The sequence below is a fragment of the Kribbella qitaiheensis genome (genome assembly GCF_042657745.1).
In the GTDB taxonomy this organism is placed as follows: domain Bacteria; phylum Actinomycetota; class Actinomycetes; order Propionibacteriales; family Kribbellaceae; genus Kribbella; species Kribbella qitaiheensis.
On sequence record NZ_JBHSKE010000042.1, the window covers coordinates 1 to 56617 of the forward strand.

49 protein-coding genes and 2 tRNA genes (1 of these 51 cut by a window edge) are annotated in these 56617 nt (G+C 67.6%); 17 read left to right on the forward strand and 34 right to left on the reverse strand.

Annotation, left to right across the window (positions count from 1 at the left end):
• Positions 1 to 691: 691 nt before the first annotated feature.
• Positions 692 to 1990, forward strand: a complete 1299-nt coding sequence (locus ACFPJ1_RS26225; RefSeq protein WP_380107854.1) for a hypothetical protein — start codon at positions 692 to 694, stop codon at positions 1988 to 1990.
• Between the two features lie 663 nt (positions 1991 to 2653).
• Here ACFPJ1_RS26225 and ACFPJ1_RS26230 read toward each other — a convergent pair.
• The 3 genes from ACFPJ1_RS26230 to ACFPJ1_RS26240 form a co-directional block, all read right to left on the reverse strand.
• Positions 2654 to 4438 (reverse strand): hypothetical protein, encoded by a 1785-nt coding sequence (locus tag ACFPJ1_RS26230; RefSeq protein WP_380107856.1) that lies wholly within the window; start codon positions 4436 to 4438, stop codon positions 2654 to 2656.
• Between the two features lie 623 nt (positions 4439 to 5061).
• A complete protein-coding gene (locus ACFPJ1_RS26235) occupies positions 5062 to 5547 on the reverse strand; it encodes a hypothetical protein (RefSeq protein WP_380107857.1) in 486 nt (161 codons plus the stop codon).
• A 417-nt stretch (positions 5548 to 5964) separates the two neighbouring features.
• Positions 5965 to 7425: a sialidase family protein gene (locus ACFPJ1_RS26240; RefSeq protein ID WP_380107858.1), complete on the reverse strand. Its 1461-nt coding sequence runs from the start codon at positions 7423 to 7425 to the stop codon at positions 5965 to 5967.
• A gap of 441 nt (positions 7426 to 7866) precedes the next feature.
• Here ACFPJ1_RS26240 and ACFPJ1_RS26245 point away from each other — a divergent pair, with 441 nt between their 5' ends.
• Positions 7867 to 9597 (forward strand): sialidase family protein, encoded by a 1731-nt coding sequence (locus tag ACFPJ1_RS26245; protein WP_380107860.1) that lies wholly within the window; start codon positions 7867 to 7869, stop codon positions 9595 to 9597.
• Positions 9598 to 10492: 895 nt separating this feature from the next.
• Here the strand turns inward: ACFPJ1_RS26245 and ACFPJ1_RS26250 are convergent.
• The gene (locus ACFPJ1_RS26250; protein ID WP_380107862.1) at positions 10493 to 11233 is read right to left on the reverse strand and encodes a helix-turn-helix transcriptional regulator; all 741 of its coding nucleotides are present in this window, start codon (positions 11231 to 11233) and stop codon (positions 10493 to 10495) included.
• A 345-nt stretch (positions 11234 to 11578) separates the two neighbouring features.
• Here ACFPJ1_RS26250 and ACFPJ1_RS26255 point away from each other — a divergent pair, with 345 nt between their 5' ends.
• Complete coding sequence (locus tag ACFPJ1_RS26255) at positions 11579 to 11821, forward strand: hypothetical protein (RefSeq protein ID WP_380107863.1); 243 nt, start codon at positions 11579 to 11581, stop codon at positions 11819 to 11821.
• Positions 11822 to 12648: 827 nt separating this feature from the next.
• Here the strand turns inward: ACFPJ1_RS26255 and ACFPJ1_RS26260 are convergent.
• Entirely contained in the window at positions 12649 to 14313 is a 1665-nt protein-coding gene (locus tag ACFPJ1_RS26260; protein ID WP_380107864.1) for a GntR family transcriptional regulator, read from the reverse strand.
• Positions 14314 to 14417: 104 nt separating this feature from the next.
• Positions 14418 to 14491: transfer RNA gene (locus ACFPJ1_RS26265), tRNA-Ile, on the reverse strand.
• Between the two features lie 179 nt (positions 14492 to 14670).
• On the opposite strand from ACFPJ1_RS26265, the gene ACFPJ1_RS26270 reads away from it, so the two are divergent.
• Positions 14671 to 14814: a hypothetical protein gene (locus ACFPJ1_RS26270; RefSeq protein WP_199234819.1), complete on the forward strand. Its 144-nt coding sequence runs from the start codon at positions 14671 to 14673 to the stop codon at positions 14812 to 14814.
• 57 nt (positions 14815 to 14871) lie between these two features.
• Here the strand turns inward: ACFPJ1_RS26270 and ACFPJ1_RS26275 are convergent.
• The 10 genes from ACFPJ1_RS26275 to ACFPJ1_RS26320 form a co-directional block, all read right to left on the reverse strand.
• Positions 14872 to 14944: transfer RNA gene (locus tag ACFPJ1_RS26275), tRNA-Asn, on the reverse strand.
• 114 nt (positions 14945 to 15058) lie between these two features.
• The gene (locus ACFPJ1_RS26280; protein WP_380107866.1) at positions 15059 to 15601 is read right to left on the reverse strand and encodes a hypothetical protein; all 543 of its coding nucleotides are present in this window, start codon (positions 15599 to 15601) and stop codon (positions 15059 to 15061) included.
• Positions 15602 to 15630: 29 nt separating this feature from the next.
• Entirely contained in the window at positions 15631 to 16569 is a 939-nt protein-coding gene (locus ACFPJ1_RS26285) for a sigma-70 family RNA polymerase sigma factor (RefSeq protein ID WP_380107867.1), read from the reverse strand.
• 147 nt (positions 16570 to 16716) lie between these two features.
• A complete protein-coding gene (locus tag ACFPJ1_RS26290; protein WP_380108159.1) occupies positions 16717 to 16929 on the reverse strand; it encodes a hypothetical protein in 213 nt (70 codons plus the stop codon).
• Positions 16854 to 17138 carry a class I SAM-dependent methyltransferase gene (locus ACFPJ1_RS26295; protein WP_380107870.1) on the reverse strand — a complete coding sequence of 95 codons (285 nt, stop codon included), beginning with the start codon at positions 17136 to 17138 and terminating at the stop codon, positions 16854 to 16856. The genes ACFPJ1_RS26290 and ACFPJ1_RS26295 overlap by 76 nt, the downstream gene beginning before the upstream one ends.
• 186 nt (positions 17139 to 17324) lie before the next feature.
• Entirely contained in the window at positions 17325 to 19226 is a 1902-nt protein-coding gene (gene dnaG / locus ACFPJ1_RS26300) for a DNA primase (protein ID WP_380107873.1), read from the reverse strand.
• A 44-nt stretch (positions 19227 to 19270) separates the two neighbouring features.
• Positions 19271 to 20512, reverse strand: coding sequence for an NAD(P)/FAD-dependent oxidoreductase (locus ACFPJ1_RS26305; RefSeq protein ID WP_380107875.1), 1242 nt, complete (start codon positions 20510 to 20512; stop codon positions 19271 to 19273).
• A gap of 142 nt (positions 20513 to 20654) precedes the next feature.
• The gene (locus ACFPJ1_RS26310; protein WP_380107877.1) at positions 20655 to 21908 is read right to left on the reverse strand and encodes a deoxyguanosinetriphosphate triphosphohydrolase; all 1254 of its coding nucleotides are present in this window, start codon (positions 21906 to 21908) and stop codon (positions 20655 to 20657) included.
• A 107-nt stretch (positions 21909 to 22015) separates the two neighbouring features.
• Positions 22016 to 22444 (reverse strand): nuclear transport factor 2 family protein, encoded by a 429-nt coding sequence (locus ACFPJ1_RS26315; RefSeq protein ID WP_380107879.1) that lies wholly within the window; start codon positions 22442 to 22444, stop codon positions 22016 to 22018.
• 101 nt (positions 22445 to 22545) lie between these two features.
• Positions 22546 to 23154 carry a dihydrofolate reductase family protein gene (locus ACFPJ1_RS26320; RefSeq protein WP_380107880.1) on the reverse strand — a complete coding sequence of 203 codons (609 nt, stop codon included), beginning with the start codon at positions 23152 to 23154 and terminating at the stop codon, positions 22546 to 22548.
• Between the two features lie 84 nt (positions 23155 to 23238).
• Here ACFPJ1_RS26320 and ACFPJ1_RS26325 point away from each other — a divergent pair, with 84 nt between their 5' ends.
• The gene (locus ACFPJ1_RS26325; protein ID WP_380107881.1) at positions 23239 to 23823 is read left to right on the forward strand and encodes a helix-turn-helix domain-containing protein; all 585 of its coding nucleotides are present in this window, start codon (positions 23239 to 23241) and stop codon (positions 23821 to 23823) included.
• A complete protein-coding gene (locus ACFPJ1_RS26330) occupies positions 23820 to 25097 on the forward strand; it encodes an MFS transporter (RefSeq protein ID WP_380107882.1) in 1278 nt (425 codons plus the stop codon). Before ACFPJ1_RS26325 ends, ACFPJ1_RS26330 begins: the two co-directional genes overlap by 4 nt.
• On the opposite strand, the gene ACFPJ1_RS26335 is transcribed toward ACFPJ1_RS26330, so the two are convergent.
• The gene (locus tag ACFPJ1_RS26335) at positions 25037 to 25669 is read right to left on the reverse strand and encodes a TetR/AcrR family transcriptional regulator (RefSeq protein ID WP_132296810.1); all 633 of its coding nucleotides are present in this window, start codon (positions 25667 to 25669) and stop codon (positions 25037 to 25039) included. The two genes, ACFPJ1_RS26330 and ACFPJ1_RS26335, sit on opposite strands and share 61 nt — an antisense overlap.
• 117 nt (positions 25670 to 25786) lie before the next feature.
• Here ACFPJ1_RS26335 and ACFPJ1_RS26340 point away from each other — a divergent pair, with 117 nt between their 5' ends.
• The gene (locus ACFPJ1_RS26340; protein WP_380107884.1) at positions 25787 to 26380 is read left to right on the forward strand and encodes a TIGR03086 family metal-binding protein; all 594 of its coding nucleotides are present in this window, start codon (positions 25787 to 25789) and stop codon (positions 26378 to 26380) included.
• Positions 26377 to 27231: an alpha/beta fold hydrolase gene (locus ACFPJ1_RS26345; protein WP_380107885.1), complete on the forward strand. Its 855-nt coding sequence runs from the start codon at positions 26377 to 26379 to the stop codon at positions 27229 to 27231. Before ACFPJ1_RS26340 ends, ACFPJ1_RS26345 begins: the two co-directional genes overlap by 4 nt.
• Here ACFPJ1_RS26345 and ACFPJ1_RS26350 read toward each other — a convergent pair.
• Positions 27196 to 28722, reverse strand: a complete 1527-nt coding sequence (locus ACFPJ1_RS26350) for a helix-turn-helix domain-containing protein (protein WP_380107886.1) — start codon at positions 28720 to 28722, stop codon at positions 27196 to 27198. The genes ACFPJ1_RS26345 and ACFPJ1_RS26350 overlap by 36 nt on opposite strands.
• Positions 28723 to 28874: 152 nt before the next feature.
• Here ACFPJ1_RS26350 and ACFPJ1_RS26355 point away from each other — a divergent pair, with 152 nt between their 5' ends.
• On the forward strand, positions 28875 to 30095 hold the full coding sequence (locus ACFPJ1_RS26355; RefSeq protein WP_380107888.1) for a hypothetical protein: 1221 nt from the start codon (positions 28875 to 28877) through the stop codon (positions 30093 to 30095).
• An 18-nt stretch (positions 30096 to 30113) separates the two neighbouring features.
• On the opposite strand, the gene ACFPJ1_RS26360 is transcribed toward ACFPJ1_RS26355, so the two are convergent.
• The 5 genes from ACFPJ1_RS26360 to ACFPJ1_RS26380 all read right to left on the reverse strand — a co-directional run bounded on the left by ACFPJ1_RS26360 (position 30114) and on the right by ACFPJ1_RS26380 (position 38576).
• Positions 30114 to 30392 carry a YciI family protein gene (locus tag ACFPJ1_RS26360; protein ID WP_380107889.1) on the reverse strand — a complete coding sequence of 93 codons (279 nt, stop codon included), beginning with the start codon at positions 30390 to 30392 and terminating at the stop codon, positions 30114 to 30116.
• Positions 30393 to 30540: 148 nt separating this feature from the next.
• On the reverse strand, positions 30541 to 31332 hold the full coding sequence (locus ACFPJ1_RS26365; RefSeq protein WP_380107891.1) for a class I SAM-dependent methyltransferase: 792 nt from the start codon (positions 31330 to 31332) through the stop codon (positions 30541 to 30543).
• A gap of 880 nt (positions 31333 to 32212) precedes the next feature.
• Positions 32213 to 34897 (reverse strand): pyruvate, phosphate dikinase, encoded by a 2685-nt coding sequence (gene ppdK / locus ACFPJ1_RS26370; RefSeq protein ID WP_380107892.1) that lies wholly within the window; start codon positions 34895 to 34897, stop codon positions 32213 to 32215.
• 312 nt (positions 34898 to 35209) lie between these two features.
• The gene (locus ACFPJ1_RS26375; RefSeq protein WP_380107893.1) at positions 35210 to 37177 is read right to left on the reverse strand and encodes a hypothetical protein; all 1968 of its coding nucleotides are present in this window, start codon (positions 37175 to 37177) and stop codon (positions 35210 to 35212) included.
• A gap of 1 nt (position 37178) precedes the next feature.
• Complete coding sequence (locus ACFPJ1_RS26380) at positions 37179 to 38576, reverse strand: ATP-binding protein (protein WP_380107896.1); 1398 nt, start codon at positions 38574 to 38576, stop codon at positions 37179 to 37181.
• Positions 38577 to 38845: 269 nt separating this feature from the next.
• Between ACFPJ1_RS26380 and argG the strand changes: the two genes are divergently transcribed.
• The 3 genes from argG (at position 38846) to ACFPJ1_RS26395 (ending at position 41253) form a co-directional block, all read left to right on the forward strand.
• Positions 38846 to 40294, forward strand: a complete 1449-nt coding sequence (argG, locus tag ACFPJ1_RS26385; RefSeq protein WP_380107897.1) for an argininosuccinate synthase — start codon at positions 38846 to 38848, stop codon at positions 40292 to 40294.
• A gap of 196 nt (positions 40295 to 40490) precedes the next feature.
• Positions 40491 to 40868 (forward strand): hypothetical protein, encoded by a 378-nt coding sequence (locus ACFPJ1_RS26390; protein WP_380107899.1) that lies wholly within the window; start codon positions 40491 to 40493, stop codon positions 40866 to 40868.
• A gap of 34 nt (positions 40869 to 40902) precedes the next feature.
• Complete coding sequence (locus tag ACFPJ1_RS26395; RefSeq protein WP_380107900.1) at positions 40903 to 41253, forward strand: DUF3592 domain-containing protein; 351 nt, start codon at positions 40903 to 40905, stop codon at positions 41251 to 41253.
• 43 nt (positions 41254 to 41296) lie between these two features.
• Here the strand turns inward: ACFPJ1_RS26395 and ACFPJ1_RS26400 are convergent, their stop codons facing one another.
• Together ACFPJ1_RS26400 and ACFPJ1_RS26405 are read right to left on the reverse strand one after the other, a co-directional pair.
• Entirely contained in the window at positions 41297 to 42583 is a 1287-nt protein-coding gene (locus ACFPJ1_RS26400) for a serine hydrolase domain-containing protein (protein WP_380107902.1), read from the reverse strand.
• 10 nt (positions 42584 to 42593) lie between these two features.
• A complete protein-coding gene (locus ACFPJ1_RS26405) occupies positions 42594 to 43301 on the reverse strand; it encodes a Clp protease N-terminal domain-containing protein (RefSeq protein ID WP_380107904.1) in 708 nt (235 codons plus the stop codon).
• A 210-nt stretch (positions 43302 to 43511) separates the two neighbouring features.
• Here ACFPJ1_RS26405 and mug point away from each other — a divergent pair, with 210 nt between their 5' ends.
• Together mug and ACFPJ1_RS26415 are read left to right on the forward strand one after the other, a co-directional pair.
• On the forward strand, positions 43512 to 44021 hold the full coding sequence (gene mug, locus ACFPJ1_RS26410; RefSeq protein WP_380107906.1) for a G/U mismatch-specific DNA glycosylase: 510 nt from the start codon (positions 43512 to 43514) through the stop codon (positions 44019 to 44021).
• Positions 44022 to 44132: 111 nt separating this feature from the next.
• A complete protein-coding gene (locus ACFPJ1_RS26415; RefSeq protein WP_380107908.1) occupies positions 44133 to 47471 on the forward strand; it encodes a hypothetical protein in 3339 nt (1112 codons plus the stop codon).
• On the opposite strand, the gene ligD is transcribed toward ACFPJ1_RS26415, so the two are convergent.
• From ligD to ACFPJ1_RS26445, 6 genes are all read right to left on the reverse strand, one after another.
• On the reverse strand, positions 47468 to 48472 hold the full coding sequence (gene ligD, locus ACFPJ1_RS26420; RefSeq protein ID WP_380107909.1) for a non-homologous end-joining DNA ligase: 1005 nt from the start codon (positions 48470 to 48472) through the stop codon (positions 47468 to 47470). The genes ACFPJ1_RS26415 and ligD overlap by 4 nt on opposite strands.
• 114 nt (positions 48473 to 48586) lie before the next feature.
• Positions 48587 to 49708 carry a tRNA dihydrouridine synthase DusB gene (gene dusB, locus ACFPJ1_RS26425; RefSeq protein ID WP_380107911.1) on the reverse strand — a complete coding sequence of 374 codons (1122 nt, stop codon included), beginning with the start codon at positions 49706 to 49708 and terminating at the stop codon, positions 48587 to 48589.
• Positions 49709 to 49713: 5 nt separating this feature from the next.
• The gene (locus ACFPJ1_RS26430) at positions 49714 to 50367 is read right to left on the reverse strand and encodes a hypothetical protein (protein WP_380107913.1); all 654 of its coding nucleotides are present in this window, start codon (positions 50365 to 50367) and stop codon (positions 49714 to 49716) included.
• A 56-nt stretch (positions 50368 to 50423) separates the two neighbouring features.
• The gene (locus ACFPJ1_RS26435) at positions 50424 to 51809 is read right to left on the reverse strand and encodes a glycine--tRNA ligase (protein WP_380107915.1); all 1386 of its coding nucleotides are present in this window, start codon (positions 51807 to 51809) and stop codon (positions 50424 to 50426) included.
• A 93-nt stretch (positions 51810 to 51902) separates the two neighbouring features.
• Complete coding sequence (locus ACFPJ1_RS26440) at positions 51903 to 52199, reverse strand: antibiotic biosynthesis monooxygenase family protein (protein WP_132194176.1); 297 nt, start codon at positions 52197 to 52199, stop codon at positions 51903 to 51905.
• Positions 52200 to 52320: 121 nt separating this feature from the next.
• Entirely contained in the window at positions 52321 to 52632 is a 312-nt protein-coding gene (locus ACFPJ1_RS26445) for a hypothetical protein (protein WP_380107917.1), read from the reverse strand.
• Between the two features lie 76 nt (positions 52633 to 52708).
• Between ACFPJ1_RS26445 and ACFPJ1_RS26450 the strand changes: the two genes are divergently transcribed.
• On the forward strand, positions 52709 to 53023 hold the full coding sequence (locus ACFPJ1_RS26450; RefSeq protein ID WP_380107919.1) for a DUF6703 family protein: 315 nt from the start codon (positions 52709 to 52711) through the stop codon (positions 53021 to 53023).
• Positions 53024 to 53064: 41 nt separating this feature from the next.
• On the opposite strand, the gene ACFPJ1_RS26455 is transcribed toward ACFPJ1_RS26450, so the two are convergent.
• Positions 53065 to 53604: a TetR/AcrR family transcriptional regulator gene (locus ACFPJ1_RS26455; RefSeq protein ID WP_380107921.1), complete on the reverse strand. Its 540-nt coding sequence runs from the start codon at positions 53602 to 53604 to the stop codon at positions 53065 to 53067.
• A 103-nt stretch (positions 53605 to 53707) separates the two neighbouring features.
• On the opposite strand from ACFPJ1_RS26455, the gene ACFPJ1_RS26460 reads away from it, so the two are divergent.
• The gene (locus ACFPJ1_RS26460; RefSeq protein ID WP_380107922.1) at positions 53708 to 54940 is read left to right on the forward strand and encodes an FAD-dependent monooxygenase; all 1233 of its coding nucleotides are present in this window, start codon (positions 53708 to 53710) and stop codon (positions 54938 to 54940) included.
• On the opposite strand, the gene ACFPJ1_RS26465 is transcribed toward ACFPJ1_RS26460, so the two are convergent.
• Positions 54918 to 55130: a DUF305 domain-containing protein gene (locus ACFPJ1_RS26465; RefSeq protein WP_380107923.1), complete on the reverse strand. Its 213-nt coding sequence runs from the start codon at positions 55128 to 55130 to the stop codon at positions 54918 to 54920. The genes ACFPJ1_RS26460 and ACFPJ1_RS26465 overlap by 23 nt on opposite strands.
• A gap of 75 nt (positions 55131 to 55205) precedes the next feature.
• On the reverse strand, positions 55206 to 56531 hold the full coding sequence (locus tag ACFPJ1_RS26470; RefSeq protein WP_380107924.1) for a YibE/F family protein: 1326 nt from the start codon (positions 56529 to 56531) through the stop codon (positions 55206 to 55208).
• A gap of 52 nt (positions 56532 to 56583) precedes the next feature.
• Between ACFPJ1_RS26470 and ACFPJ1_RS26475 the strand changes: the two genes are divergently transcribed.
• Positions 56584 to 56617, forward strand: the beginning of a protein-coding gene (locus ACFPJ1_RS26475; RefSeq protein ID WP_380107926.1) for a metal ABC transporter substrate-binding protein. Its footprint extends 983 nt past the window's final position; the window shows 34 of its 1017 coding nt (coding positions 1-34); it begins with the start codon at positions 56584 to 56586; the stop codon falls past the right edge of the window.

The following is a 56617-nucleotide window of genomic DNA, read 5'->3' on the forward strand; positions in this document are numbered from 1 at the left end:
GCCAACGAGATCCGCCACCTGTTCACCCGACTCGTCAACCACACCCAACACGGCATCCGACACCTGCTCCACTGGTCACGATGGCGACGCCGCCACCAAGCCCGCGCACGCGACAGCCACCACCGCCGTCAGACCGTCCAACTCGCCTGATCACGAACTACGGCTGGAGTACTAGGGCCGAGCACAGCTTGCGCGCAGGGTCGCGGACAGCGGTGAGCCACCGGTTCCCTAGCTCGGAGGCCGTCCATACACGCGCTCCCCAGCTCAGTGCCGGCGAAGCACTGAATGAGTTCTCCCCCTCTACTCGCCTGCGTCCGCTGCGGGCTTGGAACCGATGGTGAACGTGTCGCTGCTTCGACGCGCTAACCTCCTGACCACCAGCACCTAGTGGTTCTGACGCGTTCGGCTAGGAGAACCAAAGTCATGACAGCATTGGCCGGCCCCGGGCGACTTTTTTTGGGTTCTCGACGGGCCTGCGTTGCCGTTGCCGAATGGGTGGACGTGCCGACGGATCCTCTCAGAGCAAGGTGACTTCATCCAGACGAGTACGGTCGAACAAGACATTGCTGGCGCGAGGTCGGCAGACTTTGCCATACAGGTCCGCTACAGCCGTGTACCGCGCCCAGCTGATCACCTCGAGGCCGCTGCGAAGGCCGCTGCGGAGCTGCTACCGGGTCACTCGGATCCTGAGTTGCCAACACCGTCATGGGGTATCGGATTTGTCGCTCCGCATGAAGCACCCCATGAGCCGGAACCCACCGACGAAACGGAACTCCTCGGCGCCGCGACGCTAGCGCATTTCATCATTGCGGTCAGTGCGTCGCCGGATGGCGCGGAGACGTCGGAGGCGTTCGAAGAGGGGCTCGATCTCGTGCATACGACCCATCAAGCGTTGCACGCTACCGAGGGGCTCAGCCTGGTCCTGCCGACGGCGGAGTCGACGCGGATGGGCATCGCCGTTGCACTGGAGATTGTCACGCCTGAGGGTACGCAGCCGGAATGGCCGATCGGTGCCTACATGCTCAGCGAGCAACTCACAGAAGCGCCGCGTGAGCTTTCCACAGATGCGCTCGAAGCGTTGGCGGCGGCCGAACTTGAGGTGGCCATCCGTCGGCCCAAGATGCTGGTGTTTGATCTCCGTCGTGCGGCGGTGGCAGCCTCGCGCCGCACAGGCGACAGCAGGACGGCGGTGGTGATGGCGGCCGCAGCATGCGAAACCATGATTGACCTGACGCTTGCAGCAATCGCATGGGAAGAAGGTTTGACACCGGAGCAGGGTGCCGAAGAGCTAGATCGCTACCGAGCGGTGACTGAGCGCGTCGCCAATCAACTCGCCCGCAAGCTCGGCGGTTCATGGGACGTCAAGAAGGACCTGGCCTACCGCGACTGGCGCAATCTGGTCGCCTCTAGCAGGAACCGCGTCATCCATGGCGGGGACATTCCTCGGCCCCATCTGGCGCATGATGTGTGCGACGCGATGTTCGCCTTCTTCGGATTCCTGCTTGATCGGCTGTGCGCACCAAGGACACGAAATCGCTACCCCATGGCGTGCCTGATTGTGGGCAGCCGGTCGGTGCTTGAGGCGCGCGGAGGTTGGTCGAAAAAGATGCGGGCAGCGGCGACTGAGGCCGACGAACTCGACCTGCAGGGCGTCTTCGGGCGGTGGCACTCGGCTATGGCGGAACTGCGACTCCCCCCAGACCAGCGGCGAACGCCGCGCGAGCCCGGGCGTGTGATGCTCGTGGTCACCCAGTCGGGACGAACCTACTGGGTCGAGCACCACCAGCGATACCGCCTCGCTCGAGCTGCCGAAGTTACAGGCGACGTCTCGCGTCACCTGGAGTCCGCCTCGGAGCATCCTGGTAGCTTCATCACCTTTGACGAGCCTCCGACTTATACCGCCAATGGGCCGTGGCTGCCGGAGTATCGCCTTCTCCCCGGGATTGCATTGATGCGCGATCCCCGCGACTGGTATGAGCCATCCGGCTAACCGAGGGTCGGCAGCACAAGGCCGACGCGATGCGCAGGTGGGCTATGGACAGACCAACACCTACTGGCGCGGGCAGGCCCGACGACGAGGACGCGCCCCAGCACGACGAGACCGATGAACGCGCCCTTGGGACGGAGCCACACGGGTGGGAATTTCAGTGAGCAGGTCTGGGGAGATTCCGATGAGCGCCGTCAGCGTCTCACGCCTGGCATTGCCATTATCGTTGCGGACCACGTCGATGCGGGATGCGTGGTCGAAGGGGACGCCCCGTTGAGCATCGCCATGTCCTTTGCTACAGCCGTCCGGGGAGTGTGGATCAACGCCAAGGACAGATGCTGAGGTCGCCGTGCTTGTGTGGCTTCGGCGGCCGACGCATGCCACATCCCTACCCGGATGATGCCGCACGCGCCGCTGGGGAGCCACATTAACTACCGGATCTGCTGCTGACAGGTAACGGACATGCCGATGAGCTGGCTATGTCCACGCCGCCGTCGACGGGCACATGGGGGCTGTGCACTTCGGCGCCCGATTGACAGCCCAGGCGGCAGTCGCTCAATGCAGCAGCAAAATATGCGGCTGTGACGAGGCGAGAGCATCTTCGCGACACGTGGACCTGTAGCGGCCTGACTCCTAGCCACGCTGGGACCGAGTTGTCTCGAAACGTCAGGGTTTTGGTGGCCGCCGCTCGATCCGCACGCTTCCGCCGATCCAGTCGAGTCCCAAAGGTCGCCAGGTGACCGTCTTCACTCGATGCTTGCGGCGTCGGAACGCGAGGCGGACCGCCGTGAAGGCCCAGGCGCTGCCAGCGACACCAAGGAGCACTAGATACGCGAGCCACGCCCCTGCCTCGCCGGCGTTCGAGAGTCCACGCAACGGTGTGGCGAACCAACCGCTGACCCCGGACTCCGGGAGGCTTCGAACGGCGTCAAGAGTCTGGGTCAACGCCGGCAACGCCAGCACTGCGGTCGCGGCGGTGGCAAGAATCGCTGCGACTAGTCCACGCGTGGACGCCTGTTCGGCCCGTTCCGCGGCCGTCAGGTTCGCTAGTTGATCGATCCGTGCAACGAGGTGGTTGTGCATCCGGTCGACGCCGGCTTCTTTGAGCAGGTCGTTGATGATGTCCTGTGCGCTTCCGTAACTGAGGTCGGACGAGTAGAACTCGCCAAGCCCATGGATGAGCCTTCGCTGTAAGTCTCTGGCGGATTTGGGGTCGCTCTGTGCAGACGGTAGTTCAGCCAGCAGTGTGCGGATCTGCCAGTTCTGGAGGAGGTAGTACTCGACCAGTAGTAACGTCCACAGGTGCGAGTCGAACTGACTGCGGTCCTGCACGTCCTCCCAGCTAATCACTGTGGCACTTGCGGACCCGACCCAGGCCGAGTGGCCTGCCGTGATGGCGGAGTCCTTCGCAATGCCAGGTTGCGAGTTCTTACGGAGTCCGCGGTAGGCAGTGTGTCTGGCCACGATGCCGAGAAGCTCATTGCCGTGGGCGCGCCTCCAGGTGCGTTCGCCGGTGCAACAGGCGGGCGTCAGAAACGTAGACGCGTAGCAGAACCAAGCATCACCCCGCATCTTGAAGCCCACCACCTCTTGGATCGCATCGAGGTATATGTGGAAGATGTCTACGAGGGTGCCGTGCTCATGCTGAAAGCGGCGCCAGCGCGTTCCCTCCGCGGTGTCCTCCAACCACTCGCCCGATAGCCGCATCGGCTCCGGCGCACTCCTTTGGGCGGCCGCGAGGACCGGTTCCGCCATTTCGACCCAGTCGAGCACTACGCCCGAGGCCTGCGTCCTGGGAATGAGCTCATCGGTCTCTATCCCCGGTGGGAGACGACACGGGATGAGTACCTCATAGACGCCGGATCGGTGCGCCAGGAGCAATACATCGGCGTCCTGGCCGGGCTCGTCGGCGACATCTAGGTCTTCAATCGCATATCTGAGTGCCCGAAGCGACAGCCGAACATAGGGCTCGCTTTCTAGGTAAGCTGGCTGGTAGAGGTCCTGCTCTCGAGCATGCTGGATCGCACTGTGCGCCTGCCGTTTGGCGACCGAGAGTTTGATCTCCTGCTGAGTCTGATCCAGTTCATCGGCCAACTCGGTCCGAGTGCGTGCCGCATCAGTGCCGTCATCGCTGGCGACAGGCTCCCCCCGAGCAGCCGGTACGCCTGTGCGTCCTAGGATCCTCTGAATGAACACGCGGAGCCGGATCCAACCAAGAACTGGATGACGCCATAGCATCCCGAGGTTCGGTCCACCTTCCAGCTCACGGCTGAGCGCGGCCAAGCGTTCCAGCTTGGTCAAGTGCTTTGCGAGCTCCCCGTACCTCGGTGACATGCGCACGAGGCCGTCTACAGGCGACGATACGGTCTCGGCGACCTCTGCCTCGAGGAGCCGGTCCGCCACGCGATCGAGGGGCATCGGATGTCCTGAGAACACGAACTGGAAGTACACGATCCCGTCGTCAAAGGACGCTGGATGTCGTCTCAGGCGGTCACATTCGCGACGGAACCGTGTCCGACGCGATGAAGCTGGCTCCGCCGACTTATCCCTCATGCCCCATACATATCAGTCGAGCTCCAACAACTCGCCATCCTCCAATGGTCATCGAGATCGGCAATCGTCGGCGCTGCGGTGGGCGGCGTCATCGGCGTCCTGGGAACAATCCTCAGCCCCTCTTGACGTGGGTCGTGGTGGCCGGACAATCGAGCGGTCCTGGGGAGGGACGAACCGGCAATCAGACACCGCGACCCGGATCGCGCCGAGTATGGTGTGCGAACAAGATGCTCGGTCCATCTCCGCGGGGGGAGGTTCGGCTGGCAGACCGCATGGGCTCGCCCGCCCCGCGCCGAAGGCTGCGCCCGCTGGGAATCTCTCTGGGAATCCAGCCCCGTCCACTGGCGTCAACCAGAGTCGACGGCGAGCGCACTGAAGTGGGCCAGAGTTCCGCCTTGCTAGGCGCGTCAACGCCGTCCGTCCACCTTCTAATCCGACGCTCAGTCGATCCGGTCTGCGCGCGGTCAGGCTGCGACTGACCTCCCTCGGCGAGTCGGGTATGGCGTCCGCCTCCCTTCAGGTCAGGCGTCCTTCCTCGGCGAGTCCACGCCCGTCGGCTGGCCCGGTGCGCTGTCAGACGCGATCGTCGGGTCCGCGGCCGCGTCAGGATCGCTCTCCCCTCCCGCCACCCGTTGGACCAGGCGGTCGTCACCGGTTCTGCGGACACCGTCGCTGCGTTCGTTCGCCGTTACCTGCTCCTCGCTAGCCGCCGCTGCCGTGCTCCCAGCGTCGACCGGGCTGCCGAAAGCTTGCTCCCGCTCGGACATCTCGCGAGCTCCGTCCCTCTTCCATCGCAACATCCGGAAGCCGACCACGCCGGCACCCAGTGCGCCGCCCACCAGCAACAACACCGGCCGCCGCCTGGGCGCTCCGCCACCGACCAGCAGCCAGACCGGATGCCGCTTGGGCGTACCGCTCCGCCGCCCCTTGCTCGTACCGCTCCGCCGCCCCTTGCTCCTACCACTCGGCCGCCCCTTGCTCGTACCGCCACCACGGAGTTTGTTCATCGAGATCACCTGAGGCCTCCCTCGTCGCTAGCCGCATCGGTAACCCGGACCGGGACATCCAAACCCGCAGATCAGCGCAACAACACACATTCGGCCAAGTCGTTGTGGGCTTCCGGCGATCCGACGGCAGGAGCCGCAGGAACCACCAGGCCACGGCGCTCAGCACCGGCGTAAGCCCGCGCCATCGACCTGCCTTCTCGCAGGACCTCGTGCCTCGACGTTGTGCGGGAGCGGCCACGCCCTCGAGTGGTCCCGGCCGCGACTGGCGACAGCCCTAGCTTGCCCGACAGGCTGTCTCCCCCGTCCGGGTTTATCCGCAGACCAACTCCTTGCATGCGGCAAGCTGGTAGACGTCGGTGGACGCTACGCATCTAGCCACGCCGGTCGCGTGATGGACCCCCGAGTAGGGACTTGGCCTCATCTGCCTGGGGCGATGTGTGCGAAGAAGATGTCCGTGGGTCCGTTCCGCGCTTGTGGGGCTGCGAGACCGAAGATGGCGGCGAAGCCGGTCCTGAGTCCTGCCAGGCCTTGGTATTCCCCGAACCTGTTCTGCGCGGCGGGCGCCGCGGTGCGGAGGTCGGTGGGCCCGGCGACGTGGATCTGCTGCCAGGTCGCGCCGCCGTCCTTGGAGGAGGAGAACCACAGGTCGGCTGTTGTCGCTGTGTCGCCGGCTCGGTCGTTGCGCAGGTCGTACCAGATGACCCCGACCGTGCCGTGCTTGTCGACCGCGATCGCGGGCTCGAAGGCGAAGGCGATCACGCCGGGCAGCGTGATCGTGGTCCAGGTGAGGCCGCCGTCGCGCGATTTCACGACTCCGATCCCGCCCGACGTGGGGGACGTGCTGTTCTCGTAAGCGACGTAGACGGCGCCGTCCGGTCCGACGGTCGAGCTGGGGTAGCCCGGTTGCGGGAGGATGTCGCCCGTTTCGGGGTCGTGGAACTCTCCGGTGAGCGGTTTGGAACCGGCCTCGACGGGCGGCAGCCAGGTGCGACCCTGATCGAGTGAGCGCACGGCCTGAATGGATGCACGCTGGGTCTCGAAGTCGCCGCGGGCGAAGATCGCGAGCAGGGTTCCGTTCGGAAGGGCCTGGATTCGCGGGGCCTGGTCGATTGCGAACGGGCCGGCCTGGTCCACGAGGACCGGAGGCGACCACGTGACGCCGCGGTCGCGGGTGCGCGAGAAGGAGACGGTGTTTGTCCACGGCGGGTCGACGTCAAGGCGGAAGTTGGACCAGGTCATGTAGGCATGGCCCGGTCGCGTGGGGCTGCCGGTGATGGCCGGCTGCTCGTTACCCCCGAGCCTGGGGGCAACTGTCGCCGGTGGAGCCCATCGACGGCCGCCGTTGTTGGAATGGCTGGCGACGATCGCGATCGCCGGAGGGGCGGTGGACGTGAGTCCGGCCTGCCCACCGAAGTACGCCGTACTGTCGCCGCCGAAGGAGACCCACGGATCACTCGCGGTATCGGAGGTCCCGCCGGTGCAGCGCGTGAGCCCCGGGATGGTAGTCCGGCGCCACGTCTTGCCGCCGTCGAACGACGAAGCCACGACAGCGTCCCGAGCATTGAAAGCCGGCGAGATGTCCTGCTTCCAGGTGGCGAGGAGGTTGCGCGGGTTCCGCGGGTTGACCGCGATCGCCGGCTCGACCACGAGGCCGGTGATCTTCAGTTCATCGTGGAAGCCACCGGGGCAACCCGCCGCGAACGGACTCGGCCCCGAGACCGTCGTCAGCGTCTTGACCCTGTACGGCGCGGCAGTCGAGGCCGGCGGGCCTGTCGCCGTGGCGGTGGTCGCCGCGATCAGTGAAATGGAGGCAAGCCCGGTGAGGCCGATGGCAAGACGAGATCGCTGGTTCCGGATAGGTCGCTGTGAACTGGTCACGAGGTGATTCCTGTCGCTTCGGCCGGCGCACCGCGCCAGCGGTGGATGGATATCAGGCAGCGGCTCGAATGCCGACGACTTCGCTGCCGAGAGCGGCTGGGCGACCCTCTGGCCTCGGACTTGAGGCGGTTCCCGGCAGATCGCGGCGCGACCGACGGTCCTCGACACCCCAACGCGCACAGGTTCATCCGGGTCCCCCAACCCATCTCCAATCCACCCAGCGTGCGCCCGGCACCACGTCGAGGCAATGCCCGACCAACGTGCACTTGCGCGCCCACCTCGAACCGGCCGAGGGCGGCTGCTGCGTCCTGCTACGGCATCGGGAGAGGCGGGAAGCAACCGCGTCGATGATCAGGCGGCGCGAGACCTTGTGATCGGTCCGGTGAAGGCGTTGTGTCGGAGTTACCTATCGCTCGGGGGTCTCGGACCTCAGGAGGGGCCATGCGGCGTTCACACGCCATGGTCCTGGCTGCGGTTGCGTGCCTATCCCTGACCGGGACCGGTCTCGCCGCCGCACAGCCGGGCGCAGACACGGAGGTCACCGTCGGCAGTCCGTCGACGCCCTTCTCCCAAAACAAGCAGAACGAACCGGGCCTGGCGGTCGACGCGCACCAGCCGTCGCTGCTCGCCTCCGGCGCCAACGACAACATCGACCTGGAGGGCTGCGCCGCGGGCGACCCGACCACCTGCCCGTTCACCCCAGGCGTCGGGGTCTCGGGCGTCACCTTCTCGACGAACGGCGGCCAGAGCTGGGTCCAGCCGACCTACACCGGCTGGTCCGCGCGACACTGCCTCGGCCCGGCGGCCTGCGTACCGAGGGTTGGCCCGATCGGCACACTGCCGAACTACTTCGAGAATGGGATGGTCTCCAACGGTGACCCGGAGCTGGCGTTCGGTCCGCGTCGCGGAGCGAGCGGCACGTTCTCGTGGGCCAACGGTTCGAGGCTGTACTACACCAACATCGCCACCCCGTTCCCGGGCAACCCGGGATTCCCCGGCGCCGGGGCGATCGCGATCTCCTACCTGGACGCCACCGGCCCGGGCAACCGGCTCGCGGACGCGCTCGCCGGGGTGAACTCGGCGTGGTCCGACCCGGTCATCGTCTCGAAGCAGAACACCGCGCTGTTCTCCGACAAGGAACAGGTCTGGGCCGACAACGCGGCCTCCAGCAGATTCTTCGGCAACGTCTACGTCTGCAACGTCGGCTTCCGCGGCGTCGGTGCCGGGGCGCCGGAGCCTGTGCTCTTCGCGGCCTCGAGCGACGCCGGCCAAACCTGGCGCACCAAGCAACTTTCACCGGCAACCAACAACGCGCAGACCGGCGGGCGGCAAGGCTGCGCGATCCGGACCGACAGCGACGGCACCGTGTACGTCGTCTGGGTCGGCACCGACATCCGGACCCGGCAGGGCGTGTTCTTCCAGGCTCGCTCCGAGAACGGCGGTCGGACCTTCGAGCGACCAAGGGCGATCACAGTGGTGACGAACATCGGACAGCTCGACCCGGTCCAGGGCCGATTCACCATCGACGGCGTGGCCGGGGCGAGGACGAACACCTTCCCCAGCATCGACATCGCCAACGGCGCACCGAACGGCGCCGGTGCCACCGATGAGATCGTCGTGACCTGGTCCGACGACTCCGCCGGAACGAACAACGAACAGGCCTACCTGATCCACTCGACCAACGGCGGCACCAGCTACCTCGGCCGCACGGTGGCCAGTCAGGCAGGCGATCGCGCCAACCAGCCGGCCGTCGCGATCTCACCGGACGGTCAGGACATCTACCTGACCTACAACGCGTTCCTCGCGCCGTGGCAGACCACCACGGCGGCACCGCGCCCCATGCTGGGCGTCGTTCGGCACGCGAACTCCTCCACCGGCCCGTTCACGACCCTGCACCGCGGTGCGGTCGGTGACGCCCGGGCCTCCAGCGCCAACGGCCTGACCAGCGAGTTCCTCGGCGACTACAACTACGCGGTCGCCACGGAAGCCTCAGGTGTCGCGGTCTGGAACGACGTACGCGAAGGTGCGGACTGCCCGGCGATCGACGCCTACCGCCAGTCCCTCGTCAGCGGTACGCCGATCGCCGTACCGGCACCCGCAACCGCCTGCCCACCGACATTCGGCAACACCGACATCTGGGGAATCGCAATAGCAGACCCCACAGCCGACTAACCGACGCCGCCGACCTTCCGGGACGGCCCCGCACGGCGACCCGGAAGGTCGGCACCTGCCATCACCGCCGGCCGCTCGTTGCCACCGACGAGCGGACATAGCTCAGTCGACGCCGACCACCGGCGGGTTTTGCACGATCAACAGGTCAGCGTGGGAACAAGAAGCCTCAATCCGAGTCAACTGCAGTCAAGATGGGCCGAACTGGAGTCGACCAGACACGCCCGGAGATGCGTATGTCGGTGGGCTGCGTCGGTTTCCTAAAGGCTGAGTCGGTCACCTCGGCTGCGTCGGCGACCCGAGGTGAGTTGGCCATCGCGGTCTCGGAGCGATGAGTTGCACGAACACCGAACACGGTCGCCCTTCGACAGCTCCCCCGATCGCCGCTCCGAGGATCCCCCGTTCCTCGATCCGACCGGCTACACCGGGTGAGCGTGTGACCGCAGCCCCTCCCACAGCGTCCAGTCTGCGCCCATCACCCTGCACTGTCTGCAGGATTGGTGAGCACGACCAAAGCGACCGTGCCGCGCCCACTGACGCAACTATCAGTCGCACTGACACACTCGCGAGTTGCAGGCCCAGCTCATCTGGCAGCGGACACCACCCGCACGGGGAACAGTCTGGGGAACGAACTGGCGATTACGAGCGATGCTGGAGTCGACGAGACCTGAACTGGAGATGCCCGACCACGCTCAAGTTGCCGCTTGTTGACGGGGTCCGTCGACCTTCTAATCCGTCGGTCAGCGGTGCGATTCGGTCTCCAACGCTCAGCCTTGGGCTCTGCAGACAAAGGTCGGTCCCGCCCTTGCAAGACTGGTGCAGAGGTCGACAAGCTCCAGCCGCACCGCGATCGTCGACGGGCGAGTCCGCGACCAGCTGTCGCCCGCCGATTGAGCGGCTATTCCAGCCCGGCGGTGCTCATCCTCGTGACGGCCGCGGTCCGGCTGGTGACCCCAAGGCGCTCGTATATGTGGTTCAGATGCGTGCGTACGGTTCCCTCGGACAACCGCATCCGTCGGCCGATCTGTGTGTTGGTGTAGCCCTGGGCGACGTATTGCAGGAGTTCGAGCTGTCGTGGGGTCAGTGCCGCGGGTGCCTGGCGGCGGCGCTCGGCGGCGCGGAAGGCGGCAATCAGGTGCGGCCGCAGCAGCATGAGCAGCAGCCGGTCGCGCTCATCGAAGTCCCGGCCTGAGCCGCGCCACAGATACAGCCGCGTTCTGTGGCCGGGTTCGTCGGGTAAGTAGGCCATCAATGCACGCATACGCCCGGAGGCGTAGTCGATGCTCATCGGGCTGGCCCGCCACTGGCGGTCGGAGACAAAGTCGCTCAGCTTTGCCACGTTGACGATGTCGCCGGTGCGGTCGGCGTAGCTACAGGCGTCTGCCGACCGGTACAGCTCCCAGTAGCGCGGGTCCGGAGCCCCGCCGATTTCAACCTCCTGGGTCTCGCCCAGAGCTTGTTCGAGTACGAACGCTTCCAGAGCGGGCCGGGTTCGGGCGAGCTGCAACAAGTCACTGTGGAACAGGTCGCGCAGGCACTCCATCAGCTCCCACGGCAGCATTGGGCCGGGATCGTCCATGTTCAAGGCGAGCAGACCGCGCAGCGCGTCCAGGTCCCGTCCGCTGATGCCGTCGGCCATGAGCGCCTCCGCTTGCGACGCTACGCCGTCGCCGCGTCCCGAGCCATACGCGACACCGCGTATTCCAGCCCGCCGGCCGGCAAACCTAGCGTCGAAAGCGTCCGGACCCGAACCGGACCTTCGTCCAGGAGGCTAGTCATGAACCACGCACGCACAACCATCGCCGTATCCGCACTCGCACTGAGCGCGGCCGCGCTCAGCGCGACCCAAGCGTCGGCACAACCAGGCCCGGAGCCGGGAGCCAGATACACAACAACGCCGGATTGCCACTGGGCCTACCACCCCGTGTGCCACGAGGTCCCCGTGCCCAGGCCCGGAAACGCACCGACGGCCTCTGAGACGGCCATGTATGGCTGGCCGGACGAAGGCTCCGGCTATCCAGGCTCCGAGGCGAAGAGTCCCGACTACAACCACCCGAACTACGACCCGAGGTACGAGGTGCCCCGCGTCGAGGCTGCAACGGTCAGCAGCGCATCGGACGACAACGGAGCCGAGACCATGCAAACAGGCGCATCTGCACTCGGTGGCGCCGGCATCGCGCTCGGTGCAGTTTGGATCTACCGGCGTCGCCAAGCCATGAACGGCTAGGCGCACTCGGATGCCCTGACCGGAGATCCTACAGCTGCCTCCTCGCCTGGGCTGACTCTCGCGCGCCCAGCGCGCTGGGCTAGTCGATCACCTAGGGATGTTGCCGAGCTGCCGGCCGCCCCGGCATCCCGTGACACGGTTCATGACGCGAACTGGAGTCAACTCGTGCTGGCAGAGGCGTCCAGAGGCGTCGGCGGCGGGCGGTACTCCCGACGCCTAAAGATGGCAGAGTTCATGCCATCGCGCAGCCTTTTAATCCGCAGCTTGCGTTCGAGGCCAACAGGCCGACCATCCGCCGTAGCCTATAACTGTGTCGACAGATGTAACGGCAGCTCTAATCGCAGGTTCTGTTTCGTTGGTTGTGGCTGCAGCGACGGTCACGCTCACTGTCGTGACGACGCGAGCAACGCTTCGACGGGAACGTGAGCGTCACCAGGTCGAGCTTCGGCGCAGGATGACCGACCGGTTGTACGACCGGCGCGTGGCCACGTATCCGGCCTTGTTTGCGGCGACCAGCGCGCTGCGGCGGTCGAAGATGGCTAGCGCACCAGATCTGCCGGAGCATTTGCGCGAGGCGATCACCAGGGTTGATCACGCGCATGCCGGCGAACTCGGCCTGCTGCTGTCAGCCCGCGCACATCGTTGCCTTCTAGAACTTAGGCGCGCTGTTAAGTTGGTGAGTGACGCTCCTGCCAACGGTAATGAGTACTCGGAGGCCACGCACCAGATCTGGCTGCGCAAGAACGAGCTTCGCGCGGCACTCCGCGCTGATCTGGGCCTGCTCTTCGACGAGGAGCCCCGAGGCACTGGCAGCAGCACTACGCCAATCAGCGCAGGACATGATTCGTGGCTTCGACGCCTTCGCGCTGGCCGCTAACTCCGCCGCCCGTCCCGTCGGCAGGGGCGACGGTGCGCCTCTTCCCGGCTTCGCCGAGAACCAAACCTTCAACGATCAGGAGAGCCTGGGCACGATGTGCCGTGCTCTTGGCGACGCCGTACCGCGCGGCCAACTCCTTCTCAGAAGGGATCGGGTCGCCAGGCTGCAGGATCCCGCTGCTGATTGCGCCGCGGATATCGGCGGCTATTCGACGGTAAGGCTCGCTGTGCGCCTCCGTCAGCGCTCGAACCTCCGCGGCGGCCACGATCTCACCGCTCTCCGTTCTACTGCCGGGTCGCGGCGGCATACGGACAGGTGCGTTTGCCGCTGCTCGCTGGTCCGCCTCTGCCGACCACGCCGTGTAGACCCTGAGGGTTGTGGTTCCACCACCACCATGGCCGAGACGGCCACCGACTGTCCGAGGGTCGACGCCGCCGGCGATGAGTTCGGTGGCGTTGTAGTGCCGTAAGTGCTTCAAGCCAGTCGCGATACCGAAACGCTGGGCCATGCGGTCGTATCGCTGCGTCATCGTGTCCGGGTTCATCGGCGTGAGGCCGTCCGGCATCGGTGAGTAGACGAAGGCCTTCGGACTAAGGACGATGCCGGCCGCGGCAGCTTCAGCCCGCTTGCGCTCATGTCGCTCGATCAGCATGTGTGCGGTTTCGATGTCGGGCACGATCCGCCGTTGCTGATGGGTCTTGGTGTCCTTGACCCGCCACACGCCATCATCGTCTTTGTAGAGCGCTTGACGGATCTCCACTACGTGCTTGCCAGGCTCTAGGCCAACATGCTCCCAGCGGAGCGCACAGAGCTCGCTGCGCCTGGTGCCGAGGTTGGCCTTGGCCCAGACGAACTCTCCCCAGTCCTGGTCGCGGCTGTAGGCGTAGTTGATGAGCTGAGCTGCCTCGGCGGCAGTTGGTGGGCGCGGGTCCGGGTGCGGCAGTGATGGTCTGTCGGCTTTATCGGCAGGGTTGACAGCTATCCACTTCCACGTAATTCCCCGGTCGAGCGCACCACTAAGGATTGAGTAGATCTCGCGGATAGTCGAGCTTCCAAGACCCTTACAGACATGGGGTTTGCAGGCTCGACGGCAGGCGCGGCACGCGTCGGGATTGGGCGGCGAGCATGGCTCACCTCGGTGCTCGTCGCAGACGTGCCCATCTCGGGTCGTCCTGTGGTCGGTTAGCCCTTTCTGTCCCCCGCAGTGCTTTCTGCACGTCCGCAGTACGGCGCCGAATGAATCGAGGACCTCGACATCCAGCTTGCCGAGGGACAGGGCTCCGATCAGCGGCGCGACGTGGTTGTCGTATTTCGAGCGATATCCCCTCATCGTTTGCACGTCGACGTTGATGACCTCGAAGTACCGCTCGACGAGCTGTGAGACCGTCGCACGGGTCTTGGGGTTGCGTCTCTCGTCGACCTGGTTGAGCAGGCGGGTTCGCGCCTGCTCCGCCTCCCGAGCCTGCTTCGGACCGGGCGATACGACCTCGTCTAGGTAGAGACGTCTCTTCGTAACCGGGTCCTGGCCGGCGTAGACCTTGACGCGTAGAGACCCGGACGGCAGTTTCTCTACTGCTCCACGCTGCCGTCGGCGAGGCGCCGCACCACCGGTCATGACAGGCATCCTACGCTTTTCGCACCATGAGCCGCACCACGCGGACCGTTGAACAGTGGGGGCGAGAAGTGCCGAACACCGCCCTGACCTGCAATGTCTCGTTGTGGGGCGGGTGGGACTCGAACCCACGACCCAGGGATTATGAGTCCCCTGCTCTAACCGGCTGAGCTACCGCCCCCGTGCGCGGAAGGATGCGCTCGCAGATGGTATCGGGTTTGGTGGGGGTGGGGAGAGAGGGCTTGCCGTACTGCGGGGGGCCGGGGCGGGGAAACCAGGGGTGGGTCAGGGGGATGACGGACCGGGTGTGGGCCTGGGGTGGGGGATGATGGGGGTCAGGTCCTACGAAGGGAAAGTCTGATGGGCTGGTTCATTCTGCTCGTGCTCATTGTGGGTGCGGTGGCGGCATACAAGTATCGGGTGCCGTTGATCGCGAAGCTGACCGGGCAGCCGCAGCACCGGATTCAGCGGGCTATCGACAAGCGCAAGGAGAATCGCGGCTGACAGGGCCCCTGGACGGCGAAGAGGCCGGTTCCTGAGTGGAACCGGCCTTCTTGGTTGCTCCCGCGACTGGACTCGAACCAGTAACCTGCCGGTTAACAGCCGGCTGCTCTGCCAATTGAGCTACGCGGGATCGTTCTACTTCCCTGCCCTCGATCCCCGAAGACCTGAGTAGGTTAGCAGGCGGTCGGCGAACTACAAAAACGGGATTCGCCTGCCGGACCGGGGGTCTGGGGTCGCTTCCGGGTCAGATTCCGAACTCGTCGCGGACCGCTGCGAGAGCCGCCTCGGCGCCGTCGACGACACCTGGCTGATCGGGCTCCAATCCCTTGTCCAGAACGAAATTCCAGAAGACCGTGTCGTTCGGGTCGGCCGGGTTGCGGCGGCCGACAACACGGACGCCCTTCTTGCCGGCCAGGGGGACGTGACGCTGGATCAGGACACTCGCGTCGATGCGCTCGCGGAGCAGTTGCCCGAAGCGGCCCGGGTCGTCGACCTTGAGCTCGGTGGCGCGCAGCGGAGTACCGAAGGCGGTGGTCTCGTAGACGTGCAGGACGGACGCCTCGGAGTCCCAGCCGGCGCGTTCGATCTTCTCCCAGCCGACCCGGCGGACGGTACCCTCCGTACCGGTCGGGAGATACACCGCCGCACGACCGCCGGCGACCCACTGGCCGTCGGTGAGCTGTACTGCGGCCAGGATGTCCTCCTTGCCGCCCGGGGAGTGCCTGGAAGCGACCTGGACCGCCTCGGTGAGCTCCCGCGGCCACGACGTACGACGAAGTTTCAGCACAGCGCCATGATCGCAGTCGGGTCCAAGCGTCAGGCGGCGTACTCCCGCAAACCGATGCGGCACCTCCTTCGGAGCTCGCGGAGGGCCTCGGCCTCCAGGGTGCGGACACGGTCAGGATCGAGCCGGAGGATCACCGCGGTCTCCTCGACTGTGGACTCCGCCACACCCCGCAGGCCGAAGCGCAGCCCGAGGATCGCCTGTTTGAGGTCGTCCAGGAACTCGAGCTGATAGTGCAGGTCACGCCGCAGGGCCGCTCGCAGGACGATTGCCTCGTCGTCCACGAGTTGGTCGGTCTCGTCCAGATCGAGGGATTCCGGCCGGACCTTCCAGGCGTGCGCGCGTTCGACCCGGGCGACGGTCAAGGACGCACCGACGGCCAGTTCGGCGGTGGAAGGCTCGCGGCCCAGCCGTTGAGTGAGCTCGCGCTGTACCGCGGTGACGCGGCCGGCGTCGGTGTACGCCTGGGCCGGCATCCGGACCAGCCGCGACCGGTCGGAGATCGCGCGGCCGATGGCTTGACGGATCCACCAGATCGCGTACGTCGAGAACCGGTTTCCCAGCCTGTGGTCGAACCGCTCCACCGCCCGCATCAGCCCCAGATTGCCCTCCTGGATCAGGTCGAGCAGCGAGATCCCCTTCCCGGTGTAGCGCTTGGCCAGTGAGACGACCAGCCGGAGGTTCCCCTCGATCATTCGCTGCCGCGCCGCCTCGCCGAGCAGGACAACCGCCTCCAGGTCCGCGCTGCTCGGAGAGTCCGCGCTGCTCAAAGGGTCCGCGCTACTCGAAGGGTCCGCGATACTCGGACGGTCCGGAGCCTCGAGTAAGCGCTCGGCGGCCAGCAGACCCGCCTCGATCCAGTAAGAAAGCTCGTTGACCTCCTCGACGGTCAGTAGTTCATGACGTCCGATCCCGCGCAGATACGCCACCAGCGCGTTCACATCGGCGGAGTCGCAGTCCAGCTCGGCCATGTCGGTTTCCCCTCTGTCACCAGGGATACTGCCGCGATTCATCCGCTCGGAACGGACGACTTCAGAATCGGTGGACAACCACACCAAGTAACCGCGAAGTAACAGACAGCCTGTGGATGACCGCCAACGGCGACCACCCGATATGCCTTACCCTGCGGGCTTGCGAGCCTCGATCAGGAACCGCTCGGTGGTCGCCACGAACGACCCGTCCGCCTCGATCTGCTCGTGCAACGCGCGCAACTGCTCGCCGTACGCCTCGACTGTGAAGCCCGGCACGATCCAGATCACCTTGCGCAGGAAGTCCACGACGGCCGCGATGTCGAAGAACTCGAGCCGCAGGCTCTCCGGCCGCAATTCCACCACCTCGAGCCCGCCCCCATCGTCACCGTCGGGTGTCGGCTGATGACGAGATCGAAGGACGAAGAGTCGAACGGCAGGTCTTCCCAATCCTCCACTGAGACGACAGACGCGCCATGCGGCGCCAGATTGCGGCGAGCGATCTCCAAATTCGGCGCCGACGACTCGGTCGCGACAAGCCGAGGCGGCGCCACAGGCACCCCGGCGAGCACCTCACCGCCACCGGTCTGCAGATCGAGCGCCGACTCGAGACCCGCCAGCCGCTCGCCCGATCAACCGCTGATATGCCCAGGAGGGCCGCTGCTCAGTCGCGCCCCCCGAACCAGGAGAAGTCCCACCCCTCGGTCGGTACGGAGTTCCCTTCCGCGACCAGATCCTCGAAGCTGCGCATCAAAGCGTCAGATGGCGCCGGAGATGGCTTGTTCGCGGAGTTCGGCGCGGTAGCGCTCGAGCGCGATGAGTTCGCCGAACATGCGGTTGTAGTCGTCGGCCCGGTCGATCGGGTTGGTGCGCTGGAGCTTCGACTTCAGGTCAGCGATGCGGCGCAGGCAGGTGAGCTCCTGCAGCCGAGCAACGTGGGCTCGTGCGTACTGCTCATCAGGCTCACGCCCGAGCCGCAGCGGATCCACCGCAAGGGCGCTCACCACAGCAGCGGCCGGATCGTTGCCCATGGCCTCCCGTACTGCGACCACCCACGTCTCCCCCGGTGCAGCCAGCGCCGGCCCACCCGCCTTCGCCATGGCGGTGCGTACTGCGGCCAGCCAGGGATGCGTGAAGTCCTGGTCGTCCAGTTCGTCGAAGGAAGCACCCACCAGCCGCGGGTGCTGCATGAGGATCTTCAGGACGTCCCACTCGATCACGAACCGCTGGTCCCGCGGCGACGGCAGGTCCACGCGCGGCGGCGGGGGCGCCTCGGTCGTCACCTGGACGGGCCCGCGGTCAGGAGCGGACGGCGCCGGCGCGGGACGAGAAGCAGCGCGGTGTACTTCGGTCCGAACCTGGTCGACCTCCATGCCGAGATGCCCGGCCAGTTCGCGCGTGAAGGCGTCCACCTTCGACCGGTCCCGGATCGAGATCACCAGGCGAGCCGCGTCGCGCAGCGCGTCGATCCGCGTGTCCGCCCGGTCGAGGTCGTACTTCGACAACACGTTGGACAGCACGAACCGGTACAGCGGCACCCGCCGCCCGATCAGTTCGCGGACAGCCGCATCACCCTTCTGCAGCCGCAGGTCGCACGGGTCGAGCCCGTCCGGTTCCACCGCCACGTAGGTCTGCGACGCGAACGCCTGATCGCCCTCGAAGGCCTTCAGAGCAGCCCGCTGACCGGCACTGTCCCCGTCGAAGGTGAAGATCACCTCGCCGCGGAACTGGTCGTGGTCCAGCAGCAACTGCCGGAGCACCCGCGCGTGGTCTTCGCCGAAAGAAGTACCGCACGTCGCGACAGCGGTTTGTACTCCGGCCAGGTGACACGCCATCACGTCGGTGTAGCCCTCGACCACGACGGCCTGGCGGCCCTTGGCGATCTCCCGGCGCGCGAGATCCACGCCGTACAGGACCTTGGACTTCTTGTAGATCGCGGTCTCACCCGTGTTGAGGTACTTCGCCTCGATCTTGTCGTCGTCGAACAGCCGGCGCGCGCCGAAGCCGATCACGTCACCGCCGGCGTCGCGGATCGGCCACATCAGCCGGCCGCGGAAGCGGTCGTACAGCCCGCGCTGACCGTCCGCGGCGAGTCCCGAGGCGACGAGTTCGCTGTTGGAGAAGCCGCGGCCGCGCAGGTGTGCGGTCAGCGCCTCGCCACCGCGTGGGGAGAACCCGACGCCGAACTGCGCCGCCGCGTCCCGGTCGAAGCCGCGCTTGTCCAGGAACTGCCGGCCGAGCATCGCTTCCGGCGCTCCGAAGAGCTGCTCGGCGTAGTACTCCGCGGCGACCTTGTGGGCCTCGACCAGCCGCGGCCGCTGGTTCGGCTGCGACCGCGGCATCGGTGCGCCCGAGTCCTCGTAGCGCAGCTGGATGCCGACCTTCGCGGCCAGCGTCTCGACCGCCTCGTGGAAGCTGATCTGGTCGATCTTCTGGATGAAGTCGATGACGTCGCCGCCCTCTTGGCAGCCGAAGCAGTAGAAGAAGCCCCGGGCCGGCGTGACGTTGAACGACGGCGACTTCTCGTCGTGGAACGGGCACAACCCCTTGAGCGACCCACCGCCGGCGTTCTTCAAGGTCACGTACGAGCCGACCACGTCGTCGATCCGAGCACGCTCGCGCACCAGCGCGATGTCCTCTTCCTTGATCCTGCCTGCCACGCGGTGAGTCTACGGTCCAGCCGCAACGATCGGGACCACTGGCCCTAGACCTCCGACAGCTCCACGGACGAATCGGCCAAACGATCGGGGTCGACCTGCTTCTTGGAGCGGATCAGGTCCTGTACCGCGTCCAGCGAGCCCCAGGTGTTCACGTGCATGCCGGCCAGCACGTGGTTGTCGTCGTCGAGCCAGAACGCCAGGTACGCGCCCGACGCCGGGTCGCCCCGGAGCACCACGTGGTACGACGTGCCGCGCGGTACGTCGCCGGCGTACTCCATGCCCAGGTCGTACTGATCCGTGAAGAAGTATGGGAGCGCGTCCTGGGTCACCTTCTGGCCGAGCATCGACTTGGCGGCGACCTTGCCGCTGTCCTTGGCGTTCTGCCAGTGCTCGACGCGGATCGAGTGGCCGAGCAGCGGGTGATCCCAACGAACCACGTCGCCGGCGGCGTAGACCTCCGGCACGGACGTGCGCAGGTCCGGCCCGGTCAGGATGCCCGAGCCGTCCTCGGGGCTGGCGACCTCGATGCCAGCGGCCTCGGCGAGCTCGGTGTTGGGCTGCACGCCGACTCCGACCACCACCAGGTCTGCCGGGAGCACGTCGCCGGCGGAGGTGCGCACTCCGGTCACGTGGTCCTCACCTTCGAAGCCCTCGACGCCGACACCGAAGCGCAGGTCGACACCGTGTTGACGGTGCAGGTCCGCATACAGCTCCCCGACCTGCTCCCCCATCACCGACGCGAGAGCGGTCGACTGCGGCTCAATCACGGTGACCTCGGAGCCACGCTCGCGCGCAGCCGAGGCCGCCTCCAGGCCGATCCACCCGGCGCCGACGACGACCACCCGCGGCTTCGCGGCGTACGCGTCGGTGAGGGCTTTGGACTCCGTTGCGGTCCGCAGGTAGTTGATGCCGGGCAGGTCCGCTCCCGGTACGTCGAGCTTGCGGACGCGGCTGCCGGTGGCGATCAGGAGCTTGTCGTACTCGACCTCGGAGCCGTCCGCGAGCGTCACCTTGCGGGCGCCCGTGTCGATCGCGGTCACCTTCGAGCCGAGGCGCAGTTCCACGTTGTTGTCGTCGTACCAAGCGCGGTCGTGGAGTTGAGCGACCTCGGGCTGGTCCTTGCCGAGCAGCACGCCCTTGGACAACGGGGGCCGCTCGTACGGCAGCTCGTTCTCCTCCCCGATCAGCACGATCGGTCCGGTCCAGCCCTCGGTCCGCAGCGTCTCCGCCGCGGTCGCGCCCGCCAGGCTCGCTCCGACGATTACCATCCGCTCTGAGTCGCTCATGGCAAGACATTAATCCTTCAAGCGTCTTCGGGCGCGTTCATCCGGAGATGCGGACGGCAGGAGACCCCCTGCGGACGCGGTCCGCGCGGGAATCGGCCCGCGCGTGGTGCGGTCCTGCGAGTGAGCCGGCCCTCTGACCCCGTCAGCGGGTGACGAGTTGGGCGTGCCAGGCCTGGGCTGAGGGGTCGGTCAAAGAGGCGACCTGGTCGATGATCACGCGGAGCCTGGCGTTGTCGTCGGCCGCCTCGGTGAAGTCGGTGGCGAACGGCAGATCCAGGTGACGCGGCGCCGTCTTCCAGAGCGCCTCGACCAGTTCGGTCAGCAGTTCACGTTGGACCGCGCGACGAGCCTGCCGCTCCGGCGAGTTGAGCACGTGGAACATGCCGATGCCCTTGAGCAGCGCGATCTCGGTGCGGATCCCGTCCGGCACGATCAGGTCGGCTTCGTAGCGAATCAGCCGGGACCTGCCGAACTGCGCGTGCGTCGCCTGCTCGGCCGCAGTACAGAACCGGCCGATCAGCTGGCTGGTCAGGTCCTTCAGGCCGCCGAGTGAGCGCCGGCTGTCGTCGAACGCCGCCCTCGGCCAGTACGGCAGCCCGGTCAGCCGCCGCCAGCCCTCGTCGAGCTCCGCATCCGTTGCCTCGGACAAGTAAAACCGCCGCACCGTGTCCCAGTACGGCGCCCGCTCGGCGCGGACCTCGTCGAGATCGATGTGGTGGGCAACGATCCCGTCCTCCACGTCGTGCACGGAGTACGCCACGTCGTCCGCGAAGTCCATCACCTGCGCCTCGAGACACCGCCGGTACTGCGGGCCCGGGCCGGCGTCGGAATCCATCCCGCGGCGCAACCAGTCGAACACCTCGGCGTCGTCGTCGTACACGCCGAACTTGCGCTCCCCGTCACGCCGGAGCCACGGATACTTGGTGGCGGCGTCGAGAGTCGCGCGGCTGAGGTTGAGCCCGACGCTGCGACCGGCCGGGTCGAACGTCTTCGACTCAAGGCGGGTCAGCAGTCGCAAGGTCTGGGCGTTGCCCTCGAAGCCGCCGATCTCCTCGGCCAACTGGTCCAGCGCCCGCTCGCCGTTGTGCCCGAAGGGCGGGTGGCCGAGGTCGTGCGCCAAGCAGGCCGCGTCCACGATGTCGGGGTCGCAGCCCAGGGTGCTCGCCAGTTCGCGGCCGATCTGGGCGACCTCGAGGCTGTGAGTCAGCCGGTTCCGGACGAAGTCGTCGCTGCCGGCCGTGACCACCTGGGTCTTGGCGGCGAGCCGGCGGAGCGCGGCGCTGTGCAGCACGCGGGCACGGTCGCGCGCGAAGGCTGTGCGGCCGGGCCGTTTGACCGGCTCCGCCACCCACCGCTCCGCGTCGTGCTCGTCATACCCCTCATGCTGCTTCCTCATCAGGGCCCACACTAACCACCCCGACCGACACTTTCCCCAACTCCAGTTGGCTTGCGTCCGAAGAACTGCCGAGCCGTCTCCGCGGTTCTTCGGACGCAAGCAGACGGTCAGCCCCAGCCGCCCTGGACCATCGTCTGGAAGTGCCACTCGCCGTCGACCTTGAGCAGCAGGTCGCCGTACCGGATCGGCTGGGTGTGGCCGCCGTACGTCATCGTGCCGTCGGTGATCACGAAGACCAGGCTGTCGGACAGGAAGTGCGGCGTCCGGGTCGTCTCCATCGTCACGTCACCGCCGCCGCCCATCACCTCGGCCATCTGGGCCACGAAGCCGAGCCGGTCGAACTGCTCCGCCTTCGCGTGCCCCTTGCCGTCGTCGGTCACCTCGTTCAGAGGGAAGACCGCCTGATCGGCCATCCCCTCGTAGTCCTGCGCCGCCGCCAGCCCGTCGTACCGCTCGAACCAGGCCTGGACGCCGGCTAGATCCGCCGCGTCCGGCACGAACCCGGACGTGCTGGGCATGCTCTGCGTCTCGCTCAAACGAACTCCTCCACACGGTCGAGAACCAAACTTCGTACAGTGTACCCAGTTACATCAGCCGTTCAAACCCCCGGACCTCAAAGCGAGCCCGCAGGACAGGATCAGGCGGTGCAGTAGCGGAGCCAGACGACGCCGCCTTCGAAGGTCTCGCTGTTGGCGAGCCGCAGGTCCAGGCGATCGCCGAACGACCCATGCCACCGGGGAGCCGAGCCGACCACGACCGGATGCACGAGCAGGCTGACCTCGTCGATCAACCCCAACTCCAGCAGTACTCCGACCAGCGCGCCGCCGCTGTCGACGCGGACGACCTGAGCGCCCCTCCGGCCGAGCAACTCGAGGGCCTCGGTGAGGTCGACCCGGTCGTAGCCGGTGACGAGCTCCTGGATCGTGCTGTCCGGTTCCCGCGCCGGGGTCTGGTCGGCGTACAGCGCGATCACGTCCGACCAGTGGCCGAGCTCCCGCAGGATCTCCAGCGAGCGGACGCGGTGGCGGCTGTCCACCACCGCGAGCACTGGGCCGGCGGCGCGTGGACCCGGCCGCTCGGCGGCTCGGACCGCGCTCTCCTGGGCCAGGATCGTGTCCGCGCCGACCAGCGTCACGTCCTCCTGCCACAGCGTCGCCATCGCGTAGAAGCGCGCTTGATCGGCCTCGAACCCCGTTGTCGCACCGTCGATCGAGACCGCCAGATGAGCCACCACATGAGGCCGCATGTCCCTGAACCTAGAGATCGCCACCGACAGAAGACTTCCAGAGGACCCTTTGCAGAGAACTCTTGGCAAGTTACCGTGAGAGCCATGGACCGACCGATGCGCCGGATCGACGCGCGCAGCCTCCGCGGACTCGCACATCCCCTACGCATGCAGATCCTCGAGTTGCTGGAGCTCGACGGACCGGCGACCTCGACTGGCCTCTCGGCGCGGCTCGGCGAGAGCACGGGCACGATCAGCTGGCACCTGCGGCTGCTCGCGGAGCACGGTTACATCGAGGAAGAGGTCGACCGCGGGACCAAACGCGAACGCTGGTGGCAGGTGCCGCAGAGGCAGACCGTGCTGAACCCGGCCGACTTCCGCGACGACCCCGAGACCAGTGGGGCACTCAAGGTCTACCTGCGGCACTTGGTGGAGCAGTACTTCGAGCGCGTGCGGCGGTATGTCGCCGAGGACTGGCCCGGCGAGTGGCAGCACGCGGCGGCACTCTCCGACTGGCGAGACCTCAAGCTCACTCCGGAGCAACTGATCGCACTTAACGACGACCTCACAGCGGTAATCGACCGCCACACCGAGGAGAACAGGACAGCCCTAGCAGAGGAAGGCACCGGGGACGAGAGGGCTATGCCTGTCGTCGTGCAGCTGCAGTCATTCCCGCGGCGGCCGGCATGAGCCTGCTGGTCCGCCATCGCGACTTCCGGTTGCTCTGGACGGGCGAGACTGTCAGCAGGTTCGGCAGTGCGGTGTCAACCGTCGCGCTCCCACTGATCGCCGTATCGGTGCTACAGGCAACCACCTTCGAGGTCGGACTGCTGAGCGCCGCCGCTTGGCTGCCGTGGCTTGTCATCGGCCTGCCGGTCGGCGCCTGGGTCGACCGCCTCCCCCGCCGCCCGCTCATCCAGGTCGCCTCGGCCGCCTCCCTGCTCCTCTTCGCCACCGTTCCCCTCGCAGCAGGAGCGGACCTGCTCACAGTCCAACTATTGCTGGCGATCTCGGTCCTGACAGGCGTCGCGGCCGTGCTCTTCCAGACCGCCTACACCGCCTACCTCCCGACTCTCCTCGAGCCACAGGACCAGGCCGAAGGCAATGCGAAGCTCCACGGCAGCGCCTCCGCGGCACAGATCGCCGGAGTCGGCTGCGGCGGCCTGATTGTCCAGCTGACCGGAGCCGTCAACGGCATACTCGTCGACGCCTCAACCTTCCTCATCGCCTTGCTCTGCCTGACCCTGATCCGCCACCGCGAGCCACCTATCCACAAGGCGGACCACCCAGCCCTGGCCAAGGAGGTCCTCGCCGGGCTTCGGCTGGTCGCCGGTGACGTCTGGCTCCGCACCCTGACGATCTTCGGCGGCGTCTCGAACCTCGCGCTGATGGGCTACCAGTCGATCATCGTGGTCTTCCTGGTCCGCGAGGTCGGCGTCTCGGCAGGTGTGGTCGGCGCGATGATCGCCGTCGCCAGCAGCGGTGGAGTCGCCGGCGCCTTCGCAGCCCGCCGCATCGCCGCCAGAGTCGGTACTGCGCGCGCCACCCTCCTGTTCGAGCTGATCCTCCCGACCGCGGCCCTCCTGATTCCCCTGACCAGCAAGGGCGCAGGACTCACCCTCTACATGGTCGGCGGATTCTGCGTTGGTGTCGGAGTGGTCGGCGGCAACACGATCAAGGCGACCTTCCACCAGTCCTACTGCCCACCCGAACTCCGTGGCCGCCTCGCAGCGAGCGCGTCGTTCCTCAACTTCGGCACGATCCCCCTCGGCGCCGTCCTCGGCGGCACCCTCGGCGAAGTACTGGGCCTGCGTACGGCGCTGTGGATCACCACCGCTGGTGTCCCCCTGGCCGGCCTGATCCTGCTTTTCTCCCCGATCAGGGGAGCGCGGGATCTACCCGATCACCACGGCAGCGCAGTACCGGCGGTGGCTGCGGCTTCGAGTCGGGCACGGATGGACTGACGCGCCTGGGCATAGACCCGGCCGTCGCCGTCCCGTAGTAGCGATGCCATGTTCGCGGAGTCGTAAAAGGCGTTGAGCTCGAAGGCCAGCTGCACCGGATCGGCTGCGAGCTCGCCGCGATCGACCGCTTCGGTAATTGTCTGCTCGACGAGCTGGATCCACTCGCGGTTCACCTCGGCCAGGAAGTCGTGCACCGGGCCGCGGCGGGCGCCGTACTCGTGGGAGGCCTTGGCGAAGAAGCAGCCGCCCGGGAAGACGCGGCGCTTCGAGTACTCGAGCCAGCTCTCGCTCAACGCCCAGACCCGGCCGAGGCCGGGCTCGACCGCGAAGGCGGGCTCGACGACGGAGGTCGCGTAGATCCGCCGGGCCGCGCGGATCGTCGCCAGCTGCAACTCCTCCTTGGAGCCGAAGTGCGCGAACAGGCCGCTCTTGCTGATCTCCAGCTCCTTGGCCAGCCGGCCGATCGACAACCCTTCGAGGCCGTCCACCGAGGCGATGTCGACCGCCTTGCGCAGTACGGCCCGCCGGGTCTGGTCGCCTCGCACCAGCCGTCCGTCGACACGCGTCTCCACCGCCACCTCCTGTTCGGGCGATCTTAGTTCGGTTGACGGGAGCACAGACACAAACTAATAATACGATCGTTCGTATAGTTTCCATAAAGCTTCCCTAGCTGCCAGGAACGGACCCTCATGACCTCAGTGCTGAGCGACCTCGATCCCCGCACCCTCGACCAGACCGCCACGGCCCTCTGCCTGGCCGCAGCCACCGCCGTCCGGCCGAACCAACTCGAGCTGCCCACGCCATGCTCGGAGTGGAATCTTGGCGAGCTGATCGCTCACCTCGTCGCGGAGAACCGCGGCTTCGCGGCGAACGCGACGGGCGTGATCGATCGCGTCGCGTGGAAGCCCGGACCACCCGACGAGATCACGCTGGCGAAGTTCCCGGCCTCGGTCGAGAAGGTCACCACTGCCTTCGCGGAGTACGACGTACTGGAGCGGCAGGTGGAGGTTCGGGAGTTCGGGGTGTTCCCCGGCCGGGTCGCCGTGGCGATGCACTTCGTCGACTATCTGGTGCACGCGTGGGACGTCGCGCGAGCGATCGGACGGCCCGACCCCATTCCCGACGAGCTGGCCGAAGCCGCCCTGCGGTTGAGTCCGCTGTTCCCGGTCGAGCGACCCGCGGGCGGCGCGTTCGCGGCCGCAGTACCGGTGGATGCGGACGCTCCGGCGAGCGAGCGGCTGCTCGGGCTGGTCGGGCGCGACCCGAAGTGGAGCGCGCGATGATCCTCGAGGTGGTGCGGGCGAGCTTGAAGGTGTTGCCGCCGACGATCGCGGGACGGGTCGCGTTCGAGCTGTGGCGACGGCCGTTCAAGCGCGGCCAGGTGCGCGAGAGCGAACGCGAGGTCCACGAGGCAGCCACGGTCGAGGTGGTAGATGAAGTCGTCACCTACGCGTGGGGCGACGGCGCCCGGCCGGTCTTGCTCGTGCACGGCTGGCGCTCCCGCGCATCCCGGTTCCACAAGTTCGTGACGCGCCTGGTCGAGCTCGGCTACAGCCCGGTCTCGTACGACGCACCCGGGCACGGCGACTCCCCCGGCCCAGCGGGCACGATCCTCGATCACCAGCGGATCATCCGGGGTCTGCAGGACCGGCACGGACGGTTCGAGGGCGCGATCGCACACTCCCTCGGCGTGCCTTTCGTCCTGTACGCGATCCGCGAGGGTGTCTATGTCGAGCGCGTGGTCACGATCAGCGGCCTCGCCGACTTCGGCTATCTCGCCGACGCCTTCTGCCGGGAGCTCGGACTCGGAGCCAAGGCGAACGCGTCGCTGCGGCGCTCGATCGAGCGCCGGCTGTTCGACGGGGACGACGGGATCTGGACCAGGTACTCCGTGGCCGCCGGCGACGTCGATCTGCTGGCGATCCACAACGACGAGGACGACGTCGTGGATCCCACCCAGGCGCCGGTGCTGCTGGCGAAGTACGGGCCGCGGGCGCACTTCCTGCAGACCAACGGCCTCGGTCATCGCCGGATCATGACCGATCCGGAGGTGATCACCGAGGCCGTGGCCTTCGTTCAGGACTCACTCAGCGTGGACTCAGATGTCGCGGAACGTCTCGATCTGGGCGCCTAGCGAGTTCAGCCGGGTGGCCAGTTCCTCGTAGCCGCGGTTGATCACGTAGACCGACCGCAGTACCGAGGTGCCCTTGGCCGCCATCATCGCGATCAGCGTGACCACCGCGGGGCGCAGCGCCGGCGGGCACATGATCTCGGCGCCGGACCAGTGCGTCGGGCCCTCGACCATCACCCGGTGCGGGTCGAGCAGCTTGACCCGGCCGCCGAGCTTGTTCAGGTCGGTCAGGTAGATCGCGCGGTTCTCGTAGACCCAGTCGTGGATCATCGTCTGCCCGGTCGCGGACGCCGCGATCACCGCGAAGAACGGCAGGTTGTCGATGTTCAGGCCGGGGAACGGCATCGGGTGGATCTTGTCGATCGGCGCGTGCAGATTGGACGGCCGGGTGGTCAGGTCGACCAGCCGGGTCCGCCCGTTCTCGGCCAGGTACTCCTCGGAGCGGCTGTAGTCCAGGCCCATCTCCTCGAGCAGCGCGAGCTCGATCTCGAGGAACTCCACCGGCGCACGCCGGATGGTGATCTCGGAGCCGGTCACGATCGCGGCGGTGAGCAGGCTCATCGCCTCGATCGGGTCCTCCGACGGCGCGTAGTCGACGTCCACGTCGATCTCCGGCTTGCCGTGCACGGTCAGCGTGGTGCTGCCGACGCCGTCGATCTTCACGCCGAGCAGATCGAGGTAGAAGCAGAGGTCCTGGACCATGTAGTTCGAGCTCGCGTTGCGGATCACGGTGACGCCGTCGTGCCGGGCCGCGGCCATGATCGTGTTCTCGGTCACGGTGTCGCCGCGCTCGGTCAGCACGATCGGCTTGCCCGGCGTGACGGCCCGGTTCACCAGCGCGTGGTACTCGCCGCCGGTCGCCTTGATGTCCAGGCCGAACGGGCGCAGCGCCGACATGTGCGGCTCGACCGTTCGGGTGCCGAGGTCGCAGCCACCGGCGTACGGGAGCTGGAAGGTGTCCTCGCGGTGCAGCAGCGGTCCGAGGAACATGATGATGCTGCGGGTACGACGGGCCGCCTCGGCGTCCATCGCGGCCAGATTCAGGTGCTCCGGCGGCACGATCTCCAGGTCGCCGGCGTCGTTCAGCCAAGTGGTTCGGACGCCGATGGAGTTCAGCACCTCGAGCAGCCGGTTGACCTCTTCGATCCGGGCGACCTTGCGCAGCGTGGTCCGCCCCTTGTTCAGCAGCGAGGCGCACAGCAGCGCGACCCCGGCGTTCTTGCTGGACTTCACATCGATCGATCCGGACAGCCGGCGTCCGCCTACGACACGGAGGTGGACCGGGCCGCCACCGAGAGAGACAATCTCGGAGTCGAGTGCTTCGCCGATCCGGGCGAGCATCTCGAGAGTGAGGTTCTGATGACCCTTTTCGATCCGGTTCACCGCGCTCTGGCTGGTGCCGAGCACATCAGCGAGCTGGGTCTGTGTCCAGCCACGGTGCTTACGGGCGTCCCGGATGAGATTGCCGATCCGGCTCAGGTAGTCGTCAGTCATGCGCCGCACGTTATCTCACATGTGAGATATCGCTTCATCGACCCGCCGGTCACAGCGTAGCCAATGTCACGCCGCACCGACCGGGCACCCCCGGTCACACCGCGGCCCCCTACAGTAGACGCCACCCCGCCCCGCCCGGAGAGGACCAGCAGATGCCCGACGACGTCGGCACCTCGTCAGGTGTGACCGAGTTCGAGGCGGAGTCCTGGCCGCTGGAGGCCGCGGCCGACGGTCTGGCCGCGGTCATCGACGGCTTCCACAACGGCGACACCCGGCCGCTGGTGATCGGCGACGGCGACCAGCCCGTCCTTGTGGTGCTGGCGATCGCCGACCTGGCCGACTTCCGCGCCCGGATCGCCGAGCTGCTCGGCAACCCGGTCGACGCCGGCTGGCTGCGGTACTACCTGCGCTCCAACTTCGACATGAGCTCCGAGACGCTGGTCGAGCAACTGGGCGTCGACACGGACCACGGGCTGTCCTCGCTGGCGAGTCAGGTCAACGTCGAGCAGGCCGCAGTACTGCTGCCCGATCATCTGCGCCGGACCGAGGCGGGCGGCAACCCACTGATGCTGATCGGCGACGGGATGCTCGCCAGCGCGGCGCTGATCGCGTTCCCGGCCTTCTCCGTGCTGCTGGCGATGGAGAACGAGGGCAAGACCGACGACGACTCCTGCGTGGCCGACGATGAGGAGAAGCCGACCACCCCGCTGGAGGTGCTGGCCGAGCGGCTCGGGCCGATCTCCACCCAGCTCGTCGCGCAGATCAACGCCGGCCGCGAGCCCGGCCTGCCGCGGTTCGACCTGCACTTCGAGGACGACCTGGTCGAGCACCTGCGCGATCTCGAGAAGCGCGCCCAGGCTGCTCCTGGCAGCGGCGCCTACCACGAGCTGAGCGATCTGCTCCACTCGTTCGACCAGATGCGCAGCGGTGAGCTCGAGGAAGAGGACGAGGAGGCCCACGAGGCGCCGTACATCGAGATGTCCGATCTGGCGGCCGCGCTGCCGCTGGTGCGGGAGGCGTTCCGCGACGGCGCCGACGACCCGTACCTGATCGGCGTCGACGGGAACCCGTTCGCCGGGCTGATCTCCTACGACCTGTACGAGATGCTGCAGCAGGTCTCGGTGGACCTGGACGGCACCGACGAAGCGCCGGTGCTGCCGCTCCCCCATCCGTTGTGGGAGAGCGGCCCGCAGGTGCGGACCTTCGAGGCGGCGGTCGAGGTCTGCGGCACGGTGCTCGAGGACATCTCCAGAGGCGACGGGTCGATGCTGTTCGTAGCCGACGACCAGGGCGATGCCGAGATGGTGCTTGCGCCGCTCGTGTGGCTGTGGGCGTATGTCGACTTCCTCGACCTGGAGCCGACCGAAGTCTGAGCTCGACCCGCCCGGCCCTTATTCGGGCTTGACCGGAAAGAGCGGCTGCCACTCCTGCAGCGACGCGATCTCGTAGACGTCTGCCGGCGTATAGGGGTCGTTGGCAAGGATTTCGCGAAGCTCGGCCTCGTCGGCGACGTCGTAGATCAGCAGCGCGCCGCTCTGGTCGGCGAAAGGCCCTGCGGTGAGGAGCTTCCCGGCCTCCCGCAACGTGGTCAGGTACTCCCGGTGGGCCGGGCGGATCTGCATCCGCCGGTCGGTGTCGGTGAAGGTCAGCTGGAGTGCGAAGAGAGCCATGCCGTCGACCTTATAAGGGAGGCTCGCGGCTCGCGAGGAGAAGTTTGGTGCGGGAAGGGAGTCACGAGCCGCCACAGCGGCTGGTTCAGGTCAGACCCGAAAGTCGACGAGTGATCGCCCTTCCCGCTCGGATATCTTGACCACTCAATCAGCTGGATGCAAGAGGTTGGTTAAGGAGATTTGCTGCAGCCAGTTGAGTAAGGTAACGCTTCGTGATCGAGCCACCCGCCGCGTCGATGAGAGCGCTGACACAGCCGTACAGTCCGTCACGAGCCTCATCTGTCAAGGCCCGATGTCCCGAGTACGACGACAGCAGATCGAGGTACTCCGCGGTCGTGTAGCGCCGTTCCCACTCATAACGACGGAACTCCACCGGCCCGAAACGCCCGCTCGAGTCGAACTCCGCCGAGTCAGCCGGTATGGCGTCCGCGGGGAGCAGGCCCTCGCCGGGAGGGTCCGGGTTGAAGCGCTGGTAGCAGTCCTCGAAGGCGACGAACAACTGGTGACTGCCACCGGCGATGTGCTCGGTCGAGATCACCGCGAGCATCCCGCCCGGGCGCAGCGCTTCGGCCGCCTTCTGCACTCGGATGTCCGGGTCGATCCAATGGAACGCCGTCGCGGACAGCACCAGGTCGAACCTCTCCGCCGGCAACGGCCAGCTCTCGAAGTCGGCCGTGATCACTTCCAGGTCCGGGAGCTTGGCCCGCGCGACCCGGGCGAGGTCCGGGCTCAGCTCGACCGCCTTCACCGACCAGCCGCGCTTGAGCATCGGCGCGGTCGCCTGGCCGGTGCCCGGCCCGATCTCCAGCACCCTCGGCCGGGTCGGATTCCCGAGCAGCCGGTCGAGGTCGTCGTACAACTTGTGAGGGTAGACCGGCCGGACCCGGTCGTACAGTTCCGCGTCCTCGCCGAACGTCTTGCGCAACTCCTGCCGGCTCATGGGGTGGACGCTAGTGCATGACGGCCCGCAGCTCGATGAATTTGGATGCCGAACGAAGACGGGACCTCGGACACCAACGCGGGACCTCGGACACGAAACAGCCTGTCCCAACTCCCCTCGAGGTGTCCCAGGTCCCCGCAACCGCACCGCCCACCGGATCCTCGCGCCCCTAGGAGGTGTCCTCGGTCCCCGCGAGGTGTCCCAAGTCCCCACAACTGCACGCCATCAGGGCTCGGCCGGCGATCGGCCTGCCCGATGACGGGTTGTTCGGCCGCTGTCGCCAAACAAGCCGCCAGTGGTCGAACAACCATCCAGCGGACCCCCGAAACGAGCCACACGCCGCCGACCAACCCGCCCACCCGGCCAACAACCCGCCAGTGGACGAACAACCCGGCAGTGGCCGAACAACCCGCCAGCGCCAGCCTCCGAATCGGCACAACCACCGCCCGCGCAGGCGAAACCGCCACCCACCGGGGCGAAAGCCCACTCCGGAGGCGGCTGGCGTACCGACCGACAGGTAGTAGTCGCCGCACCCACAACCCCGGCAGGCACCCCACGCCTGGAACCTCCGCGACCCCCCCCAGCACTACCTGTCGCTCGGTACACCCCACCCCCGAAAACACCACCCCAACCCGGCTCAGACCTCCCCGCGGGATCCGCGTAGCTGCGTCCTTCCCTGGTCGGGATGGGGTGGGTCAAGAGTCGGAACTTGTTCCGATCCCGAAGGGACGCCGAAGGCGCTCTTGACGCACACCAGCACGACTAGCACCATCACGCAGCGGAGCCCGCGGAACCACCCGCACCCATACCCGGACGAACGCCCCCTACCGGCGTACCGCCCCGGCCCGATCGATCGGGCCGGGGCGGTGCCCGTCGAGGACTAGAGCAGGGTGGCCCGGCCGGCTTCCAGGCGCGCCACCGGGATTCGGAACGGCGAGCAGGAGACGTAGTCCAGGCCCACCTCGTGGAAGAAGTGGATGCTGTCCGGGTCGCCGCCGTGTTCGCCGCAGATGCCGAGCTTGAGGTCGGGCTTGGCCGCGCGACCACGCTCGACACCGGTCCGGACCAGCGCGCCGACCCCTTCCCGGTCGATCGACTCGAACGGCGAGACCGCGAAGATGCCCTTCTCCAGGTAGCTGGAGAAGAACGCGCCCTCGACGTCGTCCCGGCTGAAGCCCCAGGTGGTCTGGGTCAGGTCGTTGGTGCCGAAGGAGAAGAAGTCGGCCGCCTCGGCGATCTGGTCCGCGATCACCGCGGCGCGCGGCAGCTCGATCATCGTCCCGATCGGCGTCTTCCACTCCACCCCGCCGGTGCCGTCGGCCTCCGTCGACCGGTCGACCTCGGCGAGGACGGCGTCCACCTCGTCGCGGGCCAGCTGGAGTTCCTGGACGGCGCCGACCAGCGGGATCATGATCTCGGGACGCGGATCCTTGCCCTGCTTGCGCAACTCGGCCGCCGCCGAGGCGATCGCCCGGACCTGCATCGCGAACAACCCCGGTACGACCAGCCCGAGCCGCACCCCGCGCAGACCGAGCATCGGGTTCTGCTCGTGCAGCCGCTCGACTGCGGCCAGCAAGGCCTTGTTGCGGCCCGGGTCCTCGCCCCGCTCCTCGGCGATCGCGACCTTGACCGCGAGCTCCTCCATCGACGGCAGGAACTCGTGCAGCGGCGGGTCGATCAGCCGGATCGTCACCGGCAGCCCGCCCATCGCCGTCAGCAGCTCTAGGAAGTCCCCACGCTGCAAGGGTTCCAGCTCGGCCAGCGCGGCCTCGCGCTCCGCCGCGTCGTCGGCGAGGATCAACCGCTCGACCGCTTCGCGTCGCTCCCCCAGGAACATGTGCTCGGTGCGGCACAGACCGATGCCCTCGGCACCGAACCGACGGGCTCTGCTCGCGTCGTCGGCAGTGTCCGCGTTCGTCCGTACGCCGAGCCGCCGGATCTCGTCGGCGTGGGTGATCAGCCGGTGCACCGCGGCCACCAGTTCGTCACCGGCATCGGGAGCCAGCGAGCCTTCGAAGTACTGCACCACTGGGGAGGGGACCACCGGGACCTCGCCGAGGAACACCTCGCCAGTGGTTCCGTCGATGGAGATCACGTCACCCGCGGCGATCGTCGTACCGTGGACGGTGATCTTGCCGGCGGCGACCTCGACGTCGAGCTCCTCGGCCCCGCAGACGCAGGTCTTTCCCATGCCTCGGGCAACTACCGCCGCGTGCGAGGTCTTGCCGCCGCGGCTGGTCAGGATGCCCTGGGCGGCGATCATGCCGTGCAGGTCGTCCGGGTTCGTCTCGCGCCGGACCAGGATCACCTTCTCGCCCCGGTCGGCGGCCTCGACCGCTGCTGCGGAGGTGAAGACGACCTTGCCGGAGGCGGCGCCCGGGGAGGCCCCGATCGCCTTGGTGACCAGGTCTTTGTCCGCGTCGCTGTCGAACCGCGGGAACATCAACTGGGCGAGCTGGGCGCCATTGACCCGGCGCAGCGCCTCGTCGGTGTCGATCATGCCCTCGTCGATCAGGCTGGTCGCGATCCGGAAGGCGGCGCCCGCGGTCCGCTTGCCGACGCGGGTCTGCAGCATCCAGAGCTTGCCGCGCTCGACGGTGAACTCGATGTCGCACAGGTCGCGGTAGTGGCCTTCCAGCTTGGCCATGATCGCCATCAGGTCGTCGTACGACTTCTTGTCCAGCTGCTCCATCTCGGCCAGCGGGACCGTGTTGCGGATGCCGGCGACGACGTCCTCGCCCTGCGCGTTCTGCAGGTAGTCGCCGTACACGCCGGGTTGGCCGCTGGACGGGTCACGGGTGAAGGCGACGCCGGTGCCGGAGTCCATGCCGAGGTTGCCGAACACCATCGAGCAGATGTTCACCGCCGTGCCGAGATCGGTGGCGATCCGCTCCTGGCGGCGGTAGAGGATGGCGCGCTGGGAGTTCCAGGAACCGAAGACCGCCTCGATCGCCAGGTCCATCTGCTCGCGCGGGTCCTGCGGGAACTCGCGGCCGGTGTGCTCCTGGACGGCGGCCTTGAAGGTCCCCACCAACGCCTTGAGGTCGTCGGCGTCGAGGTCCAGGTCGTTCTTCGTGCCCTTGGCCCTCTTGGCCGCCTCGATCGCGTCCTCGAAGACGTCGCCGTCCATGTCGAGCACGGTCTTGCCGAACATCTGGATCAGCCGGCGGTACGCGTCCCAGGCGAACCGCGGGTTGCCGGAGTGGTGCGCGAGGCCGTTCACGGAGTCGTCGTTCAGGCCGACGTTGAGCACCGTCTCCATCATGCCGGGCATCGACACGGCCGCACCGGAGCGGACGGACACGAGCAGCGGGTCGTCCGCCTGGCCCAGTTTCTTGCCCATCTTCTGCTGCAGCGAGTCGACGTGGTGGTCGATCTCGTCGGCCAGTTCGGGCGGCACCGAGCCGGTCGCCAGGAACACCTTGCAGGCCTCGGCGGAGATGGTGAATCCAGGTGGCACGGGCAGACCGAGATTGGTCATCTCGGCGAGATTTGCCCCTTTGCCGCCCAGCAACTCCTTCATGTCTTTGTTGCCTTCGGCGAAGTCGTAGACGAGTTTCGGCACGGTGACTCCCTGAGGATATGGGCGGCGAGTGGTCGCTCTGTCCGGTCGCGGCGTGGTGACCGCTGGCCCGACGACTCCAGTGGCGAGGGCGTCTTTTCAGAGTAAGCCCAAAAACTAGTCCAGTTGAACACTGGTCTCACGATGAGATGGTGACGCTGCCCACATGTCGATGGCCGGAAAACCCTTACCCCGTTGACAACCATGGACAACGGCAGGTTTTTCCGAGGAAACGCAAAGGCAGGGAGTAACCCACCTTCGAGATGGGTACTCCCTGCCGGATGAGCGCCTGTCAGCGCCCGAGACGGGCCGTTGTCAGAGCCTGCGACGGGTTCTCAGGTAGTCGCCTACGACGGCTGCGCCGAGGCCGTCTGCGTCGGGGGCGAGCACCCGTCCGCCACTGCGGCGGGCGAGCAGATCGACGAACGCGTTCAGCCGCGGATCGTCTCCGAGCCGGAACACCGTCAGCGATGCCCCGAGCTTGGCGAGCCGGTCCACCTCGGCGACGGTCTTGCGCAGTGTCGCCGGCCGCGGCGGGTAGTCGAACTCGGCCGTGCCGTCCGGTTCGAGGTGAGCCGTGGGCTCCCCGTCGGTGACCATCAGGACCACTGGCTGGGCGTCCGGGTGACGCCGCAGATGCCGGCCCGCGAGCAGCAACGCGTGGTGCGCGTTGGTGCCCTGCTCCCAGGTGCCTTCCATGCCGATCAGCTGCGGCAGTTCCACCACCTCGGCGTACCGGCCGAAGGTGATGAGCTGGAGGGCGTCGTTGCGGTAGCGGGTGGAGATCAGCTGATGCAGGGCGAGCGCGGTCCGCTTCATCGGCAGCCAGCGTCCCTCCTGGACCATCGACCAGGAGGTGTCCACCAGCAGCGCCACGGCGGCCCGGGCCCGGTGCTCCGTCTCGGCGATCTCCACGTCGGACACGTCGAGCTTCACCGAGCCACCTCGCCCGGCGCTTGCAGTACGCAGTACTGCGTTGCGAACCGTGCGCGACACGTCCCACGGCTGGGTGTCGCCGAACTGCCAGGCCCGGCTGGACCCGCTCAGCTCGCCGGCCGCTCCGGCCGATGCTGCGTCGCGTTCACCGGACTGGCCGCGAGCCGTCCGGAGAACGTCAGAGAGCGCTGTCTGGCCGAGCTGGCGCAACGCCTTCGGGGACAACTGCAGCGTGCCGTCGGGCGCTCGCTCCAGCAGACCCTGGTCGCGCAGCTGCCGTTCGAGCTCAGACAACCGCTTCGCGTCGACCGTCGCCTCGTCGCCCAGCTGACGGGTGAGCGCGTCCAGGTCGATGTCCTCGAGCCTGGCACCCGGATACGACTGGGCCAACTGCTCGGCCAGCGCATCCAGCTCCGCCAGATCGGACATCGCCCGAGCACCCTCGGCGAGACCGAGTGGGTCGTCACCACTCATCCGCTCGGACCCAGACCAGTCCTCCCCCGGCCTGAGCGCCTGGAGTTGAGCATCCAGGTTGGCCAGCTGCTGCGACAGCTGCGGGTTGCCGAACGCCTGCTGCGAGAGCTGGGCCAGCTCAGCTCGCTGCTCTGCCGTCATCGAGTTGAGCATCCGCTGCGCGGCCGCGGCTCGTGCGGCCAGTACGTCGATCAGCTCGTCGACGTTGCGCGGGTTCTCCGGGAAGAACTCGCCGTGCTTGGCCATGAACTCGTCGAACAGCTGGTCGATCTGCGGATGACCCTGCGCGTGGGCGGACAGCAGCGCGTTGAGGTCCGACAACATCTCGTTGATCCGCTCGATGTCCTCCGGTGTCGTGTTCTGCAGGGCCTCCTTCATGCCCTCGAACCGCGACCCGAGCAGCTCCCGGCCGAGCGTCTCGCGGATCGCCTCGTACTTCTGCCGAGCCTCCTCCGACTGCCAGTCGTAGTTGGCCAGCTCCCGTACCGCGGCCGCCGTACCGGCAGGAAGCGCGTCGAGCTGCGCCTCCCGGAACCGGGCATCGTCGGACGGGTTCGGGAACAGCTCACGCCGCTCGGCCTCGAGTGCCTCATCGAGCAGCCGCTGTACGTCGCGCAGCGTGCCGTCGAGGTTGTGGCGTCGCTGGATCTCACGACGCCGCTCCCACAACCTGCGAGTCAGGTCGTCGAGACCCTGGGTGTTGCGGGTGCCGCGCCGGAGCAACTCCTCCAGCGCGGACCTGGGCGACGACCCGGCCATCACGTCCCGGCCGAGCTCGTCGAGCGCGTCCCGCAGATCCACCGGAGGCGCCAGCGGATCCGGCCCTTCGTGCCACGGGCCGTAGAACCAGCCTTCGGGTATTGCGGCGGTCATGTCAGATCCCGTAGATCGTGGTGTCGTCGTCGGCGTCCTTGGCCAATCGCTTGGACAGGTAGAGCGCCTCCAAGGCGAGCTCGACCGCCGCGGCGATCCTGCCTGGCGAGTCGTCCGGCTCGACGCCTGCCCGGGCTGCCACGTCGTGGAGGACGGGGAGCTCGGGTAGGGCCGAGAGCACGTCGCGGCCGGGGATCCGCTCGCCCGTGGTGACAAGGTGGCCGTTGGCAACGGCATCCGCGAGCGGGGTCAGGTCGAGCCCGGCGAACCGCTCGCGCGCGGTGTCGGCGACGGACCTGCGCAGGAGGTACTCGAGCAGCTCGGTCTCGCGCCCCTCCTCCCCCGGCTCGAACTCGAGCTTGCCCCGCAGTACGGCGGGAACCGCGTCGAGGTCGACCGGGCGGGCGACGGCCGGCTCCTCGCCGGTGATCGCGCTGCGGCGGAGCGCGGCGGCCGCGACCGTCTCGGCGGCGGCGACCGCGAACCGGGCCGAGACACCCGAGCGCTGGTCGATCGCGTTCGACTCGCGCAGGTGCCGGACGAACCGGGCCAGCACCTCGAGCAGCGGTTCGCCGACCTCGGCGGTGAGGTGGCTCTCCTGCCGGACGACGTCCACCTCGGCGTCGATGTCCAGCGGGTAGTGGGTCCGCACCTCGGCGCCGAAGCGGTCCTTCAGCGGGGTGATGATGCGGCCGCGGTTGGTGTAGTCCTCCGGGTTGGCCGTTGCCACCAGCAACACGTCGAGCGGCAGCCGGAGCGTGTACCCGCGGACCTGGATGTCGCGCTCCTCCATCACGTTGAGCAGGGCGACCTGGATCCGCTCGGCAAGATCCGGCAGCTCGTTGATCGCGACGATGCCGCGGTGCGCCCGCGGTACCAGGCCGAAGTGGATCGTCTCCGGGTCACCCAGGCTGCGCCCCTCGGCCACCTTCACCGGGTCGACGTCACCGATCAGGTCCCCGACGGAGGTGTCGGGCGTCGCGAGCTTCTCGGCGTACCGGAGGCTGCGGTGCAGCCAGGCTACCGGCAGATCGTCACCGAGCTCGGCCGCTCGGCGCTTCGACGCCGGCGTGATCGGCTCCAGCGGATGCTCGGGCAGCTCGGCGCCCTCGATCACCGGCGTCCACTCGTCGAGCAGGCCGACCAACGTGCGCAGCAGGCGGGTCTTGCCCTGACCGCGCTCACCGAGCAGTACTACGTCATGCCCCGCGAGCAGGGCGCGTTCCATCTGGGGGATAACAGTGCGGGAGAACCCGACGATGCCGGGCCAGGGATCACGGCCGGCGCGCAACTCGGTCAACAGGTTGTCGCGGATCTCGGCCTTGATCGTGCGGGGAAGGAATCCGGCGGCGCGAAGCTCACCAGCCTTACGAGGAAGCTCAACAGGTGCACTAGTCACCCTGCAGACGTTAGCTCGCCCACCCCAACCCCCACACGCAATATCTCACCCCCTGTCGGCTCCGCCGACCCCTGCCGCACAACTAGCCGAACGCCGCTCACTAGCCGGTTGTTCGACCGCTCACCACTTGTAAGGCGCCAGCGGCCGGGCACCCCGCCACCGGCCGCCGGCGACCTCAGCTGCACCTGTCTTCCCAGGGCCCCCAGGCGCCAGGGCCAGGCCACTGCAGACGTTTTGCATAATCATTCAGGAGAGTGCATACTCTTCCTATGTCCAAGGTCCTTACTTCCCTTCCCATCGGTGAGCGGGTCGGTATCGCTTTCTCAGGCGGTCTCGACACTTCGGTGGCGGTCGCGTGGATGCGCGACAAGGGCGCCGTCCCGTGCACCTACACGGCTGACATCGGCCAGTACGACGAGCCCGACATCGACTCGGTGCCCGGGCGCGCGGCGGCGTACGGCGCCGAGATCGCGCGGCTGGTCGACTGCCGCGCGGCGCTGGTCGAGGAAGGGCTGGCGGCGCTTGCCTGCGGCGCGTTCCACATCCGCTCGGGCGGTCGCGCCTACTTCAACACCACCCCGCTCGGGCGTGCGGTCACCGGCACCCTGCTGGTCAGGGCGATGCTCGACGACAACGTCCAGATCTGGGGCGACGGGTCGACGTTCAAGGGCAACGACATCGAGCGGTTCTACCGGTACGGCCTGCTCGCGAACCCGCAGCTGCGGATCTACAAGCCGTGGCTCGACGCGGACTTCGTGACCGAGCTCGGCGGCCGGAAGGAGATGTCCGAGTGGCTGCTCGCTCACGAGCTGCCGTACCGGGACAGCACCGAGAAGGCCTACTCGACCGACGCCAACATCTGGGGCGCCACGCACGAGGCCAAGACTCTGGAGCACCTCGATACCGGCATCGAGACCGTCGAGCCGATCATGGGCGTCAAGTTCTGGGACCCGAACGTCGAGATCCTCACCGAGGACGTCACGATCGGATTCGAGCAGGGCCGGCCGGTGACGATCAACGGCAAGGAGTTCGCCAGCGCGGTCGACCTGGTGATGGAGGCGAACGCGGTCGGCGGCCGGCACGGCATGGGTATGTCGGACCAGATCGAGAACCGGGTGATCGAGGCCAAGAGCCGGGGAATCTACGAGGCCCCCGGGATGGCGCTGCTGCACGCGGCTTACGAGCGGCTGGTCAACGCGGTCCACAACGAGGACACCGTCGCGAGCTACCACAACGAGGGCCGGCGGCTCGGCCGGCTGATGTACGAGGGTCGCTGGCTCGACCCGCAGGCCCTGATGGTGCGGGAGTCCCTGCAGCGCTGGGTCGGTACCGCGATCACCGGCGACGTGACGCTGCGGCTGCGGCGGGGTGAGGACTACTCGATCCTCGACACCTCCGGCCCGGCCTTCAGCTACCACCCGGACAAGTTGTCGATGGAGCGGACCGAGGATTCGGCGTTCGGCCCGGTGGATCGGATCGGCCAGCTGACGATGCGGAACCTCGACATCGCCGACTCGCGCGCCAAGCTCGAGCAGTACGCCGGTCTGGGCATGATCGGCACCAACCACCCGGCGATCATCGGCGCGGCCCAGGCCGCCTCGACCGGCCTGATCGGCGCGATGCCGCAGGGCGGCGCCGAGGCGATCGCCTCCCGCGGCGACGTCTCCGACGACGACCAGATGCTCGACCGGGCCGCGATGGAGTTCGGCACCGACTGAGCCCCACCACGCAGCACCTCCGCACCAACGGCCCCAGGCGACCCCCTCCACCGCCTGGGGCCGTGTCTTGTCTCTCTGCGGATCTAAGGGGTTCAGCGCCTTATCTGCGGGGGTGCGCCCGATGTGGCCGAGGTACCTGGGAGCCGAGCGTGAGAACAGGCGGCAATTCCGCCGTCTCAGCTCACCAGGAGACACCATGAACCACACGTACTCAGCCCTCGCCCTGTCCGCACTCGCGCTGGGCACCGTCGTACTCACGACCACCGAGGCATCAGCAGTGCTCAGGGATCCAACCGGCGCGTTCGCTCCCTACACCGGGGACATCGACGACTGGCCGGGCAAAGGCAGCGGATACCCCGAGTCCGAGCCCACCAGCTGCGCCTATCCGGGCCATCCGGCGTGCAACTCGCACCCGATGCCGCAGCTCGAGCCTGTCGCGGCAACGACCCCGCCAGCCAAGTCAGACGTCACCTGGTCCGCAAGCGCCCAGATGGGGACCTCAGCTCTCGGAGGCGCTGCTCTCGCCTTCGGCGGCATGTGGCTCTACCGCCGCCGCCGCACCCTGGCCGACTAGCCGGCTCGGCGCGAAAAGGGGGTGCAGACCGGTGATGGCTATCCAGTTGATGATCCTCGCCGCAGTGGCTGCCGGCGTGGGCCTGCTGATCATGGTCCGTTGGTTCAGCCGACTCGAAGAGGACCAGTACCTCGAGTGCGCGAACTGGCGCCGGGTGAACGCAGAGGTGGTTTCCGTACTCCGGGCCGGAGACCGCGTCTTCCTACGAGTCCGCTTCACCGTAGGGACCTCGCTCATCCAGAACGACGTCCGGTACGACGTACCGGGACCGCTGCCACTCACCGGACAGCGAGTCCCGATCAAGTACGACCCGGCGGCCCCTGCTCGACTGGTGGTCGCCCGACCCCCAGCCGCTCGGCCAACGCCGCTACTTCCACCAGGCTAGGAGTCCCGGTCTTCCGCCAATGGAGATTGCACGCTTCACGGGGTCAGGTGGTGCGCGGGGTGACGCGGCCGCTGGTGAAGAGGTAGGTGTCGGTGAAGGTGACCGGGGTCCAGGGCTGGTTCGGTGCGCTGCGGGTGACGAAGTGGTTGCCGTCGGCCGGGGCGGTCGGCAGGAGTTCGTATTCCTGGATCGGTTCCTCGGCGAAGGCAAGGCGGTCGCCCGTCGCCTGGTAGGTCATTACCAGCTGGTCGTCGCGGCGGAGGACCTCCAGCCGAGCGCTGGCCCGTTCGTACACGCCGATGTGTTCGTCACCCGCCCGGACGTTCTCGAGGGGTTTGGGCGGAAGCGGCGCCGCAGCGCCGACGTAGTAGGTGAAGACCTCGGAGGCGATGGCGTCGAAGAGGGCCGGGGCGTATGCCGAATTCGTCAGCAGGCACACCGCCAGCCGGGCATCGGGGTCGATCCGGAGGAAGGCGAGCTGCGAGATCGTGGTGCCGTCGTGGCCGAAGAGCTTCCGGCCGGACCAGTCGTACAGCCGCCAGGCGAGGCCGATCGCCTCCACCCCGTTCGCGCCGCCCGGAAAGGACACCTGCGGATCGCGCATCCCGGCGTACAGGCCGTCGGGGTCGTCGAGATGCAGTTGCGCGAAACGGAGGAGGTCGCCGGCGCTCTGGGTGATGAGTCCGGCCGGGCCGATGGAGCGCGGCAGGTTCCAGGTCTGGACCGGGGAGCCGTCCGCCAGGTGCCCGAGGGCGGATCGGTGCAGGATCGCCTCCTCCGGCAAAGTGACGGTCGCCGGCAACCCGAGGGGCTCGATCAGGCGCGCCCGCAGGGATTCGTCCCAGGACCGACCGTCGAGCACCTCGATGATCCGGCCGAGGACGACGAAACCGGCGTTGCAGTAGGAGTACGCCGTCCCCGGCGCGAACAACTGATCCACCTCGGCGAGCAGCGCGACGTACCGCTCGAGGCAGTCGTCGCCGCGGCCGGTGTCGGTGAAGAGGTCGCCGTCGATGCCGCTCTGATGGGTGAGCAACTGCCGGACGGTGATCCGTGCGTCGATCGGTGCCTCAGGCAACAGTTTCACCACGGCGTCGTCGGGATCGAGCCGGCCCTCGGCAGCCAGTTGGACAATCATCGTGGCGGTCCACGCCTTCGTGATCGAGCCGACCTGGAAGACCGAGTCGGCCGTCACCTCGACGCCGGTCCCCCGGTTCAGGACGCCGTAGGGCGTGATGGTCTGCTCACCGTCAGCCCAGATCCCGAGTACTGCGCCGGGCACTCCGGCGTCGGCGGCGAGTGATTCCAGGCGCGAGGTCCAATCAGGCATGACGCCTAAGTTACTTGGCCTTCTCCAGCTCATTGAGCAGACCCCGGATCGCAGTCCAGGCGGCCGATTCGTCCAGGCCGAGCCCCTGCAGGATTGTGGTCGCGACGCCCGCCTGGTCGCGGTAGAACGCGAGCAGCAGGTGCTCGGTGCCGACGTAGTTGTGGCCCAGCGCAAGCGCCTCGCCCGCGGCACCCTGCAGGACGTGCGAGGCGCGCCGGGTGAACAGCAACTCTTCCTCGTTCACGGGTCCCTTGCCAGCGGGCACCGCGGCGTTCACCGCTTCGGACACCGCCTCCTCGGTGACGCCGTGGGCAACGAGCACCTTGGTGGCGATGGCCTCGGGCTCGGTGTAGAAGGCGAGCAGCAGGTGCTCGGTACCGACGTACGAGTGGCTGAGGCCGCGCGCGACATCGGTGGCCGCCTCGACGACCGCGCGGGTGCGCGGGGTGTAGTGCTCGAAGGCGGGCCGGCTCGTCCACGACTCGGCGAAGCGTTTGTGCGCGGCCTGCTTGCTGACGCCGAGCACGGTGCTGATCTCGACCCACGACTTGCCGGCGCCGCGGGCCCGGTCGACGAAGTAGCCGAGCGCGGCGTCGCTGGTGCTGGTCAGTTCGCTGATCGTGCTCGCGGCGGTGCCGAGCTGGTCGAGGACGTCGTCAGTGCCGGCGTCCGCACGGATGGTGTCGATGAGTTGTTGCAGATCGGGTCCGGGAGTCATGCGTCAACCCTAGGTTGACGCAATCTGGCCGTCAACCCTGGGTTGACGATTTCAGCACTCGTGCCGGACGGATCCGTGAGGGACCAGCCGGTGGGCGGACCGCCACCACTCACCAACCAGCTCACGCCATCCCCCAGCACGCTCGGCAGGCGGACGCAGTACACGTGCAGCGGGGTTGGTGAGTGGTGGCGGTCCGGTTAGGGTTCCGGGGTGCAGGAATTGCCCGACATCATCGCGCCCGGACTGCGGGTGCTGTTCTGCGGGATCAACCCCGGCCTGGTGTCGGCCGAGACCGGGCACCACTTCGCCCGGCCCGGCAACCGCTTCTGGCCGGCACTCCACCAGTCGGGCTTCACACCGAGGCAGTTCCGGCCCGACGAGCAGAAGGAACTTCTCGAGCTCGGCCTCGGGATCACCAATATCGTCGACCGGCCGTCAGCCCGGGCCGACGAGCTGAGCCGGGCGGATCTCGCCGCGGGTGGCGAGAACCTGGTGAAGAAGGTCCTCGCCTATGAACCCGAGTGGCTCGCGGTCGTCGGCGTCACGGCGTACAGGGACGCGTTCGGCGACAAGAAGGCGGCGATGGGGCGGCAGGATCGCCTGATCGGTACGACCAAGGTCTGGATCCTGCCGAACCCCAGCGGCTTGAACGCCCACTACACACTCCCGAAACTCGCCGCCGCCTTCGCGGATCTGAAAGCTGCCAGCTCCCCGCTCTAGAAATGCATCGCGCTGCAGGAAGTACCTCTCGGCGAGCTCGCGGTACGACGCGGTGTCGAACGAAGCGTCCTAATCTGCCCGCCTGACTCCTCGGTTGGGCAGGATGTGGGGATGCATGCGACCGATCTGCTGAGCGCTCTCGATCGACTCCCGTACGGCGAACGCGCCCGGCTGATCGCGCAGGAGGCGAGGCGGCTGCGCAGTACTCCGGGCCTGGCGGAGCTGATCGCCGAACTCGACAGCGGCGAGCCGTACGAGCGCGGACTCGGTCTGCAACTCGCGCAGATCGCGGGCGAAACCGACCACGTGGCCCGGCTGCTCGCGGACCCCGATCCGCTCATCCAGGCACGCGCCCTCGCGGCGGCCGGTCGCGGCGTCGCGGTCTCCGACGACGCTCTGCGTGCTCTGTACGACGATGCGCCGGCCGCCCTTCGTACCAGGCTCCTATCGGTGATCCGCCGGACGGGTCGGCAAGACCTGGCGGCCCGTTTGATCGACGACCAGCGCGACCGGTGGGGCGACCAGGCGGCGAGTGCGCTCCTCAGCAGCACCGACCGGTCCACCGTCGAGCGGCTCCTTCCGGAACTCGCCTACTGCCTCACCGCCGGTATGTGGGAGCGATTGGCCCGAAGGCACCCGGAATCGGTGCTCGACTACGCGACCCGGACTCTGCCCAGCGACGAAGGGGCTCGGGAGGAATGGTGGGGCGGGGTCGGCTTCGGGGTGGTCGGCGCCTTCGATCACGACGCGGCGCGAGTATTCGCGTTGCTGAAGGTTGCGCTCTCACCGGATCAACTGCCATCCGCGGTGATCGGGATCCTTGGCCGGCTGGTTGATCTCGAACCGAGTGGTGTGCTGGCGATCCTGACGACGCCGGAGCGGGCGTCCGCAGTACGGGAGGCGCTGACGCCGGCTGTCCGCCGGCGGCTGCACCGGTTCTCCGGCGACGAACTCGCTGCACTGGGCCGACTGCTTTGGCCGGCCGTAGGCGGAGTGCTGTCGGAACTGCCGCCGGCTCGACGGGGTGTCGTCTTCGAGAAGGTGACGAGCTCGATCGAGCTCGGCCAGACCACGCTTCCTGGTTCTGTCCTTCGCGTTCTCCCGCTGGCCGTGCGGCAGGAGCAGGCCCGCCGGATGCTCACCATGCCGGAGATCCGCGAAGACTATCGGCGGAGCTGGGAGGTCACCAGCCATCTGCCGTTCGAGGAGGCGTTCGCCTTGCTCGAGCCGGAGGTCCGCCGGCCGGACGCCGACGACCGCTCTGCTGTGTACCGGGCCGTCATCAACTCCGCCGGGCTCTCCCTGGAGCCGGGCTCGATCGAGCAGGCGCTGACCTGGGCCACCCGGATCCGCAACGAACGGGACCAGGTCCGCAACACCGTCCTGCTAGCCGCGGCCGGACTCCCGCCATCCCTGCTGTCCGATCAGCACGTCGCCGCGCTGCAGACCCTCCTGACCGACGCGCTCGAGGCTCGCGACACGTCCTGGAGCTCCCGTTCCGCGCTGAACCAGCTTGCCGAGCTCGCCGTCCGACAAGGTGCCCTAGGCAACCATCAAGGGTTGCTCCGGTGGGGACTCGATGCACACGCCAGGCTGACCGAGAGCCGCGGCACCGTCAGTCTCTACGGTCTGATCGACGGCCTGCCCCGCGGCCGCGAGGTCGCGATCTACGAAACCTTGCGCCCGTACGTCGAAAGCGCGGCGAAGCGGCGGGAGTTCGACCTCGCCTTCGCCATCGCCGGCGCGTTCGGCCGCCGCGGCTGGACCATCAACCATCTCTACGAGGTCCTCGAACAGGCCGTCTGGTCGAACCAGGAGTACACCGTCGAGCGAGCCGCCCAACTCTGGCTCGAACCGACCACCACCCGCTCCGAGCGCACCGGCCGGATCATCGGCCGCGATGTCGGCATGGCCCGCTGGCATCCCGTCTGGGATGCCGTCACCGAATACCGCACCGACCTCCTCGATCCTGTGCTCGCCAAGCCCGACCGGATCCGTCGGTTCAGCCGCAACCACCCCGCCTGGCAGATCTCCGACCGCGCGTTGCGCCGCTGGCTCCCCCGCCAGCACCGCCGGTACGCCGAACTGGTGGCCGCCGCCGCGAACGATTCCCGCATGCCCGAGTGGGCCCGTGCGGCGGCGGTGTCGACGCTCGGGCGCATCCCCGGCGTCGGACGAGCCGCAGTCGAGCCATTCCTCACCAGCGACGCGGTGCTTCTCCAGGAGGCTGCACTGGCCGCGCTGGCGTGGACGGATCGGCCCGAACAAGTACTGCCTGTCTTGCTGCGCCACGGTGGTGACGACCGCGCCCGAGTCGCGCTCTACGCAGCCACCCGGGCCGCACGGTTCGTCAGGCCGAGCTTGCTGGCCGAGACGTTCCGGCCCGTGCTGGTTGGTGAGGGCGTCAAGGTGACCTCGCGCAAAGAGGCCGCGCGGCTCCTCGGCGAACTCCGCGCGCCCGGGGCGAGCGAAGTACTGACTGAAGCCTGGGCTGACGCGCATCGGGATGTGAAGGCGGCGATCACCAGTGCGGCGTCGCAGTACCTGCTGCATGAGCCGGCGAGTTGGGCGCTGTTGCAGGAGGCCGTGCACGATTCGCCTGCTACTGCGACGGTTCTGGCCCAGCGATCGCCGTCCATGATGGCCTCGAAGTACCGCTCGCACTACGCGGACCTGCTGATCGCCGTGACGAACAGGTCCGAGCCGGAGGTCGTCCGCCTCGCGTTGCTGTCGATGCGGTTTTGGGCGCGCTTCAACCCCGCCGCCGTGCCGGTGTGCGCCGCCTTCATCACGGACCTCAACGTGCGGAACAGGAACTGGATCGACGCGACCAACGCACTCGTCGCCATCTTTGCTACCGACCCGCAGCTCGCCCAGGAAGAGCTGCTCTCGGTGGTCCGACTGCTGGTCCGGCTGGAGACCAATCCGAACGTCCCCAACGCCACGGCGGACCGGGATCACCCTGCCCGGCAGCGGCTGAAGACGTTGGGAGACAGCCTGGTTGCGGCCTTCAGCACGAAGTCGACCGAAGCCCGGCAGGTGTTGCGCCTGGTCGCCGATGAGGTCACTGCGCCCGAGTATGTTCGCTCTCAGCTGCAGCTGCTGGTCAACTCGCTCCAGTGGGACGTGCTGTACGACGAACTGGCGGCGCTGGCGAGCCTGGTCGTGGATCGGCCGATGGCGATGATCGATGTTGGGGCACTCGTCAGCACGAGGTTGAACAACTCGCACGCCTACTGGACGCCCGACGACCTGGTAGATGCCGCTGCCAGGCTTGCTGCAAGCGCTAGGACCGTCGATGGCCTACTGGCGCTGTCGCTGACGGCGGCGGCCGGTCGGCGCTCGAACTGGCCCCGCCGCTGGCGAATGCAGTTGACCGAACTCCGCAACCATCCCGCTCCCGACGTCCGCCACCTGGCGTTGGATCTGGTGACGGCGTCCGAAAGCTAGCCCTTCTCCTCACCCTGCGACGCGGCCTCCCCCTCTGACTCGGCGGCGCGGCGGGCTGCGGCCTTGCGTCGTTTGCCTTCGTGCATGGCGACGACGCGGGCGATCGGGATCGTGTGGCCCTCCTCGATCAGCTCGGCGGGCAGCGTCTGAGGCGTCGGCAATTGCTCGGCCCACGGGTCGCCATCGCCTAGCAGAGCGGGAGCCGTGTGGAGGGTGAAGTCCTTGGGTGTCACCTGATCGATGTCGTCCCAGCCGACGGGGAACGACACCGTTGCACCTGGCCGGATGCGCGGACTGTACGCCGCGACCACCGTCGCCCCTCCGGAGCGGGTCGAGTCGACGAACACCTTGCCGTGCCGCTCTTCCTTGACGTACGCGGTGGTCGCCAGTGCCGGGTCGATCCGCTCCGCCCGGGCCGCGATCGCTCGGGTCGCGGCTGCCGCGTCCTCGATCGAGGCCTGGTCGTCGATCGGGACGTAGACGTGGACGCCCTTGGCGCCGCTGGTCTTCACCGCCCCGCTCAACCCGATGTCCGCGAGCGCCTGCCGCACCAGATGCGCCGCCTGTACTGCGAGCTGGAAGGTCTCCCCTTCCGGCGGGTCGAGGTCGAGCACCAACTGCGTGACGCGATCCCAGCGGGAGGCACGGACCAGCGTCGGGTGGTACTCCACCGCACGCTGGTTCGCGAACCAGAGCAGCGTCTTGCGATCGTCGCAGACGGCGTACGAGACCTCGCGCTTGGACGCCTCGGCCCACATCGGCACCGTCCGCACCCACTCCGGCGTGTACTTCGGAACGTTCTTCTGCATGAACGGCTGCTGCCCCGGGCGCACCCGGATCACCGACAACGGGCGCTCCCGCAACTCGCGCAGGATCCGCTCGTGCACGGCATCGAGGTAGTCCACCAGATCCCGCTTGGTCGCCCCCGCCCCATCGAACAGCGGCTGATCCAGATTGGTCAGCGGCACCCCATCACGCGTCTCATCCGGCTTACTCGCCATGACAGGAGACTACGGGCAATCAGAGCTCACCCGCCTGTGGATGACTCGCGGGTCGGCCGCGTCTTCGTTTGTAGACTTGAAGAGGAAGGACAGTAGGCGAGTAGCAGCGGTCGGTCAGCCGCCTGAGACTCCGATTTCGGCGTCGGCCAGGTCGGTGTTGAGGCCATCGGTGTCGTCGAGCCAGCCGTGGGGGAGGACGACGTGGTCGCGGGGGCTGCCCTGGCGGCCGCGCGGGGAGCCGAGTTCCTGGACGGGGAACGGGGCGGACGGGTCGAGTTGGGCCAGGAGTTCGTCCAGGTGGGCCAGGGAGTCGACCATGCCGAGGGCGGCGCGGAGTTCGCCGCCGGCGGGGAAGCCCTTCAGGTACCACGGGACGTGCTTGCGGAAGTCGCGGAGGCCGCGCTGCTCGCCCATCAGGTCGGCCAGCAGCTCGCCGTGCCGCCGCATCACCGTGGCGACCTCGCCCAGGTTTGGCAGGTTGAGCGCCTCACCACCGGCGAACGCCACCGCCAGGTCGCGGAACAACCACGGCCGGCCGAGGCACCCGCGCCCCACGATGACCCCGGCACAACCCGTCTCGGAAACCATCCGGAGCGCGTCGGACGCCTCCCAGATGTCGCCGTTGCCGAGCACGGGGATGCTCACGTGCTCCACGAGTTCGGCGATCTTGCCCCAGTCGGCCTGCCCCGAGTACGCCTGGGCCGCAGTACGGCCGTGCAGCCCGATCGCGGCCGCGCCCGACTCCTCGGCGATCTTGCCCGCGTCGAGGTAGGTCTGGTGCGCGCTGTCGATCCCGATCCGGGTCTTCATCGTCACCGGGATGCCGTACGGCGTGGCCGCCTTGACCGCGGACTGCAGGATCGCGCCGAGCAGATTCCGCTTCCAGGGAAGGGCCGCGCCGCCGCCCTTGCGGGTCACCTTCGGCACCGGGCAGCCGAAGTTCAGGTCGATGTGCGCGACGCCGTACTCCGCGCACAACAGCTCCACCGCGCGCCCGACGTACACGGGGTCGACGCCGTACAACTGGACCGACCGGACCGTCTCGCGCTCGTCGAAGGTGAGCATGTCGAGGCTCTTCTGGTCCCCCTCGACGATGCCGCGCGACGTGATCATCTCGCAGACGTACAGCCCGGCGCCCTGCTCCGCGCACAGCCGCCGGTACGCCGCGTTGGTGATCCCCGCCATCGGCGCGAGCACCACCGGCGTATCGATCGTCAGGTCGCCGAGCTTCAACATGTTGCTCAGGCCGTCGTCACCAGGATCTGGCCGTTGCCGGATACCTGCGCCTTGTAGGGCTGTACTGCGTTGGCGGTCGTCGTCACGTCGCAGGAGATCCCCTCGGACGTGTGCTTGACCACGGCGACGTCGTCCATCGTGCAGGTCACCTTGGCCGCTCCGGCGACCGTCCGCTGCACCGCGTCAACGACCTTCGCCTTCACGACCGCCAGCGAGTCCGAAGTGAACTTGTACGACGCGCTGTACTGCTTCGCCTCGATCGTCAGCTTGCCCGGGTATGACTTGCCCGCATAGGTGACCGTGCAGGTCAGGTTGTGCGTGCCCGGCTTCTCAGCGTCGTTTATCCCCGGGCAGTTCACCGTCGTGGTGGCGGCCTTGCCTGCGGCGATCTGGGCCTTCTTGGAGATCGCGAAGCGGATCCGCTGAGCCAGCGGAGCATCCGAGGCCGGCTCACCCTTCACCGAAGGAGTCGGCCACGGCTTCGAGGGCGTCGGCAACGGCTTCAGCGTCGGCGTCGAGGCGGTCGGGATCGGCGCGGTAGACCCCGGCGCGGTCGGGTTGGACGCCGACGGGGTGCCGGCGGCGTTGTTGTCCGGAGGTGAGTCCGAGCAACCGGCGACCAGGAAGACCACCAGTGCGCTCAGACCGAATACGGCCACGCCGAACTTAGTGTGGCCGGGCGTCAGAAGTCCCCGCAGCGTCCGTCCACTCATCGTCAGCAACCCACCAGACGCTGCGCGAGGTAGCCGGTCACCTCGGTGAGGGCGACTCGCTCCTGCTTCATCGAGTCCCGCTCGCGGATCGTCACGGCCTGGTCGTCGAGGGTGTCGAAGTCGACGGTGATGCAGTACGGCGTACCGATCTCGTCCTGGCGGCGGTAGCGACGGCCGATCGCGCCGGCGTCGTCGAAGTCGACGTTCCAGTTCTTCCGCAGCTCGCCGGCCAGGTCCTTCGCCTTCGGGGACAGGTCTGCGTTGCGGGACAGCGGGAGCACCGCCGCCTTGACCGGGGCCAGCCGCGGGTCGAAGCGCAGTACGGTCCGCTTGTCCACGCCGCCCTTGGCGTTCGGGGCCTCGTCCTCGGTGTAGGCGTCGAGCAGGAACGCGAGCACGTTGCGAGTCAGGCCGGCCGCCGGCTCGATCACGTACGGCGTCCAGCGCTCGCCCTTCTCCTGGTCGAAGTACGACAGGTCGACGCCGGAGTGCTTGGAGTGGGTGGACAGGTCGAAGTCGGTCCGGTTCGCGATGCCCTCGAGCTCGTCGAACTCCTTGCCGCCGAAGTGGAACCTGTACTCGATGTCGACGGTGCGCTTCGAGTAGTGGCTCAGCTTCTCCTTCGGGTGCTCGTAGAGCCGCATGTTCTCCGGGTTCAGGCCGAGCCCGGTGTACCAGTCCCAGCGCGCCTTCAGCCAGTACTCGTGCCACTCCTCGTCACTGCCCGGCGCGACGAAGAACTCCATCTCCATCTGCTCGAACTCGCGGGTCCGGAAGATGAAGTTGCCCGGGGTGATCTCGTTGCGGAAGCTCTTGCCGACCTGGGCGATGCCGAACGGCGGCTTCTTCCGGGCGGTGCCCATCACGTTGGCGAAGTTGATGAAGATGCCCTGCGCGGTCTCCGGCCGCAGGTAGTGCAGGCCTTCCTCCGACTCGACCGGGCCGAGGTAGGTCTTCAGCAGGCCGTTGAACATCCGCGGCTCGGTGAAGGTGCCCTTGTTGCCGCAGTTCGGGCAGGCGATCTCCGCGAGCTTGACGTCCTCGGGGTCCTTGTTCTTGCGGCGGGCGTAGTCCTCGCGCAGGTGGTCGTCGCGGAACCGCTTGTGGCAGGACTGGCACTCGGTCAGCGGGTCGACGAACTCCGACAGGTGGCCGGAGGCCTCCCACACCTTGGTCGGCAGGATCACCGACGAGTCCAGCCCGACGATGTCGTCGCGGCTCGTCACCATCGAGCGCCACCACTGGGTGCGCACGTTGTTCTTCAGCTCGACACCGAGCGGTCCGTAGTCCCAGGCCGACTTGGTACCACCGTAGATCTCGCCGCACGGGTACACGAAGCCTCTCCGCTTACTGAGGCTGACGACGGCATCGACGGTATCCACGGGCACTTTTCGACTCCAGTTTGGTGGTACGGGAAGGGTCCAGGCTATCGGGCCGGAAGGGCCCTCGTCGCATCCGCGCTCGCGACGATCGATCGCCGCTCAGCGCAGCGGGGCGAACTCGCTCAGGTCGTCGTAGGCGGTCGGCTCGTCGATCGCCTGCGACAGCAGCGGCACCGCCGCCAGCTTCACCTCGTACGGCGAGAGCGCGCGGCGGTAGCTGCCGATGTTCTCCCACTCCATGCTCAGCGCCAGGAGTTCGGGGTCGTCCGCGTTCCGCCCGGTCCGGGCCGCGACGAATCCCTTCTGCCGCGACAACACCTCGACAGCCGTCTCCAGCCGCCCCAAGAACTCCGGCTGCGCGGTCTCGTCGACCCGGAACCTGATCACCACGAACACGCGCGCAAGCGTACGGCGTCACGCAGCGCGATCCACACCGCCCCGGTACGGCCGCTGCGCCTGATTGCCTACGGACGAGGCGGGGCGATCGCCGAATCGGTTCAGGCCCGGCTGCCTGTCGTCACATGGTCCCGCGGAGATCCTTCAGATCCTGTACGGCCTCTGGGCCCATCAGGGCGGCAATCTCGTCGAGACTGAAGGGTCTGCTGTCTGGCAGGGGCTCGGTGTTGTAGGTGCGCTTGGTGGGGTCGTCGACCACGCCGGCCGGGGGCTCGTCGTCGCCGCGGAGGAACCGGTACTGCGACGTCGACAGCACCACAGCCTCCGGCACCTCGTCGCCGAAGCTGAAGGCACGGGTGGATCCCTCGCGGAACCGGCTCAGGACCCCCGGCAGGTCGCGGCTGATGTCGTCGACTGATGGCAAACCGTTCATCCACAGACTGTAACCAAACGCGGTCCGCGCGGAGGCGACTATCCACAGTCGACCAGGGGGCTGGAACACTGTGGAGATGAGCAGCGCATCTCCCAGCAGTCAGCCGTCGAGTCCGCTCCGGACGCGAATCACCAAGTTGAGCTACCCGGTGGTGGCGAAGCTGCACGAAATGCCGAAGCTGACGCTGCCCGGAATCACGCTGGTGCTCGCCCTGATCGGGGTGTTCGCGCCGGTCGCCGCCGGCGTCCCCGCGCTGATCCTGCTCGCGCTGCTGCTCGCCTGGCTCGGCTTCCTGTCGTGGCCGGTGGTGTCGAACGGCCAGCGCGCCATCCGTGTCTTCTCCGTCCTTGTCATTCTGCTCTTCGGCGTCTCCCGCATCGCCAACGGCTGAGCGACACCAACCGAGTCGGAGCCAGCTGGGTGCCGGCTAAGTCAGGCCTGCAGAGTGTCCACAGCGGCTCCGACAGCGGCAGCCCGAAGGTCGGTGGGGTCGACGTGTTCGAACATCACCGCGCAGTCGGAGAGACCGCCGAGGGCGACCATGCCGCGGACCTGCTGGTCCAGGGACGGATCCGGGCCGATCAGCAGGGCGATCAACCGCTGCCGCCAGTCGATGAACTTCGACGCCAGGTCCAGTTGGTGCAGCACGGTCATGTCGCTGATGGCGACCTGGATGAGCCGCCGGTGCTTGTAGGCGAGGTCGAAGTACGACTCGAGCAGCGCACGCGGATCCGCTGACGCCGCGGCCTCCTGCTCTTCGACGTACGTGGTGAAGTCGTCGAACAGCGGTGTCACCAGGCTGCTGACCAGTTCCTCGCGGGACGCGAAGTGGTAGTACAGCGCGGGCTTGGTCACGCCCAGCCGGTCGGCGATCTGCCGCAGGCTGGTCTGCTGCAGGCCCTGCTCGGCGAACAGATCCAGCGCCACCGCCTGGATCCTCGCCTTGGTGTCCCCGCTCCGCGCTCTCGGCATGCCGCGGAGTTTAGCTGACCTACCGTTAAGTAAGCCATTGACAAGGCCGCTCGCGATTGCTTACCTTCCGTTAAGTAAGCAAATCCATCAGGGGGTGGACACAATGCAGAAGGTGCTGATCTCCGGCGCGAGCGTGGCCGGGCCGGTGCTGGCCTACTGGCTGCGGCAGTACGGCTTCGAGCCGACGATCGTCGAACGCACGCCGGCCCTGCGCCACGGGCTCGGAGGCCACGCGGTCGACCTGTTCGGCTCCGGCGTCGAAGTCGCCCGGCGGATGGGGATCGGCGAGGCCGTCCAGGCGGCGCGGACCCGGACCGAGCTGATGACGCTGTTCCGCAACGGCAAGAAGCCGGTCGAGATCAACGTCGACAAGCTCAGCTCCGGCATCTCCGACCGCCACGTGGAGATCCTCCGCGGCGAGCTCACCAGCCTCCTGTACGGCGTGACGCGCGACCGCGCCGAGTACCTCTTCGGAGACTCCATCGCCACCCTGAACGACGACGGCCAGGGGGTCGACGTCACCTTCGAGCACAGCGAGCCCCGCCGGTTCGACCTGGTGATCGGTGCCGACGGCATGCACTCGACGGTCCGCCGGCTCGCATTCGGACCGGAGGAGTCGATGCGCCGGCCACTCGGCGGCTACCTCGGCGTGTACTCGATGCCGGACGAGCTCGCACTGGGCAACCGGATGCTCGTACACATGGAGATCGGCAGGATCGCCAGCACCTACGGCGTGCACCAGACAGGCCAGGCCCGGGCCGCTTTCATGTTCCGCCGCCGGGAGGAGTTGCGGTACGACTACCGCGACAAGGACCAGCAGAAGCGGATCCTGGCGGACGAGTTCCGCGACTACGGCTGGGAGGTGCCTCGCCTGCTGAAGCACCTGGACGCGGCCGCGGACTTCTACTTCGACTCGATCACCCAGATCACCCTCGACTCCTGGCAGCGCGGGCGGATCGGCCTGGTCGGCGACGCGGGGTACTGCCCGGGCCCGGCCGTCGGTGGTGGCACCAGCCTCGCCGTCGTCACGGCGTACGTGCTGGCGGGTGAGTTGGCGGCGGCCCGCGCCGATCTGCCGTCCGGGCTGCGGAACTACGAGAACAAGATCCGGCGCTTCGTCGATCTGAGCCGCGCAGTCGGCCCGAAGGTGATGGGCTCGATCATCCCGAACAGCGCGACCGCCCTACGAGCCGTCCCGATCGCGGCAAGCGTCCTGCCACACCTACCTCTCTGGCTACAGCGCAAGCTTTGGTCCCAGAACGGCGTCGGCAAGGCCCTCGACTCGCTACCACTCCCCGACTACAGCGACCTCGTCAGAGCGCCGCGAGCTGCTTGAGCTGGACCCAGCGACTGGTTTGGATGGAGGCGGCCAGCTTCTTCACCGCGGGTTCCTTGCCGGCCGTGGCGATGCTGCGGGCTACCACGATCGACTGGTCGAGGTGTTCTTTCAGGTTCTTCTCGAAGAGCAGGTCGAAGGCCTGCCCACTCGCGTTGCCTAGGGCAATTATTTCGGGCTCGGTCATCATGCCCGGGCATGTCGTGACCTCCCCACCGAGCTCGTCATCCGCGAATCTGCCTGAGACCCAGCGATCGGGTCAGGATCAGAGCATCTTCTCCGCGCCGGATTCAGCCCCGCCCGGAACGGATTCCACGGTGCCGACCAGGTCGCGGGAGCGGTCTGCGACGGCGAGCGCGGCGAGCACCGTGGTGAGCGGGACGGCGGCGATGATGCCGAGGCTTCCGACCAGGCCTCGAACGATCTCCTGGGCCACGATCTCGGTGGTGATGACATAGCCGGTCGACACCCCGCCGATCGCGAAGGTCATCAGGATCGGCAGCGCGGCTCCGGCGTACGCGAGCACCAAGGTGTTGACGACCGACGCGACGTGCGCCCGGCCGATCCGCAGGCCGGCGCCGACCAGGCTCGCGCGGCCGGCCGACGGGTTCGCGGCGGACAACTCCCAGACCGCGCTCGCCTGCGTCACCGTCACGTCGTCGAGTACACCGAGGGCGCCGATCACGATGCCGGCCACCAGCAGGCCGGTGAGGTCGAGACCAGGCACGTAACTCTTGATCGCCGACGCGCCCTCGGTGGCGAGGCCGGAGAAGTCGCCGACCTTCACGAAGGCCCAGCCGAGGAATGCCGTCAGCCCCAGTGCGGAGATCGTGCCCGCCAGCGCCACCGAGGACTGGGCGTTGATGCCGTGGGTCAGGTACAGGGCGATCACCATGATCACCGAGCCCCCGACCACGGCCACCAGCAGCGGATTCGAGCCCTTGAGGATAGCCGGCAGGATGAACTGCGTGAGTGTCAGCGCCGTGACGCCCAGAGCGATCAGCGCACTGACGCCTCGCCACCGGGACAGGGCGATCACCGCGACCGCGAAGATACCGGCCAGCAGCATGAGCGGGATCGAGCGGTCGTGGTCGACGTACTGGTATCTGCTCTCCAGCGGCGCGCCCTTCTGAACGCCCAGCAGCACCTTTTCGCCGATCTCGATCGGCACCGCGGCCTGTTTGCCCTTCGGCACCTCGACCGGTACTTCGAGTCCCTTGTCCGAGCCGGGCGCCTTGCGCAGTTTCACGGTCGCCAGATCACAGTCGGCCGGAGTCTCGGTGCACGGCTTGAGCGAGACGACCGTGCCACTCGCCCCGGTCTGCTCGGCCGCGGGAACCTTCAGATCCCCGCCCGGCCACATCACGATCATGGCGACCACCGCGGCGGTGATCAGGGGGATCAGGAGGGCCGCGACCACTATGCGGACACGTCTGGCGACCACCGCATCCGAGTCCACCACCGACGTATCGACCACCGCATCGCCGTGACCGTGTCCGTGTCCATGCCCGTGACCGTGCGGAATTTCGATCCGGCGCCCGCGGTTCGACCTGGTGTCGGCTCGCCTGCGCCCGACGTTCCGCCTTGCCATCCGTCAACTCCCTGTTTTGACAACCATCCCCACTTAAATGAAAATGATTGTCATGAGATCTAGTACTCGTGCCGTCGTCGCCGGCC

What these genes read in the sequence shown, in the direction of transcription:
- ACFPJ1_RS26400 (WP_380107902.1), bottom strand. Translation starts at nt 42,583, where the DNA reads ATGCCTGATTGGACCTCGCGCCTGGAATCACTCGCCGCCGACGCCGGA.
- ACFPJ1_RS26455 (WP_380107921.1), bottom strand. Translation starts at nt 53,604, where the DNA reads ATGCCGAGAGCGCGGAGCGGGGACACCAAGGCGAGGATCCAGGCGGTG.
- dusB (WP_380107911.1), bottom strand. Translation starts at nt 49,708, where the DNA reads ATGTTGAAGCTCGGCGACCTGACGATCGATACGCCGGTGGTGCTCGCG.
- ACFPJ1_RS26235 (WP_380107857.1), bottom strand. Translation starts at nt 5,547, where the DNA reads ATGAACAAACTCCGTGGTGGCGGTACGAGCAAGGGGCGGCCGAGTGGT.
- ACFPJ1_RS26330 (WP_380107882.1), top strand. Translation starts at nt 23,820, where the DNA reads ATGAGCCTGCTGGTCCGCCATCGCGACTTCCGGTTGCTCTGGACGGGC.
- ACFPJ1_RS26245 (WP_380107860.1), top strand. Translation starts at nt 7,867, where the DNA reads ATGCGGCGTTCACACGCCATGGTCCTGGCTGCGGTTGCGTGCCTATCC.
- ACFPJ1_RS26360 (WP_380107889.1), bottom strand. Translation starts at nt 30,392, where the DNA reads ATGGCTCTCTTCGCACTCCAGCTGACCTTCACCGACACCGACCGGCGG.
- ACFPJ1_RS26395 (WP_380107900.1), top strand. Translation starts at nt 40,903, where the DNA reads ATGGCTATCCAGTTGATGATCCTCGCCGCAGTGGCTGCCGGCGTGGGC.
- ACFPJ1_RS26325 (WP_380107881.1), top strand. Translation starts at nt 23,239, where the DNA reads ATGGACCGACCGATGCGCCGGATCGACGCGCGCAGCCTCCGCGGACTC.
- ACFPJ1_RS26470 (WP_380107924.1), bottom strand. Translation starts at nt 56,531, where the DNA reads ATGGCAAGGCGGAACGTCGGGCGCAGGCGAGCCGACACCAGGTCGAAC.
- ACFPJ1_RS26355 (WP_380107888.1), top strand. Translation starts at nt 28,875, where the DNA reads ATGCCCGACGACGTCGGCACCTCGTCAGGTGTGACCGAGTTCGAGGCG.
- ACFPJ1_RS26260 (WP_380107864.1), bottom strand. Translation starts at nt 14,313, where the DNA reads ATGACCGGTGGTGCGGCGCCTCGCCGACGGCAGCGTGGAGCAGTAGAG.
- ACFPJ1_RS26445 (WP_380107917.1), bottom strand. Translation starts at nt 52,632, where the DNA reads ATGAACGGTTTGCCATCAGTCGACGACATCAGCCGCGACCTGCCGGGG.
- ACFPJ1_RS26450 (WP_380107919.1), top strand. Translation starts at nt 52,709, where the DNA reads ATGAGCAGCGCATCTCCCAGCAGTCAGCCGTCGAGTCCGCTCCGGACG.
- ACFPJ1_RS26305 (WP_380107875.1), bottom strand. Translation starts at nt 20,512, where the DNA reads ATGAGCGACTCAGAGCGGATGGTAATCGTCGGAGCGAGCCTGGCGGGC.
- ACFPJ1_RS26350 (WP_380107886.1), bottom strand. Translation starts at nt 28,722, where the DNA reads ATGACTGACGACTACCTGAGCCGGATCGGCAATCTCATCCGGGACGCC.
- ACFPJ1_RS26465 (WP_380107923.1), bottom strand. Translation starts at nt 55,130, where the DNA reads ATGATGACCGAGCCCGAAATAATTGCCCTAGGCAACGCGAGTGGGCAG.
- ACFPJ1_RS26460 (WP_380107922.1), top strand. Translation starts at nt 53,708, where the DNA reads ATGCAGAAGGTGCTGATCTCCGGCGCGAGCGTGGCCGGGCCGGTGCTG.
- argG (WP_380107897.1), top strand. Translation starts at nt 38,846, where the DNA reads ATGTCCAAGGTCCTTACTTCCCTTCCCATCGGTGAGCGGGTCGGTATC.
- ACFPJ1_RS26365 (WP_380107891.1), bottom strand. Translation starts at nt 31,332, where the DNA reads ATGAGCCGGCAGGAGTTGCGCAAGACGTTCGGCGAGGACGCGGAACTG.
- ACFPJ1_RS26310 (WP_380107877.1), bottom strand. Translation starts at nt 21,908, where the DNA reads ATGAGGAAGCAGCATGAGGGGTATGACGAGCACGACGCGGAGCGGTGG.
- ACFPJ1_RS26255 (WP_380107863.1), top strand. Translation starts at nt 11,579, where the DNA reads ATGTATGGCTGGCCGGACGAAGGCTCCGGCTATCCAGGCTCCGAGGCG.
- ACFPJ1_RS26345 (WP_380107885.1), top strand. Translation starts at nt 26,377, where the DNA reads ATGATCCTCGAGGTGGTGCGGGCGAGCTTGAAGGTGTTGCCGCCGACG.
- ACFPJ1_RS26375 (WP_380107893.1), bottom strand. Translation starts at nt 37,177, where the DNA reads ATGACCGCCGCAATACCCGAAGGCTGGTTCTACGGCCCGTGGCACGAA.
- ACFPJ1_RS26270 (WP_199234819.1), top strand. Translation starts at nt 14,671, where the DNA reads ATGGGCTGGTTCATTCTGCTCGTGCTCATTGTGGGTGCGGTGGCGGCA.
- ACFPJ1_RS26390 (WP_380107899.1), top strand. Translation starts at nt 40,491, where the DNA reads ATGAACCACACGTACTCAGCCCTCGCCCTGTCCGCACTCGCGCTGGGC.
- ACFPJ1_RS26415 (WP_380107908.1), top strand. Translation starts at nt 44,133, where the DNA reads ATGCATGCGACCGATCTGCTGAGCGCTCTCGATCGACTCCCGTACGGC.
- ACFPJ1_RS26405 (WP_380107904.1), bottom strand. Translation starts at nt 43,301, where the DNA reads ATGACTCCCGGACCCGATCTGCAACAACTCATCGACACCATCCGTGCG.
- ACFPJ1_RS26320 (WP_380107880.1), bottom strand. Translation starts at nt 23,154, where the DNA reads ATGCGGCCTCATGTGGTGGCTCATCTGGCGGTCTCGATCGACGGTGCG.
- ACFPJ1_RS26340 (WP_380107884.1), top strand. Translation starts at nt 25,787, where the DNA reads ATGACCTCAGTGCTGAGCGACCTCGATCCCCGCACCCTCGACCAGACC.
- ACFPJ1_RS26285 (WP_380107867.1), bottom strand. Translation starts at nt 16,569, where the DNA reads ATGGCCGAGCTGGACTGCGACTCCGCCGATGTGAACGCGCTGGTGGCG.
- ACFPJ1_RS26250 (WP_380107862.1), bottom strand. Translation starts at nt 11,233, where the DNA reads ATGGCCGACGGCATCAGCGGACGGGACCTGGACGCGCTGCGCGGTCTG.
- ligD (WP_380107909.1), bottom strand. Translation starts at nt 48,472, where the DNA reads ATGGCGAGTAAGCCGGATGAGACGCGTGATGGGGTGCCGCTGACCAAT.